The organism is Methanohalophilus sp. WG1-DM (assembly GCF_004104135.1).
Classification (GTDB): Archaea; Halobacteriota; Methanosarcinia; order Methanosarcinales; family Methanosarcinaceae; genus Methanohalophilus; species Methanohalophilus euhalobius.
In genome coordinates, this window is record NZ_RRBA01000012.1 from 1 (window position 1) to 57671 (window position 57671).

Genomic DNA, 57671 nt, shown 5'->3' on the forward strand with positions numbered 1-57671 from the left:
TTACAGGTATATCCTGGAATCTCAGGGGTGCTTGTCAGCCACCCGGACGAATGCTTAATTGACATTCAAGCCCCTTGCCGTAAGGGAGGGGTAGTTGACATCCTTGTATACAAATGCAAACCACAACAAAAAGGGAAACGCTGCCCTGCCGATAGCATAAATGTAGAACAGTTCTCCGGCTACAGAGATGAAATTGAATTGCAGTACTATGACCACCAGAGTAAATAATAGGATCAAAATCGAACCCAAAAAGATAAGTTTCAGCCTTCTTTTATTATCTATCGGGGTAGCCATGATAAGTGCAATAAAAGGTACAAGGTTCATAGGCAGATAGATCATCTATACCTATCTATATGATTATGATTATATTATTCAGGCAAATCTTCAGGTATTACTACTAAATATTCAGTAATTGCCGGATATTATATTTCATATGTTGCAACAACCTCGCAGCAATGTGTTTTTTAATAAGCATGCAATACATCCTCTTTTACTCAAAAAAACAATGTTTCTAAACTCATTTCTTCATTTTGTCTTAGTAAAATCAATAAAAAGAGTACAAAGGAAGCCTTTCAGGAAAAGTTATTTACATTTCAAAACAGAAGTTGTTTGCAGTCATTATTATGGGGGTATTTAGTGGAAGTTTTTGAAGCAATAGAGAAACGCACCAGCATCCGGCAGTTCCTTCCCCGCAAGGTCGCTGCCTATACTCTGGATAAAATACTTTATGCAGGCACCCAGGCACCGAACGCCTTTAACAGCGAACCCTGGGAGTTTATTCTTGTCAAAGAGGAGAAGCTAAGGGCACAACTCGCAGATATGAGAAAAAAGGCACCAGAGCAGCAGAAGGCCATCGAGACCGCGCCCGTTATTGTCGTGGTTTGTTATAACAAGAAGTTGGGGGACGAGGCTGTGGGTTCAACATATGCCTGCATAGAGAACATGCTGCTTGCTGCAACTGCTGAAGGACTGGCGGGGGTCACCCTTACATTCCATGGGAAAAAAATAATGGACATGTTCGCCATTCCGGATGGTTTTGATGTGGCAGCCGTAATTCCCATGGGATACCCTGCAGAATGTCCTGAAAAACCTTCTCGTGTGGCAGTAAGGGATAAAACGCACATAGATAAGTTTTAACTACTCACGTTATCAAATATACTAGCTACTGATTGTGGGAGTTGAATAAATTGCAAGATATACTCAAAGATGTAGATGTAGAACTCGAGAACATTAGGACGATTGAAGAAGCAGTGGAAATGGCGATTGCTCTGGAGGACCAGGGGTATGATTTCTATCTTGAAAGGGCTGAACTTTCCGGCAATCCCGGGGCAAAGAAAACCTATGAGTTCCTGGCCGAGGAAGAAAAGCACCATGCTCAATACCTTCACAAATTCCTTGAAGGAAAAGAAGTCGAAATACCTGAATCCAAGATACCTGATTTCCGTGGATCTTTGAACGTGGAATTCACAGAAAACAATCTGGAAGAGATCGGCATTATGCTTGGTGCACTGCGTTTTGAAAGAAAGAGTGAATATTTCTACCTTGAACTCGAAAAGAAAGCCACCGAAAGGGAAGAACAGGAATTTTTCAGCAAGATCGCCAAAGTTGAGCGTGACCACTATGAACTCATTGATGGTTTGCTGGATGAAGCTACCGGTTTCAGGATGCAGACATAAATTTGGCAGGTGAATTTTGTGGATACTCCAGAAGAGCCACTTGAAATTGCAGAAGGGGTTTACTGGGTTGGCGTAATCGACTGGAACCTGCGTGATTTCCACGGTTATGAAACTCCCCGCGGGGGCACATATAATGCTTACCTTATAGTAGATGAAAAGATCACCCTCATAGACACTGTAAAAGCATCCTTTGCAGACGAGATGATCGAAAGGATCAGCAGAATAGTGGACCCCGCAAAGATCGATTATATAGTAGCCAATCATGTGGAGATGGACCATTCCAGTGCCCTGCCACGGGTCATGGAAGTTGCTCCTAATTCCAAAATATTTGCCACAGAAAGGGGCAAAACAGGACTGAATGAATATTATGCCGAATCCGGATGTAGTGGCTGGAACTTTGAGACGGTGAAAACCGGGGATGAATTAAACACCGGCAAAAGGACCCTGATGTTTATTGAAGCGGTCATGCTCCACTGGCCTGACAGCATGCAGACTTACCTCAAAGAGGATAATATTCTCTTTTCCAATGATGCATTTGGCCAGCATATTGCCACCTCCAGGAGGTTCGATGACCAGGTAGAAGACGTGATGGAAGATGCCGCCATATATTTTGCCAATATACTGATGCCCTTTACATCCCGAATACTCAAACATCTTGAAACTGTCGGGAAACTAGGGTTACAGATAGACATGATAGCTCCATCCCACGGTGTTATCTGGCGCAACGATCCTCAACGGATAATCGATGCCTATGCAAAATGGGCTTCCGGGACAAGTGAGCAAAAAGTGCTTGTGATCTATGATACAATGTGGGGCAGCACCGAAATGATGGCAAAAGCAATTGCAGAAGGAGTGCGGGCATCAGGCACTGAGGTTGTCTTGTTCCACCTGCGCAAAAATGACTGGAGCATGCTCATCAGGGAATTAATGGAATGCCGGGTCTTTGCCCTTGGATCTCCCACAATGCACAATGGGATGTTCTTCACAATGGGTGGTTTCCTGACGTACCTGAAAGGTTTGCGCCCCAAAGACAAAAAAGTATCATTCTTCGGATCCTATGGCTGGGGTGGTGGTGCAATCAGACAGATGAAAGAGGCACTCAAGAATACCAAAATGGAATTTGTGGAAGACCCTTTGAAAGTGAAATTCAGACCTGAAAAGGAAGATTTAGAGGATTGCAGGCTACTGGGAATAAAGTTGGGTGAAATTGCCCGGTCCTGATTATTCCCAAATCTTTTTATTTATATTGAACAAACAATGCAAGGAGTGATATAATGAAATTCGAAGATGAACTTGAGATGGAATTCTATGAACGTTCCAAGAAAAATGCTGAAACTACCGGGTACAAACTTAATTCAGACTATGATGTTATCACCACGGCGGTAAAAAATATCGCTAACAATAAGCGCAAGTATGGTGAATGGTACTGCTTCTGCCAGAAAAGAACAGGGGATAAAGAAAAAGATAAGAAGATTATCTGTCCGTGTGCCCGTCGTGCCCGCGATGTTGAGACCCGTGGTGCATGCAAGTGTGGATTGTACATTAAGTAATGATATTAGAAGATTGCAAGTATAAACAGGTCCAAACTAAATTTCATAGTCGATCTTGCAATCCTTTTTCTTTTTTTGGTCGTTGCCTTTACAGGCTTTTATATGTATATATTTATTCCTTCAGGAGTACCACAGGGCCGTAACCAAATATATCTGGGTCTTACAAAAGCAACCTGGACGATGATAAATAGGGTTTCTATTATACTGACAATCGCTGTTCTGGTACATACTTTACTTCACTACAAATGGCTGTCATGCATGACAAGCAATTTCATAGGAAACCCTAAAGAGTGTGAAAAATAATCCTCTGCGATGGTTAGATATATTTATATGGGTGGTTCAATCTAAAGTCTGTGTTCACCGGAGGCTATCCGTTATATCGGTGTATTATATCATTGTTATCACATGGAGAATATTAAAATGAAGGTACTAGTCAGTGATTCGTTATCAGAGGAAGGAGTGGCAAAACTTGAAGAACATTTTGATGTGGAGGTTTCAACAGGCCTTTCCGAAGATGAGCTTGTTGAGAAGATCGGAGATTTTGACGCCCTTGTAATACGCAGTGGAACACAGGTTACTGCCAGGGTGATCGAAGCCGCGGATAAACTCAAGATTGTAGGGCGTGCAGGAGTTGGAGTCGATAATATTGATATTCCTGCAGCTACAGAGAAGGGAATCATTGTGGTGAATGCACCGGAAGGTAACATGCTTTCAGCTGCGGAACATACAATTGCAATGATGCTTTCGATGGCGCGCAATATACCACAGGCAAATGCTTCACTTAAAGCAGGTAAATGGGAGCGAAAAAAATTTTTAGGCGTTGAGGTAAATGGAAAGACCCTTGGGGTGATAGGCCTGGGCAGGATAGGTGCCGAAGTGGCCAAAAGAGCACAGGGACTTGAAATGAATATCCTTGCCTATGACCCGTTTGTAAATGAGGACAGGGCTAAAGAACTGGGCGTAGAACTGGCACCTGTAAAAGATATTGCAAAATGTGCCGATTTCATTACCGTACATACACCATTGACTAAGGAAACCCGCAATATCCTGGATACTGAAGAATTTGATCTTATGAAGCCTACTGCTAGGGTCATTAATTGTGCCCGTGGCGGAATAATCAATGAAGACGCACTAGGAGAGGCTCTTAAAAATGGCAAGATCGCGGGTGCTGCCATAGATGTCTTTACAAGTGAACCCCCTGAAAACTGTTCTTTTGTTGGATTGGAAAATGCTGTTGTAACCCCCCATCTTGGTGCATCGACCGAAGAGGCACAGGTCAATGTGGCTGTATCCGTAGCAGAAGAAGTGATATCTGTATTAAATGGCGGACCTGCCCGCAGTACGATCAATATCCCCTCTATAAAACCGGAAATAATGTCCACCATCTATCCCTATCTTGAACTTGCGGAGACCCTGGGAAGTGCAGTATCCCAGCTGATGGACGGCAACTATGAGAAAGTCGAAATTGCCTATAAGGGAGATGTTGCCGGCAAGGATACCCGCCATCTCACACTTGCGGCACTTAAAGGTGTACTGAAGACCATAATGGGTGCTGCTGTAAATTATGTAAATGCTCCTTCAATTGCTAAATCCCGGGACATTGAAGTCGTGGAGAGTAAATCCGAAAGAGTAGAAGAATATTCATCCAGCATAACAATCAAACTCAGCAAGGATTCCATTTCCAAGAGTATTACCGGTACGGTTGTAGAGGATGACTTGAGAATAATCATGATCGACGGGCAGAGGGTAGATCTTGCGCCTTCAGGTTACATGATCGTTTCTAACCACATTAACAGACCCAATGTAATCGGCCCTTGCTGCATAATACTGGGAAATCATGAGATCAATATTTCCGGCATGCAGGTCGGTCGTGTCCAAATATGTGGGAAAACCATCATGGCATTGAATGTAGATTCCGAAGTATCAGAGGATATCCTGGAACAAATTCGCCATGTTGATGGTATTATAGATGCCAAACTGGTGTCTCTCTAAGTAAAATAGAATTGACCCAAACACATGATGAAGAAAAGGATTTACCACCGGTTCCCACGCAGGGAGGTTCAGTTTGAACAAAAAAACCATTATCATGCGGATTTGCCCTATCTTGTGAAAGTGATGGCTAATACGGATGGCAGATTCGGCATGTTTATTACCGAATCTGTTACAAGAAGAGGTTACCGAATACAGGCAAAACGTGAACTCAAAGTTGAAATTGTCATGAATGGTATTGATTTTTCACCATTGAATTATCGTAATGCTGAGTCGGTTGTTGGCACAATTGAACCTGAAGGGATGGTGGATTTCCGTATCTCACTGAAATACAGTTATCTGGATGGTGAATATAGCAGGGTTCCTTTCAAAGGTGATGTCTTCCTGGTAAGGGCAATACTTGAAGGGGATGTCCTTACCCTTCGTATCAATCATATTGATGGACCCGGCAGAACCGAATGTGGAAGAATTGCTGATACAATTGTTGATGAATTAAGACGTGAATCCTGATGGATGAATTGAAGTATGTGGCAGCAGCTCCCTTCAAAAGGAATGAAGGCAGTTCAATGCTGCCACAGGATTTTGAATTTTCTCTCTCCTTTGACCTTAAGTGGATGACACCCGAACAGGCATCCAGAATACTGGATATTGCTTTAAATTCTCATTTGCTTTATATGGAAGATGAGCATTTGCACCCTGCATTTGATCCATCGACAGTTGATATCCCGAGAGGATTCATCCCTTCAAAAGACATCCTGCAACAGGTAACCCTTGTAGATCAGATTCTGGAATACATCGCATCCTGCAGTAATATGGATCTGAAACAGGTAGTATCACTTGTGAATAATCGGCATGAGAATCTTTCAGGTATGGTGGATGTTGAAGTTGCCGCCCTTATTATCGGAAGAGAGCTTGGTTGTGATATGGACAAATTCTATGAAAAGGTCCTGCAAAACGTTTCAATTAACGGTTGACTAATGCACAATCTTTATCTATTAGTAATTTAATTACACCCCACACTCCCTATCTATTCACCATGTTCGAACGCAAATTGTGCGTGAGTGAGAGATATTCTTGCAGAGGGACATTATGAGTAAAAAAACACAAAACAAAATTGAAAGGAAATCAGATCCAAGGGTTCCTTCCCTGATTGTCAGCCTTAAGGAACAGGCACGTCAGGAAGATGCTCCGATCTGGAGAGATATAGCCAGAAGATTGGAAAAACCAAGGAAGAATTATGCCGAGGTAAACCTTAGTAAACTCAACAGGAACGCAACAGAGGGCGAAATTGTTCTTGTTCCGGGAAAGGTACTTGGTGCCGGCACTCTGAAACGCTCCGTGGCTGTTGCAGCGCTTGGTTTCAGTGCATCTGCAAAGGAAAAAATCGCAGAAAATGGCGGCAGATGTGTCACTATTGAAGAGATTATGAACGAAAAACCGGCAGGCTCCGGTATCAGGATCTTGATCTAAAGGCAGGTGTTCTATAATGACAGTAATCGATGCAGATGGACTTATTATGGGAAGGCTTGCAAGCAAGGTTGCACATAGACTTCTTGCTGGTGAAACCATATCTATAGTCAACGCCGAGAAAGCTATAATCTCTGGAGCAAAAATAGCTACCTACGAAGATTACGAGCACAAAAGGTCACTTGGAAGCCATGAATTTGGCCCATTTTTCCCAAAAAGGGCAGATAGGATACTTAAAAGAGCTGTCAGGGGAATGCTCCCATACAAAAGAGCACGTGGTAAAGACGCTTTTGCACGCCTCAGGGTTTATATTGGCATACCTGAAGAATTTGGAAATGCTGAATTAGAGGCTGTAGAAGGAACAAATATCGACCGCCTGAGTACTGCAAAATATATTACCATCGGGGAATTGAGCAGAAAAATGGGTTCAAAATTCTAAGGAGAATCATAAATGACCAACAAAGTTTGTAATACTTCAGGGAAGAAGAAAACAGCCATTGCCCGGGCAACTGTCAGTAAGGGCGTTGGCAAAACCCGTGTTAACAAGAAACCTCTGGAAGTTTTAGAACCAGAATTTGTAAAACTTAAAATCATGGAGCCCCTCATGCTTGCTGAAGATGCCGCATCCGGCATTGATATCGATGTAACAGTAAGCGGAGGCGGAATTATTGGTCAGGCAAATGCAGTGCGTACCGCTATTGCAAGGGGTATTGTAGAGTGGACAAATGACACTGCTCTTCGTGATGCATACATGGCATATGACCGCAGTCTTCTGGTAAACGACTTCAGACAGAAAGAATCCAAGAAATTTGGCGGACCTGGCGCTCGTGCCAGATACCAGAAATCTTACAGGTGAAAGCATAAATGTTACCAGTTCGCTGTTTCACATGTGGCAAGGTAATTGCAAATTGCTGGGAAGATTACAAAAGGCGAGTTGAGCAGGGAGAAGCGCCTGCTGCCGTACTTGATGATCTGGGTATCACCCGCTACTGTTGCAGACGTATGATCCTTGCACACGTTGAACTTATCGATGTAGTTGCACCATACCAGTAAGGGACCGTAGGGTAGGCTGGACCATCCTTCGGCGTTCGGGACGCCGGTACCTGAGTTCGAATCTCAGCGGTCCCATCCCTTTATACTAAAGGAATTGGTAAGTGTATGAATAGTTAGCAAACCACATTCGGAGGGACTCCGAATATCCCTATATATTTCCGATTAATATTGATAAATGGACTTTTCTAGATCCAGTAAATTCCACGTCATCCATCCTATTGTAACTTCTGCCAGGGTGATTAATTGAGCAAAGAGAAATTTACAAAGTATGAACGTGCGAGAATCATTGGAGCCAGGTCCCTACAGATTTCAATGGAAGCTCCTGTACTGATTGATATCGACAGCAATGATTCCTTACAAATCGCTAAGTTTGAATTTGAAAAGGGTGTCATCCCTATTACAGTAAAAAGAGATATTTCATCATGAGGTGAACTTTATGGAAGAAGATCAGGTTATTGAAGAAACATTAGATGAACAGGTTGAACAAAAGGTGGAGGAGGCTCCTGTAGAAGCAGAAACTCCAAATGTCGAAACTACAAAAGAGGAAACAACAGAAGCAGCTGATCCGGAAGGTCCTGCACCGGATTCAACTTCCCTTGTTCCGATAGACGAGTATCTTGCATCCGGAGTACACATCGGTACCCAGCAGAAGACACAGGATATGATGAAATTTGTATATCGTGTGCGTACAGATGGTCTTTATGTTCTGGACATACAGGCTACAGATAGCAGAATAAGACAGGTCTCTCACTTCCTTTCAAAATACGATCCTGCAAAAATACTGGTCGTGTCCGCAAGGCAGTACGGCCAGTTCCCTGCCAAAATGTTCTCCAAAGCAATTGGAGCAAAATCAATGGTAGGACGTTTTATCCCGGGTACCTTAACCAATCCTTCAATTGAAGGATTCTGCGAGCCCGATGCAATAATGGTTACCGATCCTGCAGGTGATGCACAGGTAATCAAAGAAGCTGTCAACATCGGAATTCCAGTTATAGGACTTTGTGATACCAATAACATGATATCAAATGTTGATCTGGTAATCCCAACAAACAATAAGGGACGTAAAGCACTTTCCCTCATATACTGGCTTCTTGCAAGGGAAATCTCAAAAGAAAAGGACATTCCATTCAATTATACCATGGAAGACTTCGAAGCAGGTCTGTAAGTCTCCCGGTTAATTCCGGGAATAACTTGCTCCCATCCATATCACTTATATAATTATTCCCTCCTAACCGTAAGAGGGGTATTATTATGAGACAGCCAACAGTAGCAGGCCAGTTCTATCCTCTGGGTATCAAACCCCTCAAGAAAGAGCTGAGCCATTGTTTCAAGGATTTGGAATTGGTCAGCGAGGATGCATATGGTATAGTTGTTCCTCATGCAGGATACATGTTTTCAGGCCCGGTGGCGGCTTATGCCTATTCGAAGTTGCCAAAGGCAGACACCTATGTAATATTCGGTCCCAATCATACGGGATATGGATCTGCAGTGGCACTATCAACTCAAACCTGGTCCACTCCTCTGGGAGATATTGAAGCCGATGAGAATATGGGAGAAATGCTTGCAGGATCAATAATCGACATGGATGAAGTTGCCCATATGTACGAACATTCAATCGAGGTCCAGTTGCCTTTCCTGCAGTATCGTTTCGGTGATTCATTCAAAATTCTTCCAATATGCATGGGTTTGCAGGATATAGATACTGCCCGGGAAGTCGGTTTGGAAGTTGCAAAAGCTGCGGAGAAATCCGGGAAGAAAGTGGTGTTTATAGCATCAAGTGACTTCACCCATTACCAGCCACATGAAACCGCAAAAGAGACAGATATGTATCTGATTGACTCACTGTTAAATATGGATGTTGAGGAATTTGACCGCAGACGAGAAGAACTTTCCGCAACTGCATGTGGATATGGACCCATTGTAGCAATGTATACTGCAGCAGAATATATGGGAGCAAACACTGCAGAATTACTGAAATATGCTACAAGCGGAGATATGACCGGGGATTATTCAGCAGTTGTTGGATATGCAGCCATACTTGTGAAATGATCCAGTAAAGGGAAAAAGAATTCATATGATAACCTGTTCAGCACCGGCAAAGGTGTACCTTTTTGGGGAACACGCCGTCGTTTATAATGAGTCGGCTATTTGCTGTGCTGTAAATATTCGTACCAGGGTAAATATTGAATATTCAGAAAATATTGTGATCAATTCATCCCTTGGGACTACAGGTATTGATTATGAAATTCATCCCTATGTATCTGCCGTTGTGGAAAAAATAAGAAAAAAATCGCCGTATAGAGGAGTATCAATATCCATTGAATCGGATATCCCTGTGGGCTCAGGGCTTGGCTCCTCTGCGGCGGTAGTTGTGGCTACGATTTGTGCTTTTAACAATCTTTTAAAACTTGGAATGGATAAGGAATCCATAGCATCCTTTGGACATTCAATCGAAAAAGAAATACAGGGAGCTGCAAGTGCTACGGACACCTATGTATCTACAATGGGTGGGACCGTTGCAATACCTGCACGACAGCATCTGAAAAATCCCCTATGTAACCTGATAATAGGTAACACCAATGTGTTTTCCTCCACAGGACAACTTGTAGCGAAAGTCGCATCTCTTAAAAGTATATATCCGGAAGTTATCACCCCCATTCTTTCTACTATAGGAAAAGCGTCTTTGAGAGGAGAAAGCCTTCTGGAAAATGAGGATTACAGGTCACTTGGGGAACTTATGAATGTAAATCAGGGTTTACTTGAAGCAATCGGTGTGGGTTGTGATGAACTTTCCAGACTTATCCACTCAAGCAGAACTGCCGGTGCACTTGGTGCCAAGATTACCGGAGCAGGAGGCGGTGGATGTATGGTTGCCCTTGCAGAAAATGAGAATATTGATGCCATATCCAGAGAGATCAAAAACGCTGGCGGAATCCCCATCGTAACAGGAGTTACGGATTCAGGTGTAAGGGTGGATTTTGATAATGAATGAGAAAACTAACGATATTACCGTATTGAAAATCGGCGGTAGTGTCATCACGGACAAGAGCAGTGATGAAGGAGTAGCCAAAGAAAAATCTATAATGCGAATTGCCCGTGAAATTTCTTTCTTTGAAGGTCGTCTTATTATTGTACATGGTGCCGGTTCATTCGGCCATCCCCAGGCACAACGGTACGCCCTTGCAGACAAATTTTCCGCGGAAGGCTCCGCAGTCACCCACAGATCGGTCGCCTCATTAAATGAATCGTTTGTAAATGCTCTTGCACAAATGAATGTTAATGCAGTAGGAGTACATCCCATGGGATGTGTTGTAGCAAAGAACGGGCGCATATCCGAATCATTCCTCCCTGCACTGCAAATGATGCTTGAAAAAGGAATTACACCGGTACTTCATGGCGATGTTGTAATGGACACTATAAAAGGTTCTTCAGTAATCTCCGGGGATCAGATAGTTCCTTATCTTGCTTCAAAACTCAATGCATACAGGATAGGTGTGGGAAGCGCAGAAGATGGCGTACTTGATGAACATGGCCATCCCATTCCACTAATTACTCCGGATAATTTTGAAGTTGCCAGTAGGCATATAGGAGGATCGGAGAATACCGATGTAACCGGCGGAATGCTGGGCAAGGTAAAAGAGATGCTTGAGATGTCCCGGCAAACCAAAGTACCTTCTTACATCTTCAATGCCAATGCATGCGGTAATGTAATGAGTTTTCTGAGAGGGGAAATGATAGGTACTGTAATTAAAGACAGGGCTTGAATAATTGGGATTTTTATGAGTACTTCCAGCAGAAAACTAGAACATATGCAACTTTGTGCCCAGCAACAGGTTGAATCCAGAAAAGCCGGACCAGGATTTAAGGACGTAAAACTTGTCCACCGTGCACTCCCGGAGATGGACATGGATTCAATGGATATTTCCACGAGTTTTCTGGGAAAAAAACTGGATGCACCTTTCATGATAGCCTCTATTACAGGCGGCCATCCCGATACGACACCGGTAAATGCGGCACTTGCAGAAGCCGCCGAAGAAACCGGTATTGGAATAGGTGTAGGAAGCCAGAGAGCTGCCATAGAAGATACGGTTCAGGAAGAATCATTCAGTGTAGTAAGGGATAAGGCTCCTAATGCTTTTGTTTATGGTAACATTGGAGCGGCCCAGGTCAAGGAATACGGTATAGAAGGTGCAGAAAAACTTGTTGAAATGCTTGATGCTGATGCCCTCGCTGTACACTTGAATTTCCTTCAGGAAGCAATTCAACCCGAAGGTGACAGGGATGCCACCGGATGTATTGGAGCAATCGAAGAGATATGTTCAATCGATGTACCAATTATAGTAAAAGAAACCGGGGCAGGTATTTCCCGGGAAGATGCCCTGCTATTGAAAGAAGCCGGAGTAGCGGCTATCGATGTGGGCGGTGCCGGTGGGACCAGCTGGGCCGGTGTGGAAGTTTATCGTGCCAAACAGAGAGGAGACCGTATTTCTGGCCATCTAGGAGAACTTTTCTGGGATTTTGGAATTCCAACTATCCCCTCCCTGATTGAATGTCGTGTGTCTCTTCCTCTCATAGCTACAGGGGGCGTACGTACCGGAATTGATATTGCCAAATCCCTTGCAATTGGAGCAAACCTGGCCAGTGCAGCCCTGCCTTTCGTGGCCCCGGCCCTTAAAGAAGGGGATTCTGTAAAACAACGTCTTGAATTAATGTTTGAGGAACTGAAAGTTGCAATGTTCCTCTGTGGCTGTCCTGATATTGAAAGCCTGCGGACCTCATCGTCCGTGGTGCTTCAGGGTGAGACCCTTGAATACCTGGACCAGCGAGGCTTTGACATCCGCGATATTGAATTACGTTCTAAATTACTTTGAGATTATTACTGAATCAAGATCATTAAATTAAGAAATTGAAAATCATTAAAGAGGACTATATATGACAGAACTAGGGATTGTTGCAGTAGGCGGTTACAATGAAATGGGCCGTAACATGACTGCCATAAGAGTTGATGACAAGATCATCATAATTGACATGGGACTACGTCTGGATAGGGTGCAAATCCATGAGGACGTAGAAATTGATAAAATGCATTCTCTTGAGTTAATTGAGATGGGTGCTATCCCTGACGACACAATAATGAAAGAGATTGACGGGAATGTATGTGCAATTGTTTGCACACACGGCCACCTTGATCACATAGGTGCTATTTCAAAACTGGCACACAGATATGCAGCTCCGATAATCGGAACGCCGTACACCTCTGCCCTGATACAACACCAGATTGATTCTGAACGCAAGTTTGGTGTGAAGAACAGGATAATATCCGTAAAGGCCGGCGGCACATATCAGGTTAGTGATGAGGTCTCAATCGAAATGATAAGGGCCCAGCACAGTATCATAGATGCGGTATTCGTTGCAGTCCATACTCCCAGGGGTGCCATTTTGTATGCATGCGATTTTAAACTCGATCGTACACCTACCCTCGGAGAACCTCCGGCATTTGACAGGTTAAGGGAACTTGGCAAGGAAGGTGTTGTGGCCATGATTGCCGAAAGTACAAATGCGACAAGGGCAGGTAAAACCCCTTCCGAAAGAATAGCCCATGATATGGTTCGTGATGTATTGCTTGGAACGGAAGAATCCGATGTGGGCATGATAATAACTACTTTCGCATCCCATATTGCCCGTCTGAATTCTATAATGCAGTTTGCTACAGAAATGAAGAGGACCCCAATCCTGCTTGGACGCTCTATGGACAGATATGTGAATACTGCCCGTGAACTGGGATACATCGAACTTCCGAAGAAAACAGAAATATACGGTAACCGCAAAGATATTGACAAGGCATTCAAGAAGATAATGGATAAAGGTAAGGACAAATACCTCCCAATCGTTACAGGCCACCAGGGTGAACCGGGTGCAATTCTTTCCAGGGTTGCCAATGGTGATACTGCCTATAAAATAGAATCCGGAGATAAGGTAATTTTCTCAGCAAACACAATCCCTACCCCGATGACACAGGCAAACAGGTATGCTCTTGAGACAAAACTCAAAATGAAAGGAGCACGTCTGTATGATAATGTCCATGTTTCCGGACATGCATACCGTGAAGACCACTGGGAATTAATAAGACTCGTTAATCCTGAAAATGTAATTCCTGCACACGGCAACATCGATATGCACAGTGCCTATATAGAAATGGCTGAAGATGCAGGCTATGAACTAGGTCACACACTTCATCTATTGAGAAACGGAGAAGAATTATATCTTGAAGATTAAACCTGCAATCATAATTGGTTGGGATAATATGGATTTAATTGATGAATTGAAAAAACGCAGTACCCTGGTCGATGAATCTATAGAGGAATTTTTGCCCATCGACCACCCGGAGGAATTGTACCGTGCAACGCGGTACCTTCCGGATGCCGGAGGGAAAAGACTTCGCCCGGCAATCCTCATGCTTTCTGCTGAAGCAGTGGGTGGAGATTCTGATTCCGTGCTCCCTGCTGCTGTTGCCCTTGAACTTATCCATAATTTCACACTTATACACGATGACATTATGGATAGGGATGATATTCGCCGCGGAATGGCGGCACTTCATGTGAAATGGGGCACTGCAGGAGCAATTCTGGCCGGTGACACCCTTTATTCCCGTGCCTTTGAGATCATTTCAAAAATGGATGCCGACCCACAGAAATTACTCAAATGTGTGGCCTTATTGTCCCGTACCTGTACCGAAATCTGTGAAGGGCAGTGGCTGGATGTTGATTTCGAAAAAAGGGATGTTGTGGATGTGGCCGAATATCTGGAAATGATAGAAAACAAAACATCTGTGCTTTATGGTGCTGCTGCCAAAGTGGGTGCTATCCTTGGAGGAGCATCCGATGAAGTTGCTGATGCAATGTACGAATTCGGCCGCCTTACAGGCATCAGTTTCCAGATACATGATGATGTTATTGATCTGGTTACTCCGGAGGAAATTCTGGGTAAATCTAGAGGTAGTGACCTGAAAGAAGGCAAAAAGACCCTTATTGCACTTCATGCCCTGAATAATGGCGTTGAACTGGAATGCTTTGGCAAAGCGGATGCGACCCAGGATGAGATCAACGATACAGTCGCAAAACTTGAAGAATCAGGAACGCTTGCCTATGTCAGGGAAATGGCTGATAACTATCTTGAGGATGGTAAAAGCAAACTTGACTTGCTGGAAGATTCCCCGGCAAAAGAGACATTGGTCGAAATTGCCGATTATATGGTCAGTAGAGAATACTGACCGTCTTTTTTTTGTGAAAAATATATATATTATTCTCCCCATTTTAACTTGAGTTATACTTTATTCTTTCAAGGAGAATGGTATGAAAGATTTGGCGCATAGGATAGAAGAGTATAATCAGGCATGCCTATATAACAGGTCTTTTCTTGATAAATTACAGTTTTGGAAAAAGGACCCTGAATCAATACCTGCTTATGAGCCTGAAATCCATGGTGACCTGGTAGATTTTGAGATTCCAGGAGGATATGAGGAAATTGAACGCTATTGGGTTGATGAACTCTATGTCTTCGTAAGCATTCTCAAAAGACTGGGTATATACCGCTATGTGGTTGTGGAACCTTCACTTTCTGTGTATGAGAAAGATATCCTGGAGCGCACCTATAGCGATCTGAAAGATATTCTTACAATCGATGATACACCCTGTGCCGATGCAGATAGAGATGTTATCCTTGTTTCAAAGGCACTTTCTCTTTTCAAACGTTACCGTATTCCGCTGGAGGTTTCTTCTGAATACAGGATCCTTTACTACCTGAGGCGTAATTTTCTGGGATTTGGAAGAATCAATCCTCTTATGATGGATTCTGATATTGAAGATATTTCATGTGACGGGGTAGATATTCCCATATATCTTTATCACCGAAAATATCTGAATATCGAAACAAATATTTCATATACTGAAGACAAACTTAACTCTTTTGTGATTACTCTCTGCCAGCGATCAGGAAAACACATCTCAGTAAGTGAACCGCTTGTTGATGCTACTCTTAACGACGGATCGAGACTGCAGGCTACTCTGGGCAAGGAAATTACTACCAGGGGCAGTTCTTTTAGTATACGTAAGTTCAGGGGAGACCCGATTACTCCTGTAGATCTTATCAATTTCGGAACCTGTAATCTGGAAATGATGGTATACTTCTGGCTGGCAATTGAAAACGGTTTCAGTGCCATTTTTGCAGGAGGAACGGCTTCGGGTAAAACCACAATGCTTAACGCGATCTCATTGTTCATGCCACCGCTTTCCAAAATAGTGTCCATCGAGGATACCAGGGAAATCATGATGTACCATGACAACTGGATAGCAAGTGTTACCAGGGATTCTATAGGCAGAAGCGGAGCTGGAGAGGTTTCAATGTATGACCTTCTCAAATCTGCTCTCCGCCAGAGACCAGAAACCCTGATTGTAGGAGAAGTCAGAGGCAAGGAAGCTCTTATACTTTTCCAGGCCCTTTCAACCGGGCATACAACCTATTCCACAATACATGCAGGTGATGTTCAGACGGTGGTTAACAGACTTGAAAATGAACCTATCAATGTACCGCATGCAATGCTCCAGTCCCTGGACATCCTCTGTATACAAAGACAGGTATACGTGGATGATAAAAGAGTACGCAGACTGGATAACCTGGTCGAATTTACAGGAATTGATCCCAAGAGCGGAGATATAAGAATCAATGAATTATACCAGTGGGATTCTACCAAAGATGAATTTTTACACAATGGGCAATCCAATGTATTAAAACTCATCGTGCAGAAAAAAGGTTGGTCTGCCCATAAATTGCGGGAAGAAACGCAGAATCGCCATATGATCCTGGAATATCTTCTGGACCATGACATCAGAGATTACATAAGCATTTCACTACTGGTGAAAACCTATGCAACATCTCCTGAAATCGTGCTGGATGCAATTGAAAATGATGCTCTTGTAGACCTGCTGCAGCAGGAAAGGTGATTTTTGATGATGCCTTTTCAGGATATTGCATACAGGTTATTCGGTAAACACGCATTCCAAAAAAAAGATGAGTATCCGAAATTATGTCATTCCCTGAAAAGTGCACGTTTTGCCATTCCTGCAGATCAATATATATCAACAGGATATCTCTATTCCCTAATTTCTTTTTGCGTCACAGGTATTATATTTTATTTTATTGCATCGCGCCTTTTCGAAATTCTTGATCTATCCATCATCGATGATATGCGCATAATTGCTCTTCTATCATCCATGATTATAGCCCTCTTATTTTCCACGATTCTGTTTAATATCCAGATGAAACTCCCGCTCCTCTGGGCAAGTAATCGCAAGGCTTACCTTGACCAATCATTAACCCACGCTGTAGCATACCTGTACGCATTGAGCAAAGGTGGGGGGATGAGTCTTTTTGATATATTTAAATCATTAAGCCAGCAGAGGCATATTTATGGAGTCGCTGCAGATGAATTTGGATACATAGTCAGGGATATGGAATACTTTGGCTATGACATGCTCACAGCACTGAAAAATGCAAAAGAGAATTCTCCCTCTGAAAAATATAAGAATTTCCTGGATGGCATGCTCTCAATTATTTCCAGTGGGGGAGATGTTATTTCATATCTAAAAAATAAAAGTGAACAATATCGTTTTCTTGCAATCAGGGAACAGAAGACCTTCCTTGAAACACTCGCAATACTTGCGGAAGTTTATGTAACAGTATTCGTAGTGGGCCCTGTTTTTCTCATAACGATACTTATCGTATTGGGCTTTATGGGATCGAATTCATTAGACGTACTGTACATTTTAGTTTATGTCCTCATACCGATAGGCACAGTTTTATTCATAGTTTTCTTATCCACAATATCGGATAACCTGGAAGGAAGAAGCATTCAAACTTCACAGCAAATTTTCAATGAATTTGATAATGTCAGAGTGAATGAATATACAACTATCGATGAAAAGATGTTGAAAAAAATTTCCTGGAACTGCACGATATATAACATTATTGATAAAGTAAGTAATCCTATTAAGTGGTTGACCCGTAAACCTCATTATTCTTTAATATTGAGTATTCCTGCAGGTCTGATTTGCATATTATATGGAAACCTGACCATATTGTCATCACTCGATTTTTCAAGCATCAGTTTAAGTTACATCAATGTAGAGGCAGCTGCTGCAATCGATGATTACATTGTGTTTGCATTTATTATCATAAGTGTTCCTTTTATTGTATTTTATGAATCAAAGAGAAGATGGGTTTTGAAAGTTGAAAATGAAATGCCCGAATTCTTGAAAAAACTTGCAAGTATCAATGAAGCAGGAATTCGCCTCTCCAGCGCAATATCCCTGGTTTCACGTTCAAAAATCGGAGTCTTGAATACAGAAATTAAAAGAATGGCTTCCCATCTTTCCTGGGGTGGCAATCTTGAGGAAGTTCTCAAAAAGTTTGAATACAGGGTCAGGACTGAATTTAACAGCCGAATTATTACTTTAATCATACGGGCCAGCGAATCTACAAGCGATGTTATCAGTGTACTCAACATCGCTGCATCAGAAGCCGATATGCAGAATCAGCTCAAAAAGGAACGCTCAGCTGAAATGACAGTATATGTATTCATAGTCTATATCGCTTTTCTGGTGTTTCTTTTCATTGTTTATGTGCTTGCTGCCTACTTCCTTCCGGCAGTACCTTCTTCTGCGGGAGATGCAGTGGCAGGCATGCCTTTGAATATTCAATTTGACATGGATGCCTATATATTGCTTTTCTTCCATGCATCCCTTATACAGGGCGTGTGTTCCGGGCTGGTTGCCGGGAAGATGGGGTCTGGCAGTGTTTTGGCGGGCGTGAAACATTCACTGTTCCTGGTATTGATAGCTTATATCACCTTTACACAATTCATCTAAAACAGGATAAACATGTAAGCAGGAGTAATGGAACTATATGAATTCAGTGAAACAGTTTTTCAAATCCGAATCTGCAGTATCAACAGTAGTTTCATTTGTCCTTTTACTGGGCCTTTTTGTGACAGTACTGGCTGTCTTTAATGCTCATTACATACCTGAATGGAAAGCAGATGCTGAAAAAGCCCATATGGATGATGTCTATGATGACATGTCCCAGTTAAAAGCCCGGGCCGATATGCTTTCCCTTGCCAGTTCCCTTGATGAAGATAGCACTGTTTCTTTGAGTATACCCATTAAGATGGGAGGAGGAGATATTCCCATAGTGGGTCCCACCAAATCAAGTGGCGTACTGTCGGTGAATGATGATGATAATTTCAGGATCAGTATTGAAGGATTGAATACTACAAATTCTACAAATCAGTTAGTAATTTCTGATTCTTATTTTCCTGGTAATATTCGTTATGCTTCAAATAATGGTTATTACGTTGACCAAACCTTTGCCTATGAAAACGGTGCTGTGATCGTGTCACAAAGGGAAAGATCCCTTATGAAAATGGACCCGTCCATTTCAATTAAAAACCAATCTGGAACCCTATTAAAAGTTGATTTAACGCTAATGGAAATTACCGGGGATAGGGTAGTGATTACCAGCAACGGTATTGAAGAAGTTAAACTTACAGGTAATGATTGGGTTGAGGAGTTTAATTCAACTAAAAATGAGTCTCTTACCAACCTTACAATTTCTATGAATACCAGTTATCCTTCAGCATGGGCAAAATATCTCAATGACTCTGCTAAAAGTGAAGATCTTGCTTACCCAAGCGACTATAATGTTGATGAAGGCGAAGATTATGTAATCTTCAATTTAAATTCATCAGATAGCAATATCGATTTTCATCTTAACAAGGCAACAGTGGATGCAAGGGTTGGAACATTCTAATCTATTGGCAGATAGTTTTTTATCATTCAAAGTACCCAGTTAAACGGGGGTATAAGTTTGTTAAAAGAAGCTATGTTCTATGAGCAACTTGAGGATAAAAAGGTACGTTGCAATTTATGTAATCACAGGTGTCGTATAGCAGAAGGTAAAACCGGTATTTGCAGGGTGCGACAGAATAAGGAAGGGAAACTGTATAGCCTGATCTATAATACGGTTTCAAGTGAAGCCGTTGATCCTATCGAAAAGAAGCCCTTATTCCATTTCTATCCGGGCACTTACTCCTATTCACTTGGAACCATTGGCTGTAATTTCCGCTGTAAATATTGCCAGAACTGGACCATATCGCAGGTTAACCTGGACGAAGCACAATCGGTGGAAATTACCCCTGAGCAGGCAATCGATCGAGCTCTTGCAGCAGATTGCAAGAGTATTGCCTGGACCTACAATGAACCGACTATATGGTACGAATATACCTATGACAGTGCAAAGCTTGCTAAAGAGGCAGGTCTGGCTACGGTTTATGTGACAAACGGCTATATCACACCGGAAGCATTGAAGCATATAGCCCCTTATCTGGATGCTTTCCGGGTTGATATCAAGGCGTTTACAGAAAAATTCTATCATGAACTCACTTCTGCTCATTTGCAACCCGTTCTCGATTCAGCCAAACTGGCCCGTGAACTGGGAATGCATGTGGAAGTGGTGTATCTGGTGATTCCCACATTCAATGATTCAAGGGATGAATTGAGGGATGTTTGCCGATGGATAGTGGAAAACCTGGGTAAAGAAACACCGGTTCATTTCACACGTTTTCATCCAAACTATAAACTCCAGAATGTTTCTCCAACACCTGTTGAGACTCTAGACCAGGCCTATGAAATAGCAACTGAGGAAGGACTGGAATATGTATATCTGGGCAATGTTTTGTCCTCTAAATATGAGCATACGTTCTGCCCTTCCTGCGGTAATATGATTATAGGAAGGGGTGTTTTTGATGTGGAAGAAAGTCATCTGACAGAGGATAACAAATGTGAATACTGTGGTGCATCCATTCCTATCTCCGGTAAATATGGGGGTTACCTGTAAAATCCTTTGATGTAATCCCTTTTTTGGCGGCGCCAAACAAAAAGTTTAAATCAGATTGATGCATTAGAAGCGCTCGCGACAAGTCGCATGCAATGTGCCGCCATAACTCAGTTGGTAGAGTGTCTGGCTGTTAACCAGAATGTCACAGGTTCGAGCCCTGTTGGCGGCGCTCCTTTCATCATTTTCTATGGGCCTATAGCTTAGTCTGGTTAGAGCGCTCGGCTCATAACCGAGCGATCACCGGTTCGAATCCGGTTAGGCCCACCAAAATATTTTAGTAATTTTCAAAATTTCAATGCTTTCATTAGAACATCTTTTTTAGTACCACAGCAGGCACAGCCTTGTTTCAGGAAAATGAAACCCTTTATGGTGAAATGAAACAGGAAAACCTAGATCGAATAGACATTCAGCAACTTTCGATGGGCATTCCAATGATTAGATGGTTGCTCTTTGAAGGAGCCACAATTGTAGGTGCGGATTCTGCCATCTTCGAAAAAAGGGATTATTGAAATTCCCTGTCAGGAAATATGCCAATCACTGTAGACATACTCCACACCAGTATTTGACCCCACAACCCGGATTCCAATCCGATAAGTCTCACCCACAGGAACCTTCAGGTTTGAAATCTCATAAGAGACTGCTTCGTCCACATCAATCTCCGGGATCTGGTCACTTGCAACCTGGTCCCAGACCATGCCCTTCTGTGTGGCTTCAAGACCAGTGTAAATAATGACATCTTCGGCTTTTGCAGAACCAACATTCTCGACCTCGATATCGAGGTCAATGTAGGAAAAACGGGAATCGTGTCTTCCACTGCCTGCAAAGTCAACTGCAATTTCTGGATAGCCGTCAGTAATAGGAATTATCCGGGCATCGGAATTCCTGTATACAGTGGGAATCCTGCCCACTTCCCAGCCTGAATTTGTTGTTTCTAGGTAGAAATATTTCACTCCCGAATAATCATAATAGCTCCCGGGAAGGTCATCGCTGCCCTTTACCCCCACAGCCATGTGACCGGGTAATTCAATCAGCGACACGCCATATCCCATGTCATACAAAAGTGCCGCAAGCAGGATAGAGGAATCTTCACAATCCCCGCCTCCGTGGTACATTGTTTCAAAGGGGAATCTGGGATATTCATCATAACCGGCAGATACACTGTCACTGACATAAGGAAGGGACTGGACAAAAAGCATGGTTATGTAAGGAATTTCCTCCCGGCCGTAATCTGCTTCTTCTGCCAGATTTTCCATTTGTAATGTAATCTGGGATATGAATGCGTCATCATAAGGGTCATTTACAAAATGCACCCAATGGCGATAACGGGTTCTCTGTGAATATAATTCATAAGCTTCTTTGTCATATCTGGCCTGGAGCTGGAATTGCCTGTCGTCGTACTCCCATACATAATTCCTGGTGATTGAATCTTTTTCAATTTTGACCGTTGGTTTCCTTTCACTATCCCGGTCAGGAAAATCCACATACAGATATATTTCCGGTTTCAAAGTGTATGATAAGTCGATGACAAAACTGTTATCATATATACTTTCCAGTTTGATTGAATAGACTATGAACTGCTTTTCAGGGTCCCATACATCATAACTGCGGCCGACAAATATCTTTTTAGTACCATATTCATAGCCGTCTTTCCTCAACGATAAGATCGAATAGCCTTCTTTTCGGTTTATCTCCAGTACCTTCAGGGAATAACCATTATCAATATCCAGTATCGCAGTTTTCTTCAGGGTTGCATTGTACACGTTAACATCAGTTTCCGGTGAATCCGGCGTTGAAACATTATCTACCGATGTTTGCTCCTCCGGAATCTCCCCGTTTGAGTTTCCTTCTTCTGTGCAACCCAGAAAGGATAGGGACAGAAAAACAATTACAAGAACAGAAACCAATTTACTCTTTTGCATGACACATCCTGATTGATTTAAAAGTTGAAATATACCATTGACATTGGTTTACCAAATACTTAAGATCGAGCTTATTTCAAAACTGCAGATAGACCTATTCCAGCATAGCACAGGTGCAATATCTAGATCCCTCTGAAAGGTCACAGCCATTCATACCTACATACTATTTTTCAGGTCCATCTTCAAATGCGAAGAGTCAATCTATTCTATGTGCCTCTTTTCAGATATGATCCATGATCGATTCCTGCAGGTCTGCCTCTTTTTCCAGATTTCTCATTCCTGATATTTATTGGAATGTTTCAGCACCTGGCTAATTTTTGAATTGAATTCTTTGTGGATTCCCGAATTTCTAATGGTAGAATCATCAACTCTAACGTAAATCAATGCTGCGTTACATCATTGGGTATATCTCATGAATATACTTGATGTTATATGATTTAAGAATAATGATGTCCTTATTTCTCAAAGTACATACAGGTAATATGACCCAGAATCGATTCTTGTCCTGCAATTATTTTCACATCTTTTTACGGTTGCTAGATGTATACGTACATACGGTGCTACGCATCGTAGATGATAGTAGAATATGGGAGGCATGGATATGCCTGTAAAGGGGAAGGCGCTTAGGTGAGAATGTTTGCTGAAGATTGTATCATGTAGAATTATAACAAGCAAATTTCTTCATAAGTTACACTTTGAGATATTTTCGAGTGACAATCAGGGCAATAATATATAATTTTCGCTCACATTAACTTTCCATTTAATGCCTACCCAAAAATTCCGATAAATACATGAGAAGAGCTATAATTCCTTCTCTCCTTAGTATTTATTCCTGGTTAAAAACAGTTTAGTTTACTTTTCCTTTTTAGTCAACATGTCGCAGTCCCGACCCCAGACGAATCAGTGATGCTACTAGAATTGCTTCTTCAATTTCGGAATCTTTTAAACCTGCATTGCGAGCAAATTTTTTGTGGTGGGATACACATTCATCACATCCCACAGCCACAGCACTTGCAAGAGCCAGCAGTTTTTTAGTTTTATTATCGATAGCACCATCCTGCATTATGGTATCTTTTAAGTTCGAGAAGTCCTTTTCCCAATTCGACTCTTTGTCATCCATAGAAATAGTCATTTATGCCCTCCACTTTTTACATTTTCCATATATGCTTCTGCCCGCGGAGAAGGAAAATATACAATACTTCCGTTTTTCTCCTCTTTCTCAACGTAAAGGGCATTTTCCAACATTCCTATATGGAACTTGGCCTCCGTTTTGGTCAGTTCCATTTCATTTTGCAAATCATCAAGACCCATAGGTGATTCCAGTAGAAGAGATAGTATACTTCTGCGGATATTATTCTGAAGAGTTTTCAGCCCGGTGCTGTGATCTTCAGTTGGGTTGCGGTTGAGTTTACCTTCTTTTCTGACTTTAGTAAGCCATTCCTCTTTTCTTTTCTTCATATCCTCATCAGACATAGCAATCAATAATATGTAACCATTAATAACTATATTTTTTTTGGTATTTTGCATGAACTTAGCATTTAGCGAACTTTCCCTCTCCTAGATGTCAAGCAGGGTGTATCAAGGGTCAGGAATCGTGTTATTGCCAGAGTCTTCAGGGAACTTGACCTGATAGAGCAGTGGGGTAGTGGTTTCCGTCGTGTACTGAAGGAAGCTGAAGAACCTGGGCTCCCCCAGCCGGAGGTAATCGAGATATGTATGAGGTGGAAGTTTATTGTCTACCTGGCAGATTCCATTGCGGAATCCACAGAAAGTCATCCTGGTAAAGAAGAAACTTCATGCCGGGCAGGCGAACAAGTAACCGAACATGTAACCAAACAAGTAATCGAACAAGTAACCGAAGAATGTCTTATGTTGTAGATCTTTCTGTGTTTAGAAGGAAATTTGATGAAGAATTATACCGGCCCAAAAATAATATACATTGGCTATAATCAAATATCCCCTTTTACTCAAGCAATATAAATCAATTGTTCAATGCCATATATTTTTGAAATAAACTTATAATTCCTTTCGGACTTCTATTACCAAGAACTAGTAGCCACCAATAACCAGGAATATCCAGTGCTTTTTCTTCTTCTTTTGTATTACTTTCTTCTTTCGGGAATGCACGTCGAACAATTGATGCCCACTCTTCATCCGATATCTTATATTTTGAGGACATTTTTTCAAGCTCAGAAATGATCTTAGTGGATGCACCGTGCCTATAGAATGGCTCCAAAATATTTTCTACTTGTAATGTTCCATAATCGAACATTGGCATATTTTTATGATTTTCAAATCTCTGACGAACCATACTTTCTGCATCGTCTTTAAGATTTATGAAGTGGGAATCCTTTGTTTCGACAGATGCTTTGGAACCTATTCTCATGGCCGTGTCTTGTATACTGGAAATTTCTTCCATGTAACGCAAATTATCTTCACAATTGATATGAGCACCTGGAGATGGTAAAGCCACATAATGATGGAATATTGGTTGTTTACCTTCTTTTCTTCTTAAAACCCTACCAATTCTCTGTACAAGTTGAAGACGAGTATCAGCAGAAGAAACGTTGATTCCAATTTCAGCATCTGGAATATCAATTCCTTCATCCAGCATTTTGGCACCAATCAAAATACCAGAATCAGCTCTTTTGAATTTATCTATAAGGTTGTATACATTCCCTCTGGCTTGTGAATGAATGACAAATACATTACTAAATAAAGGTTTTAATTGATTCCCGATATTTTCACAAGTTGCTATATCCATTGTGAAAAGTACAATCTTTTTCTTTTGTTGGAGATATTTGGAAGCAAGTTTTACTGCATCATCAACTTTTGGTTTTGATTTGTGCACGATCCATTTCCTTTCCTGAAGGAGGCCTCGAAGCTTATTCCAATTATCTGGTAATTTTATTTTCCTATATCTTGCAAACTCACATAACTTTACAAAGTCACGTAAGTCATTCATTTGACTTTGCTTATTTTTACTTAGATCTTTAATTAATTTTCTATCATTGCTGATTTCAGAAAAAATAGAAGATATCTTTTTTGATAACTTGTCAAATTGATTGACTTCTACAATAGAAAGATATGTAGGATGCACTTCCCATCTGAACTTAGGCAAAATTCCCTTTGATATAGCTTTTTTTACATCAAGGTTATATACCACTGGACCCAAATTTCTTTTAAGCACAGATAATTTCGTTTGTCCTTCAACTGTAGCTGATAAACCCATTCTCCATTTACTTTGTAAAGAAAGAGCATTTCTGAATTCATAACCTGCACCATGATGTACTTCATCCACTATCAACAAATCAGTACGATAAGAAGATGGAGATCTGATTACTGATTGAATTGTATTGAAATGAATCTGAAGACCACCTGAAATTACAGGAGTAGTATGCTCCAGCGATGGATTTGATAAAATTCCAAATTTATCTATTACTTCACGTCTCCACTGATTCAAAATTGCTTTGCTATGAGTAAGTATCCTAACATGTAACCTTCCATATTTTTCCAATAATTTTTGGATCGCCATAAGTCCAACAACAGTTTTACCAGTTGCTGTGGCCATTTCCAGGATTCCAAAACCTTTGTTAGACAACCACGAATTTAACCCTTCTTTTTGATGTTCCCAAGGGTTAAGCATTAAAACCGGTCTAGCAAGAACATTATCTATTTCATCCTCATTGGTAGCAGATATTTTTTGCTGAAACTCCTGCAATTTTGAAATGTCTTTCAGATTAATGTAAAGTTCTAGGAAGAAGAGCGCACTCCCGGGAGATGCCACTGTTTTTGCTTTATCCACCACCCCAGGACACATTCCCATTTTGATGAGAAGTTTTTTGAAGAAAAGGATTGCAGGGGTCGATAAAATAGTACCCATATAGTAATCAGAATTTTTATAGAACAGATATTTAAGGTTATTATCCGCAGCGGCACGGAATTGTAGAAAGTTGTCTCTTAATTTTTTGTCATCAATTACGTATTCATCTTCAGAAATTGATATAATCCTTTCTCTGAACATCTGGAAAAATAAATTTGTGAAAAAATGCTCCAGTTTACGATATTCCGTATAATAGCCTGCTCCGGTATGTCTTAGAGTCGGAACAATATTCTGATTTTCTTTATACATCTGATATATCAACAGTTCGTCATCAGAAATTGCAAGTGTTCGAGCATCAGAATAAGATGACAGGTCTTTCAGAAATTCATCATAAGTTGGTGCTTCTTCAAAAGATACTGTCTTTATATTTTTCTTGCAGGATATGCCAGTGTAAGGTATTGATGCTTTGTTGACCTTTTCGTTTTGAATTTTAGCAACTTCGTCGATACATTTATTAGAATCTTCATGATTTCCAGATTTGTTATACAATTGGGCTGCTTTTTCGTATAATTTTATTGCTTGATTCTTTTTATTTTGGTGTCGATTGCGGTTATAAGCAAACTTACAAGCTTTGGCCTGTTTTTCATAGATGTACGGATTTTTTGCCTCTGCTTTGAGTGCCTTTTTGCAACAAATTTCCATTTCACTCCAGTTTCTATACTGTTCATACAATTGCATGGCTTTCATGTATGCATCAGCAGCTTTTCTTTTGTGACCCATTGCCAAAAGCAAATCTGCATTCTTAGTGCACAATTGTGGAGTTGGGTAAGTTTTCCCATCTATTTCCAATTTAAGTGATTCATTACATACATGTTGGACCAGTTCGATTTTGTCTTCATATTCCCAAAAATCGGCAGCCTTCTTGTAAGCCCGTCTTACTTTTTTAATTTTATCTTCTGGTTTATTAAAAGACTGTGTTCCCATTATTTTTCCTTCTACATAAAAATAGAAGGGATTGTTTTGCTCAGGCTCATAATTTACAATATCGAAAAATGAGGACATTTGACCATTCTGTTTGAGTAATTCTAAAACACGGTCCAAAAAGACGATTCCCATCTTATTTTTGTTAACTGAGAAACACTTTTTTGATTTTGAACACCATGTATTCAAATTAGTGTAACCTAGTTCATCGGTTAAATCAAATAATTTGTACAAATTTTCTATAGGATTGTATTTGATTAGTAATTCGAGCGCTATATCCATATTGTAATTAGATTCGTTATTATTATTCAACTCATATTGAATAACTGACTTAGAAAAAAGTGCCCCTGCATCGTCTGGATTAATGGTAAGCAAATGTTCGTATACATCAAGGGCTGCTTCTAGGTCTTTGTTATTTACAAATTCACGAATTGATGTTATATATGCATCAATCGATTCAGAATCATTTATCAGGTTGAAGCATACAGAAGCCTTCATTGCGTAAAAATAAGGATTTGAGGGATCATTTTCAATAAGCCCATTGTAATTACAAAGTGCAGTTTCATTTTCACCCAAGTTATAGTTAATTGAGGCAATTTTTTCCAGAAGCGGGTTTGAGGGGTGAAGGTGATTTAAATTTTGATATAATTCCAATGCTTTTTCGTGTCTTCCAATTTTAAGATAAGAATCTGCTTTTATTAAGATAAGGTCGTAATTGGGATTATTTATAGTTTCAATTATTTCAAGGGCCTTATTGAAATCACCTTGAGAGTGATAATATATAGCTTTACTTTCTGAACTTTGGTTTAATTGTTCCTCGCTTTGCCCAAGATTTATATTGTATTCTTGTATTTCATATTTGTAATTTGAAGGTGCTATAGCCATATTAACTGTATAGAAATACAACTTCCTAAAATATAACTATTACTATTATATACTATCATAAGTAAATAAAATACACAAGGTTTGCTAATGTAATAATGGACAATCTTAACAATTAGAAAAACACCTATACACTATAAAAATTATTCAATAACCATGACCATCGAAGAACGCCTAGATTTACTTGAAGAAACCATCCAGAGCGAGGAGTTTCTACAAGGTAAAGGATTGGGAAATGAAGTCCCTTTTTGGATATTTGATTATCCACCGGAGAAAGAACTACTTATACGTTCCAGGATTCCTAAATTAAAAGAGAATTTGAAACTTAAATCAATAAATATTCTGGAGATTGATTTGTATGAACTGTGTCTTGAAATTGTCACAGCAAAAATTCCTATGGAACGAATTATGCAATTTGAATCTGACAAAGGATCTGACAAGTTGCTTGAAAAATTAAGATTGATGCTTAAGCCTGCAAATATCCAGCGAACCATCAAGAAAAAAATGGATGAATTTGGTGATGTGGGTATTGTTTTTATCACTGGAGTTGGGAAAGCCTGGCCTTTTATAAGGTCACACTCAATTCTGAATAATTTACAACCAGTTGTGGATGACATGCCACTGATATTATTTTATCCCGGAAAATACAGTGGACTGGATTTAAGCTTATTCGGTAAATTCAAAGACGGGAACTACTACAGGGCGTTCAGGCTTGTGGATGACAGTGCGATAGACATCTGAGGGTGGGAATATGACTAATGATATTATGATACAGGATCTTTTTGAAAAGGATATAAAAAGGGATATTAAAGGAGTTATCAAGGTCGATCAATATGACGAAAATATTGTCGATACCGAACTTGATGAATATGTAATTACAAGGGAGACATCAAAACACTTGGATGTCTTTTTCCAGCGCTATTATGATGCAATGCTTACTCCCACAGATAAAATAGGTGTGTGGGTTTCCGGTTTTTTTGGGTCCGGTAAATCACATTTTATCAAAATGCTGTCTTATCTCCTGGAAAACCGTAATGTGAAAGGTAAAAATGCTCTTGATTTTTTCCAGGAAAAAGTTGAGGATCCTTCAATCTACAGCAATATTGAAAATTCTGTTAATTTTGGCAGCAAGGATGTAATACTTTTCAATATTGATTCTAAGGCCAATACTATCCATGCAGATCCGGAACCGATTGTCAATATTTTGATGCGAGCTTTTAATGAAAAGCGAGGTTTCTATGGGGATGTATTCTGGATAGCAGACCTGGAAGAGGACTTAACTGAAAAAGAATTGTATGAACAATTCAAACTTGAGTTCAAAAAGATTGTAGGGGATTCCTGGGAAGAGAGGCGTGATTCATATGCTTTTGAACAGGATGCTATAATTGATGCTCTGGTGGCTTGTAATTATCAGAGCAGGGAATCATTGAATACTCTCTTTCTAAATGATGGGGAGACTTATCATCTGGATGTAGAGAAGTTTGCCAAAAAAGTTGAAAAATACTGTGAATCCCAGGGAAAAGATCATCAGGTTATTTTCCTGATCGATGAGATTGGACAGTATATTGGTGAAAATAGCAAGATGATGCTGAATCTGCAGACCATTGCAGAGGAATTGGGCACAAAACTGGCAGGGAAAGCGTGGCTGGTTGTGACTGCACAGGCAGACATTGATACTATTACAGAAGACCGTGTCAAAGGTTATGATTTCTCAAAGATCCAGGGACGATTCGATACCAGATTGAGTCTTTCCAGTGCCAATGTGGATGAAGTTATCAAAAAGAGGATACTTGCAAAAAAGCAAGAATATAATGCAACCCTTGCAGCCTTTTTTGCTGAGAAGAAATATGAACTTAAGAATTTGCTGGCTTTTTCCAAAGATTGTGCTGAGATGAAATTCTACAGGGGCGAGGAAGATTTCATTAATGTTTATCCTTATGTGCCCTACCAATTTTTCGTTTTGCAAAAGGTCTTTGAGAGAATTAGAAACAGTGGGTTTACAGGCAAGCATCTGGCAAAAGGTGAACGTTCGATGCTTAATGCTTTCAAAGAGGCTACTGAAAAGTATGCTGAAGAGAATATGGGCAAACTTATTCCATTTTATTCTTTTTATGATACAGTTGAGAGTTTCCTTGATCCCATTATCAAGTCTACTATCACTCAAGCTCAGGACAATTCAGAGTTAGAGGAGTTTGACAATCAGATTCTCAAGTTACTGTTTTTAATAAGAAATGTAAAAGAAGTCGTTCCAAATCTGGATAATCTGGTTGTCCTTTCAGTGAGTTCTGTAGATGAGGATAAGTTGGAATTGAAGAGAAAGGTGGATGAATCCCTTAAAAGATTAGAACAGCAGACCCTTATCAGTAAGTCCGGAGATAGTTATCATTTCCTGACCAATGAAGAACAGGAAATCAACAAAGAAATCAAAAATACCGAAGTTGAGAATTACCGTGTTCTGGATACGATTTATACATATATTTTCGGTGATTCCAGTGAGATTTGTCCTACGAGATATAAGGATTATAAGTTTAACAAAGCAGTTGATGAAAAGTACAAATCTGCCGGCAATGCTGACCTGTCTGTTAAGTTCCTGACACCCCTTTCAGATGAATTATATCATAAAAGTGATCAACAATCCCTGTCCGGAGATGTGTTGAGCAATGTTGATTCCAAGGAAACTTTACTGTTTGTTTTCCCTCCGGATAGTAAAGTAGTTGATATGGTTCGCACCCACCTGAAAATAGAGAAATATCTGCGTCAAAATAGTTCAAATTCCAATATATCAGAAATTAATGATATTCTCCGTTCCAAGGAAGTGGAAAAGGAAAAACTAATTGATGAGGCTAAAAGGGCAGTATTTGAAAGTGCAAAGAATGCACGTGTTTTTATTCATGGGAAAGAAGTGAGCGGTATTGAGAAGAAAAACCCTAAGGAGAGAATTAAGGATGGGCTTGATGAACTTTCCCAGAATGTTTACAGTAAGGCATCCTATGTCACTTATGATTACGATTCTGATAAGGATGTATTGAGGGTATTAAGAGCTGATGACCTGGAAAAGTTTGGTGTAGGGAAGTCTGATACAAATAGGAATGCTCTTGAAGAACTGCGTGATTATATCAAAGTCCGACATCAAAGGAATGATGTCCTTGTTTTGAAGGATATCAAGGAGAAGTTTTCGAGCAAACCATATGGCTGGAAGGATATGACCATTGCAGGTCTTGTAGCCACTCTTTTTGCCAACGAGGAAATCAAACTCTCCTACCAGAAAACTGCTTTGATCCTTAAATCTGAGAATGCCGATGAGATTGCCCGTTATCTGACTAAAAGGGAAGATGCTGATAGAATAGTTGTAAAGATTTGGGAAAAATCTAATCAGGAGACAATAAAGGCTGTCAGAGATGTGTTGAATGATGTTTTTGACAGGACGGCAATTCCTGAAAAAGAGAATGATCTTTTTGAATATACAAAGCAGGTTTTCAGCGAGAAAAGGGATGCTGCAGAAAAATATGCTGGACGTTATCAGGAAGTAGAAGCCTATCCGGGCAGAGAAGAGATCAAAGCTTACAGTGATTTTCTGAAAGAAATCAATCAAATCAATGATCCATCTGATTTTTTGCAGGAGGTTGCAGATAGGAAAGATGAATTGATAGAAGTTCACGAAGAAGCCAAACATTCGATTGGTTTCTTTGAAAGTCAGATGGTTGATATTTTCAGGAAAATGTACAACAGGGCAGATAAATATGAGCGGAATCTGCAGTTTCTCGATGCAGATATGAAGCAAAATGTCCGGACTGTACAGGAAATTCTGGAGATGGATAAACCATACCCCCGTATCAAAGAATTACCGCAGTTAGGTGGGAAAATAGATGATGCTCTCCAGAAGAGTCTTGATAATCTAAAGGAAGAAGGGTACAGGAAACTGGATCTCCGCAGGACAGAAGTTGCTCGGGAAATCGATTCTTATGGTAACTTAGGGAATGGTTTCAAAGATCGTGTTTTGCAGCGTTTTGATCATCTAAAGGGTAAGATTGCAGAATGTGAAGACTGTGTATATGCAAAAACCCTGAATGATTCTATCGATGACCTATACAAGGATGTTACTGATGAAGTTGCCAGACAATTGCAAATAATCAGGGAAAGAGATGATGGTGAAGGTGGAGGAGAAAAGCCTCATGTCAAACCTGTAAGGGTGGTTGATGCGTCTGAATTTAAGAGTCAAAAGAAAATCGAGACCGAAGAAGACATTGAAGAATATCTAGACAGTATTCGGCAAAAACTGAAATTCCTGCTTGAAGAAAACAAGATCAAGGTGGTCTAATGGATAAGAGCAGTATCATTACATTTTCCAATTCATTACGAAATAAACTGGAGCAGGAAGTAAAGGATAGGGCTGCCTTTTACGGTATCCTGCCGGATAAAGTATTACCTGTGGATTCAGAGCATGCGGATTCCATTGTTATCGGTGGCAAGGTCTACAATAAGAAGATCAAACACCAGCGTGAACGGCTTGTGAAGGAAGTAGCCGAGAAGGGTTATGAGCAGGTGATGGATGAAGTAACATATACCTGGTTTAACCGGTTTGTGGCCCTGAAGTTCATGGAGGTCAATGATTACCTACCTGTAAGGGTATTTTCCTCGTCAGAAAAAGGAAGAGCGGAACCTGAAATCCTGACAAAAGCTGCAGACCTGGATTTTTTGCAACTTGACCTTGATTATGTGCTGGACCTCAAAGCCGAAGGCAAAGATGAGGAACTCTATCACTACCTGATCCTCAAAATCTGCAATTACCTGCATGAGATCATGCCATTCCTGTTCGAGCATATCGAGGATTACACGGAATTGCTCATTCCGGAATACCTGCTCCATACTGATTCTGTCCTTGTGGAATTGAATGAGATTATTCCTGAAGAGGACTGGAAGGAAGTCGAAATCATCGGCTGGATTTATCAGGATTACGTGGCACCCCGCAAGGAAGAGGTGTTTGCCAACCTGAAGAAGAATGTGAAGATCAATAAGGAGAATATTCCTGCAGCAACCCAGTTGTTCACTCCGAAGTGGATTGTAAAGTACATGGTGGAGAATTCCCTGGGCAGATTGTGGCTGGAATCCAATCCAAATCCCACTCTGCAGGACAAGTTTGAATATTTCATCGACCAGGAGACCCCTGAACCGGAAGAGAAGGTCTACAGCCCGGAGGAAATCACCCTGCTGGACCCGGCGATGGGATCAGGCCATATTCTGGTCTATGCTTTTGATGTATTTTATGAGATTTACCGCTCCATGGGTTATCTGGATAATGAGATCGCTCCCCTTATCCTGAACAAGAACCTCTATGGTCTGGAGATCGATGACCGAGCCACCCAACTGGCAGGATTTGCCCTGATGATGCAGGCCCACAAATACGACCGCAAGTTATTCGAAAAAGACATCCAGCTCAACCTCTGTTCCATCCAGGAGACCAACAATATAGATTACATCCCCGAGCAGAAGTATCCCGAACTGCACCGCCTCATCGAATTCTTCGAGGATGCCAAGGAATACGGCTCCATCCTCAAAATGCCCAAGTTCGATTTCGACAAAATCGATGCCGAATACGCAAAGTTCAGCAAGAATCCTGCCATAGATACTTTCGGAGATGTGCCAAACAGCCCGGATGCCATCATCAAACAGGCCAAACTGATGAGCAGCCAGTATGATTGCGTGGTGACGAATCCGCCGTATATGGGTAATAAAGGAATGAATCCGGTTCTCAAGAAGTACGCTAAAGATAATTATCCGGATAGCAAATCCGATCTGTTTGCTATATTTATAGAACACGGTTTTGATCTTACAAAAGAAGCCGGTTATAACACAATGGTAACAATGCAGAGCTGGATGTTTTTATCATCTTACGAAAATTTCAGAAATAAACTTCTTAATAATTATTCAATCCAGTGCATGGTACATATGACAAATATGGTCATGAGAATTGCTTTTGGAACTGCCGCTACTGCATGGAAAAAGGCAAAAAGACCTGAGTTCAAAGGTCATTTTTCCTATGTCCGTTACGAAGATTTAGATGAAAATGGTGAACCTGAAGATTTCCCAATTCAAAACGAACGCCTTACCACTGCCTCCGCCGCCGATTTCAAGAAGATTCCAGGGAGTCCGATTGCTTATTGGGTGAGCGACGCTCTACTGAACGTTTACGAAAAATCAACCACTTTAAGTAAAATAGCAACACCTCGCCAAGGACTTGCCACAGCAGACAATGACCGATTCTTACGTTTGTGGTCAGAATTAAACATAAAAAATGTAGGTTTTGGTTTTCGGTCGAGAGAAGAAGCAAAAGAATCGGGATTAAAATGGTTTCCATATAATAAAGGCGGAGAATATCGAAAATGGTATGGTAATCAAGAATTTGTTTTAAATTGGGAAAATGATGGTTATAATATCCGCAATTATTTTGATTCTAATGGTAAACTTCGATCTCGTCCACAAAATACAGAGTATTATTTTTTGCCATCTGTAAGTTGGTCGAAGGTAACTAGTAGTGGATTTTCTTTAAGGTATTATCCAAAAGGTTTTATTTTTGATGTTGCTGGTTGCTCAATATTTCTGGATAGAGAAGAAGAAAGAGAAATGCTTCTTGGTTGTATGAACTCTCAAATTATGACAAAAGCGGTCAACTCCTTGTCACCTACACTAAACTTTGAAGTAGGCCAGGTTGCAGATTTCCCATTACCTATAGATGTTATCAATAAAGCTTCTAACTTTATTTCGCCTATTACGAAACTTATACATATATCAAAATCCGACTGGGATTCCTACGAAACATCCTGGGACTTCACCATCTCACCATTCCTTCAAACCGAATTCCACAAATCAACCCTCGAGGAAACCTATTCCAACCTCCGCGCTCACTGGAAGGAAATGACACTGGAAATGCAGCGACTGGAAGAGGAGAATAACCGTATTTTCATTGAAGCCTATGGTTTGCAGGATGAACTGACATCGGATGTGCCACTTTCGGAGATCACGCTAACCTGCAACCCCTATTACCGTTATGGAAACAACAAATCAGAGGAAGAACTGGAAGCACTTCTGCTTAATGATACCATCAAAGAATTTATCTCCTACGCCGTGGGTTGCATGTTCGGGCGGTATTCTCCACATAAGGAAGGACTGATCCTTGCCAATCAGGGTGAAGGGATGCAGGAATTCCTGGAGAAAGTGCCTGATGCAGAGTTCTTGCCGGATAAGGATGGCATCATTCCCATACTGGATGAGGAGTACTTCGCCGATGATATCGTGGGCAGGTTCAAGGAGTTTTTGAAGGTGACCTTCGGGCCGGAGAAACTCTCGGAGAATATGGACTTCATAGCACAGGCGCTTTCCTCCGGGAGTAAGAAGAAAACCAAGTCGTCCGAGCAGGTCATCCGGGATTATTTCCTCAGGGATTTCTACAAGGACCATGTGAAGATGTACAAGAAGCGGCCGATTTACTGGCTGTTTACTTCAGGGAAGAAACGGGCGTTCAATGCACTGGTCTACATGCACCGCTATGACAGGACCACGCTTGCCAGAATGCGGACCGAGTACCTGCTTAAACTGGAAGGAAAAATGGATGCTCAAAGGCAGATGCTTTCCAGTGAGGATGCCCGGAATGCAAAGGAGAAGGCAAAACTGGCCGGGTATATCGAGGAGATCATGGCTTATGATGAAGTGTTCAAGAACAAGGCGGATGCTTATATTGAGATCGATCTGGATGACGGGGTCAAGGAGAATTACAAGTTGTTCGAGGGTTTGGTGGGGAAGATATGAAACATGAATTAAAACAACAATTTCAGAAATCTGATAGGCTAAATAATAAAATTGAAGAAAAATTACCTTTGAAATGTCAAATATTAAATGATACTGAAAGAAGTGAATTTGCAAGAGATAGAGATAGAATACTCTTTTCGCGTCCTTTCAGGAGATTACAACATAAAGCGCAGGTATTTTCTAATGAAAAAGGAGACCATTATAGGACAAGATTAACTCATACTTTAGAGGTCTGCCAAATATCACGAAGTTTAGCACGATATTTAGATGCAAATGAAGATCTTGCTGAAGCAATTGCTCTTGGGCATGATATCGGTCATGCACCCTTTGGCCATCAGGGAGAAAGGGTTTTAGATGAAGTTATGAGTGGGGAAGATAACCTTGGCTTAATCAAATATCCTTTAAACTTAGGCGGTTTCAATCATAACTATAACTCAATACGTATTTTGGATGTAGTCCAATCAAAATATGAAAATTATGAAGGATTAAATCTTTCCTGGCAAGTTTTAGAAGGAATACTTAAGCACACAAAAACAAAATCAAAGTGGGATATAAAGAGATTTGTAAATAATGAATCTTTAATTGGGAAACTGCATCTTGATAGCAAGTTTTCAGTTACACTTGAAGGCCAAATTGTCGAAGTTGCTGATGAAATCGCTCAAAGGCAACATGATATTGATGATGGTTTGAGAAACAAAGAGTTAGACATTCAAGAAAAAGTATTATATGAAAAAATAATAAACGAAGTCGACCAAATAATATCTACAAAATATCAATATAATAACTTTGATAGAGAATATTTAGATAAATTATGTGATCTTATAATTCGACTTAAAGAGAGTTTGCTTAAAAGCAAAAAATCCGAATCTAAGCTTATAAGGCAAGACAATTTGGTAAGAAACATGATTGAATATTTTATTCTTGATGTATTTGCAAATTCTAGAAGAAATATATTAAAAATGAGCAAATTAAATAAATATAATGAAAGAAATTTATTGGAGACTAAAGTTGTTGATTTATCTCCATTCGGCAAAGAACTTAATGAAAAAATTGAAAAATTAGTTAACTATAAAATATTAAACTCATACGATGTAAATAAATTTGATGGTAAATCTCGGTTTGTGGTAAGGCAATTATTCAAAGCATATTACACAAATCCTCTTCAGATGCCTTCATATGCATTGAAAAGACTTGAAAATAAACTTAGATCTAATTCTAAATTATATTGTATGTCATTACAAAATGATGACAATGCTATAAACTTTAATGATGTGAATTATACCCAACTAAGTCGTTCAGATGTAATTGCATTGAACAATTCTCTAAAAATGGAAGATTTAACAAAATTAAATCTAACTCCTGCAATATTTAAAATGAATCAGGAGAACTTAAGAAATGATGTATTCTACGAACATTTGAAAGCAATTAATAACACTGAAAATAACGAGATAACTACGATAAAAGACAAATGTCTAAAATGTCTTGTTGAAAATCACTATGCATACCTTTCGACTATTTGCGATTATATATCAGGAATGTCGGATAACTATGCAAATAACCAATATAAGAACTTGTATCTAGTAGAGTGAATTTGTCATAGAATGTATGAATATTTTGTTTTCATAACGGAACCTCAACCATGCTCAACGCCGAAAAGACCGCACAGGCCATACTTAAGAAATTCAACGATACCGAAGGATACAGTGATCGCAGGATAGTCTTCTGGTATGATAAGGACGAGACTGCAGCTGACGGTGGGCTTGAGGAGATCGAACCGATTCTCGAGGAGAACAATATCCAGGTCCACAGGCTTGAGCAGAACTTCTTTGACACAAAGAAACTCATTGAAGAGGATAAACCTGATACCCATTTCCTGATATATTCATCCAGAGGCGAACCGCAGCCTGACAAGAACTGGTTGCTCGATATACAACTGTACTCCGAGCGGTTTGAAAACAGCCGGATATCCGATATAAAGAGTGAATTTGGCATCGAAGGCTATGATCTGGATACCTTTCTGGAAGAGCATTACAAGTTCTTTGAAAGCAAGGCACGTGTGGAGCCCTTCCGCAAATTCTATGACCCAAAATGGCGCCGGGATGAAATGGTACTGGGCTTTCTGACAGTGCTCACAGGCTCAGATACTATCGATTTTAAAGACATAGTCCGCAAACTATTCCTCAAATCCCTGTATGAAAACGAAAATCCCGCCTGGGCCGAAATACAAAGACTCAACCTTGAAGACGATTTCTGGGAACTCGCAGGCAAATACTTCGGATTTATACAATCTGATCCCACCTTACGCAAACTATTTTTGAGCATCCTCCTAACCCATATAAAGCGAAACACGGCTCTTCCGCTGAAGAAATATAAAAACTACATCAACTCCATGAGTAATGAATGTGAGATCTTCATCCGCACATGGATGGACCACTCCAAAGATGGGACTTATTTCGATCAATACAGCAGGGAAACCTTTGAAGACAGCCAGCTGAAACTCGAAAAATACCTCAAGCAGGAGATCAAAGAAACTGAACCTGGCAATTACCTGGATGCAGAAGCCTTTGACGTATTCGACAGAGCAATCATAAGACAGATCGTGGACAGTTTATGTAACGATCTGGAAGAATATGAAAAATATCTGGACTGGATCTTCCAGAGAAAATCCAAACACTGGTATCCGCAATTCCAGCACATCTACAGTGCCCTGGAATATGCAATCAAACTCCATAGGTTTGCCAAAGGCTTTGAAAAAACGCTTGCTTCCTGTAAAGATGTACGTGGATTCATAGCCCATTATGAGAAGGACCTCTACCAGATGGATTATTACTATCGTAAATTTTACTTCCATTATGACCTCGACAACAAGACGGACGTTCTTTCTAAGATCAGGGAACGTGTGGAAAACCTGTACAACAATAACCTTATCGACAAAATGCTCGGCCACTGGAGTGAACTGATCAATACAGATGTTGGGGATTACTGGAAAGTAGAACTTGCAGACAGACAGGATGAATTCTACAAATTATATGTGCAAAACACCATTCAAAAGAATGACAGGGATAAGATTGCAGTCATAATTTCCGATGCGATGCGCTATGAGATCGCTGTAGAACTTCGAGAAAGACTCAACAAATCCAGCCAGGGTACAATGGAACTTAAAACAATGGTTGGTTCCCTTCCTTCCTACACCAAATTGGGAATGGCATCCCTGCTGCCTCATGATTCATTGCAACTTAAGAATAATCATTATCTGGCCGATGGTATTAGCACTGAAGGCACTCCCAACCGAGCAAAAATAGTGGACGAGGCAACTCCTGACAGCGTAACCCTGACCTCTGATGAACTACTGAGTCTAACACAAAAAGAAGCCCTGAAGAAATTCAAAAATGTCAGGATTTTCTATATTTATCACAATGTCATTGATTCCACAGGTGACAACGAATCTTCGGAAGATAAAGTATTCAAAGAGACAGAAACCGCCATACAGGAAGTCCATCAAATGATTTCCAAACTCACTACCTCCCAACTTCTGAATAATGTAATTGTTACATCTGACCACGGCTTCATCTACAGACGGGATGACCTGGAAAGTGTTTACAAACTCGATAAAGCAACCTTTGATAAAGACAGAATTATCGACTCTAAAAAACGCTTCATCCTCACTACAGAAGATATCGATGTGATGAACACTCACAAATTCAAGATCAACAATCTTGTTGAAACGGAAAACGATCTTTATGCATATGTCCCGGTAGCCGATCTGAGATTCAGGATGCAGGGAGGCGGAAACAAATTTGTCCATGGGGGGCTGGCTCCTCAGGAAATAATAATACCCGTCCTCAAATATAGCTATAAAAAGAGTGCAGAGCTGGAGCGCAAAGGAATCAAAAAAGGCAAAGTTGGAGTAACTGTTACAAATCCGGGTCGAAGGATCACAAGCAATTCCTTCTCTGTAAACCTGCTGCAGACTGAAAAGGTAAGTGACAAACTTAAACCTTTGAAAGTCCGTATAGCCCTCTGGGACAGCGAATTTGATGGTGAGAAGGTAAGTGATGAAAAGACCGTGATCTTGGAACGTTCCTCAGAAGAACCTACAGAACGCCAGCAGAAGGTCATATTAACCCTTGGGAATAATGTAGAGAACAAAACATATTATCTCAAGTTGATAGACGATGATCCAACTGCGATTAATAAGAATGTAATAGAGCCGATACCTTTTGAAGTAGATCTACTACTGAAAGATGATTTTGATTTTTGAGGCAGAAAAATGAACGGGACAGAAATTGATACATCCATTGATGAGAAATTGCAGCAATACTTTGCAGGCCGTGTGGTACGCAAAGACCTCACCAAAATGATGAAAGTAGGCTACAATGTGCCGGTTTATGTCCTTGAATACCTGCTGGGCTCCAACTGTGCCACCGATGATGAAGAGCTTATAGCAGCCGGTGTAGAAAAGGTAAAAAACATCCTGTCCCGAAACTATGTCAGACCGGATGAAGCTGAAAAGATAAAATCCCGTATCAGGGAAAGTGGTTATTACACAATAATAGACAAGGTAACTGTAAAACTGAATGAGAGACGAGATGTCTATGAAGCTGTATTTTCCAATCTGGGAATTGTCCAGGTGGAAGTTGAATCTGATTATGTAATGCGCTATGATAAACTGCTTGGTGGAGGTATCTGGTGTATCGTCAAAATGGAATATGAACCAGACCAGATGGGTTCACCCTTCACAATTTCGGACTTAAAACCCATTCAACTGCCCAACATCAATGTAAACGAGATCCTTGAAAACAGGAACTTTTTCACAAAAGAAGAATGGATGGACGTCCTGCTGCGCTCTGTGGGAATGGAGCCTTCCAATCTCGAAGAAAGAACAAAGTGGCATCTTATTGAAAGGCTTGTACCCTTTGTCGAAAACAACTATAATATGTGCGAACTCGGCCCCAGGAGTACAGGCAAGTCCCACGTTTACAAGGAAATTTCTCCCAATTCAGTCCTTATCTCCGGGGGACAAACCACTGTAGCAAACCTGTTCTACAATATGTCCACACGTCAGGTAGGACTGGTGGGCATGTGGGATGTTGTGGCCTTTGATGAAGTTGCAGGTATCAATTTCAAAGATAAGGACGGCATCCAGATTCTGAAAGACTACATGGCTTCCGGGTCCTTTGCCAGAGGTAAAGAGCAGATCAATGCCAACGCCTCTATAGCCTTTGTAGGTAATATCAACCAAAGCGTATCCTCTCTTTTAAAAACTCACCATCTGTTTGCTCCCTTCCCTGAAGCAATGAATAATGACAGCGCCTTTTTTGACAGGATACATTATTATCTCCCGGGCTGGGAGGTCCCAAAATTTAGGCCTGAACACTTCACCGACAAACATGGTTTTATTGTAGACTATATTGCCGAATTCTTCCGTGAAATGCGTAAATATTCCTATGCAGACAGTCTATTCAACTATTTCAAGATGGGGTCCAATCTGAACCAGAGAGACGTAATCGCTGTGAAAAAAACCTATTCAGGGCTTGTTAAATTAATCTATCCCAATGGAGAAATCACCCGGGAAGAAGCTGAAGAAGTACTTCAATATGCTCTGGAAGGCAGAAGGCGTGTAAAAGAACAACTCAAAAAGATCGGCGGTATGGAATTCTTCGATGTAAACTTCTCCTATCTGGATAATGAAACCATGGAAGAAGAGTTTGTCAACGTTCCGGAAAGTGGTGGTAACAAGATTATTCCTCCAGGACTTGGAAAACCAGGTGAAGCCTTTGCTGTTGCTCCAAATGAAAACGGAAAAATCGGTGTCTATAAGTTAGAACTGCAAATTGCCACCGGGAATGGAAAATATGAAGCCACAGGGCTTAGCAGCAATTCAGCAGCCAAAGAATCTGTCAAAACCGCTATCAATTACTTCAAAGCCAATGCCAAATCTATCAGCCAATCCATATCCACCAAAGAAAGTGATTATTTCCTCAACTTCCAGGATATGTATGGAATCGGACTGGCAGATGGTCTGACACTTTCCGCTTTTATCAGTCTATGTTCCGGAGCCCTTGACAAGCCACTGCATGAACAAACTGCCATAATTGGAGACATGACAATAGGTGGCTCCATTAATGCAGTGGATAATTTGGCAGACCTTCTCCAGGTATGTCTTGATGCCGGAGCAAAGAAAGTATTGATTCCTTCTGCTTCCACATCAAGGCTGGGAAGTGTACCACCTGAAGTGTTGAGCAAGTTCCAGCTATCTTTTTATGATGACCCGATAGATGCTGTGCAGAAAGCGTTGTTCTTTATGTGATCATTAGCTAATATTTGAGTAGATATTTATACACAAGTATTCATGAAAATCTACAAACAACAAATAGCAAAACTTCTTTATATGATATTTAAAATCTGTGAATAAATGAAACTAATTCAATTTGATGGAGCTGCAATACCAAATCCCGGTAAAAGAGGAATCGGAGCAGTTCTTCTTGACAATGGACAAGTCCTACATGAAATATCCGAAATGCTTGAAGGGACTGGCACTAATAATGAAGCAGAGTACAATGCCCTAATTCAAGGATTAAAAAAGGCACAAGCCCTTGGTTGGACTGACATCAATGTACAGGGAGATAGCAAACTTGTAGTAAATCAAGTCAATGGAAAATGGTCTGTAAAAAGTGATAATCTTAAAGGTCCCTGCCAGACTGCTAAAAAGCTAGTCGGACAGTTCAATTCAATAAAACTGGAATGGATTCCTCGAGAACAGAATGAAAAGGCGGACTATGCAGCCTCAAAAGCTCTGGGATTTCAAAAAGACCCTCATCATAGGAAATCTTGATTCTCGCTATTTTAGATAACAAATTCTACTGTTAGGAGGGAGTCCCTCCTTTCAACTTTCATTGTACCACTCACAAATCCCCTTATATTCACAGAAATAACAGTTCGGCTCTTCCTTGATCTCAAAGTCCTCGGCCTTGATATCCGCTACGATCTGCCTGACACCATCAAGTACAGAATTGATCTGTGCTTCGTCCACATCCATTAACCTGAGGTCACGGATCTTCGGATTGACATACATCAGCCCTGCTTTGATAGGATATTTTCCATACCTCTCTCTGACAGCCTGGCAGTACAGGGCAAGCTGTACATCTTCTGGCATCTTGTTCTTGCTCAATGGGTTTTTGCTGGTTTTGTAATCTATAACAATATAATCACCCTCAGGAGTCTGGTCGATTCGGTCAATCACCCCTCCAAACTGTGCTCCGTTCAGTTTGAGATCGAACTTTTCCTCCACAGCAATCGTTTCATTGACATTGCTTTTTTCAAACTCAAACCAGTATTCCAGCATCTGCCTGACTCTTTCAAGTTCCTGCTGCTCATGGATCTCTGAATCGAAAACAGAACCATCCCAGGTTTTATCCAGGATACGAGTGGCAAGTTCCATATCAATGGACTCACCCTGCATCTTGTGCCTGCAAAGCTGTTCAAACACAGAATGCACATCGGTTCCTGTCTGGAAGAATGTCTTTTGAGGAATCGGTATATTCAGTACATTGCTATACTTGAATTTCAGAGGACACTCCATGTATTGCCTGATCTTGGACGCTGAAAAGCGCATATCAGAATCTACAAGAGGTGGTAAATCTTCATTCACCAGTGCCTCCAATTCTCCCATCTCTTTGGGTGTGATCTTCAGAAAATCCTCAATATCAAAAACAGCCAGGTTGCCTTTATCCTCTATCTCTTTTAACTGAGTCAGCACCACCAGTGACTCCAGTGCCTGCTTCATCTGACCCTGGCCGGCATACATGTTCAAAAGCCTGAGATATTCATCCTGTTTCCCTTTCAATGGCGATTCCGTGGCAACAGTCTCTGTATCCTGCAATTTGTCAGTTTCAATGTATTCAATCAGGGGATTGGATTCACAATCTAACTGGGTGACAAACTCACTGGGCTTGACACCTCGTTTGTTGCCTGCATATTTTTCAGGAAATGTGAGATACAGTTTTTCCCTGGACCGGGTCATGGCTACATAGGCCAGCCTGCGCTCTTCCTCCAAGTGCAGGATTTTATCCTCCACATCCCTCTGCACACCCTTCTCAAGTTCCCTGGGAACACGGAACTGCTTTTTGGTGAATCTCAGGGGAAGATGGCGGTCAGCCATATCACAGACAAAAACAACCTTTGCTTCCTTACCCTTTGATTGATGGATGGTCATGACCTTAACAGTATTTTCCTCACTGGTTTCCTCCTCCCCGATATCCAGATTGAAAACAAGTTCCAGATATTCAACAGCCCTGGCAAATTCAGAACCCCCGTCCACAAGTTCCAGATCTTCTACCATACTGTTCAGGGAATTGAGGATATGAATATTCCTTCTGGAAGCCACGGTATCTGCAAGCAACTGGGCCCTGTATAGGTCGGTTTTCTCGGATAATAGATACTTCACAGTACCAGAGGGCAGGTGATTCTTCCTGTAATCGATAAGTTCATTGAGCCTGGCAAGGATGGACTTGACAAGTGCCTTTTGAATTACCGGCACATCATCCAGATGGTGTTGCAGCACAGAATAGATTCCGTCCCCTTCCAGTTCCGTTTCCCGGCTGAGCTTTTTTGCCACGGTATTGATCTTCTGGAGGTCATGTTCACTTACTCCTTCCCTTGCAAACACTCTGGCAAAAGCAATTCCACTGTTGAAAGGATCAGCAACAATATACATGTAGGCCAGGGCTTCCTGTACAATGGGATAATTTTTAAGCTGCAGATTGCCCACATATTCCACAGGGATCATTTTGCCTTTCAATGCATCACTGTACTTTTTCCCATCAGCACGTTTCCTGGTAAGTACAAAGATCTCTTCAGGAGTAATATCCTCTTCTTCAATCAGCCGCTGAATCTCATCTGCAACCCACCTGGCCTCACTGGAGTCATCGGGTGTTTTTACTACCTTTATTATCTCCCCATCGCCATTGTGGGAATGCAGAGTCTTATCTTCCCTTTCCGGATTTGTTGCAATCAATTGCTGGGATAATTGTACTATCTGTGAGCTGGACCTGTAATTGCGGTCCAGAGGTATTTTCTCAAGGGATGCATAGTAATCCTGCAGCTGTTTGATATTGGAAAGATAGGCACCCCTGAATCGGTAGATGCACTGGTCATCATCAGCAACACAGGTAAGATTTGTGCCATCAGCAATTAGATTGATAAGAAAAAGCTGGGCATAATTTGTATCCTGGAATTCATCTACCAGGACGTAATCATATCTGTTGCGAATCTGATTTCGAACAACGTCATTGTTTTCCAGCAGGCGACATGTCATTGTGATCATGTCATCGTAATCCATGAAATTATGGTCCCGTTTGTACTGCTGGTAATGTGAATAGAACCTGGCAAGGTCGGCAAGTTTGAGCAGTTCATCCCTTTCTTCTTCATCAACTATTTCGTCCAGCTTTCGCGTGACAAAATCCAGCAATTCCTGCGGACCTACCAGATGGTCATGTAACTGAGACACACCCTCCAGCAGGCTTGTGATGAGATCATAGGGTCTGTTGGGAATCGCAATATTCTCAAAACCAAAGGAGTCGATATTGTTTATTCCCCAGACATGGGAATGTTCCTGTGATATCAGTCTGGTACCCTGGTTGATGCCAGCATACAGGGAGAACTCCCTGAGCAAATCATTGCAGTAGGAATGAAAGGTGGATACCGTAATTCCGCTGGATTCACCAATGCGGTTTTCAATTCTCTCCTCCATCTCACCTGCGGCCTTTTCAGAGAAGGTAAGGGCAAGTATCCGGTCAGGAGAAAATCCTTCATCCACAAGGTTTACGACCTTTTCCGTAATGGTCAGGGTTTTGCCAGAACCAGGACCTGCTAGTATTAGAAGTGGTCCGTCTGTATAATCAACTGCCTGTGATTGTGAAGGATTGAGTTTGATATCTCCCACTTTTTAGTACCCCATTCATATTTTATTTTTCCAGCAAATGATTGATGGTAAGTTGTATAAGTTTTGTTATTTCAGTTTTTTAGGAGAGGTAGGACTTCATTGTATTTTTTAGAGGTGATTTAATTTGAAAAAGTAGTATTAAGGATTCAGATTAACGTTACTCTTCCAGAACTTCGATAAAATTTGTTCTTATCTCTCCTACCTTACGGAAGGAATCTCCTGTTTCAAAAGAGATGAATTTATATTTGAAACTGATCAATCAAGGAATAGATCTCCATTTCGTCGATGACGAGTTACCATTCCCTATTTTCTCGGGAGCTACTTTCAACTACAACACAGAAAAGAAAGATTTTGAGATTGAGTAGTTACCATTCCCTATTTTCTCGGGAGCTACTTTCAACACGACGAAATAGTAGCTAGGGTAGAGTACAATGACAAGTTACCATTCCCTTTTATCACGGGTGCTTATGTCAACGAAATTGTTGCGACTCTTGCAGATGTTGGCCTGTCCTCTGCGTTACCATTCCCTTTTATCACGGGTGCTTATGTCAACTCAATATTCATCTCAAATATTGCGCAGGTGAACTGGGTTACCATTCCCTTTTATCACGGGTGCTTATGTCAACCCACGTGGAATTTTCCTGGACACAGGCCGAAAACAGAACAAAGTTACCATTCCCTTTTATCACGGGTGCTTATGTCAACTTCATCCTGATAGTGTTGGTGAGTATATTGGATTGGAGTTACCATTCCCTTTTATCACGGGTGCTTATGTCAACTTATATTGACATAACTGACCAGGAAACGTTCAACCAGAGTTACCATTCCCTTTTATCACGGGTGCTTATGTCAACATAACATCATTCGCCCGCCCGGATTGGGATGACATATACTGTTACCATTCCCTTTTATCACGGGTGCTTATGTCAACCAAAGCAATTATCCTACAATAGTTGAAGTATACGGTGTGTTACCATTCCCTTTTATCACGGGTGCTTATGTCAACCGCAATGCGGTTTGATATTAAAATGCCACATATAGATTGTTACCATTCCCTTTTATCACGGGTGCTTATGTCAACACGGGGCTAGCCGTGAATGCACTAATGAACCAATTATTAGTTACCATTCCCTTTTATCACGGGTGCTTATGTCAACACTATCGCCCGTGATGAGGCCACATTCCAATTATTAGAGTTACCATTCCCTTTTATCACGGGTGCTTATGTCAACTTAGTAAAACTATACGTAGTGTGGTGCAGGTATAGGGTTACCATTCCCTTTTATCACGGGTGCTTATGTCAACATGACAGAAAATACAAAACCAACAGTAGCAGAACTTATTGCGTTACCATTCCCTTTTATCACGGGTGCTTATGTCAACGCAAAAACAAACGGGCACAGCACACCTGTATTTTCACTGAAGTTACCATTCCCTTTTATCACGGGTGCTTATGTCAACATGCTGTGAGGAACTTGCGGAACTATCCGTTGAATTGTGGTTACCATTCCCTTTTATCACGGGTGCTTATGTCAACTCCAAAAACATGAAGTCTTATAGAAGTGTACTTAATTGGTTACCATTCCCTTTTATCACGGGTGCTTATGTCAACCCTATGTTTTTTTCCTTTAAATCCTTTTTGGAGACCTTAGAATACTTCTTTTTGAGGGGGTAGTGTACAGACCTCAATTTGCCAGTACCCTTTAAAAAGGTCTGTACAATCGATAGCAGGAGGCGTCGTGAAAATTAACGCTGCCCACAATTGCCTGAAAATGATAATCTGTGTGTACAGACCTCCTTTTGGCTCAACCCCTTATAAAGGTCTTTACACATAGTTCATTAATCGAATTAAATCTATGACGTATTCATGATTTAAAATCATATAGGTGCGTTTATTGCATTAATTCATGTAGAAATAACTCCCTGTACAGAATAAATACAATAAGTTTATATGAATCCTCTTCTTATTATTTAGAGTGTCATGATAACCACGGTTGTACAGGTGGATATATCCACTAATCAAAACGTCAAGAAGAAGTTCATAGGCAGTGTATTCAGAGGCTGGCTTGGCTATAACCTGAAATGTGACACGAATAAAAAATGTGAAGGTTGCAAGGATACAGAGAAATGTCCTTATTTTATGGTGTTCAAAGAAAAAACAGGTGTCAGGCCATATTCAATTCTTGCTTTTGCAGATAAACAGAAAATCAGGGGAATAATACGTCTCTATGGCGATAAAAAGAAATTTGCGCCTAAGATACTCTCCTATATCAAAAAGAATGAAAATAATACTCATTTTGGTGGACAAAAATACAAAATCGATTCCATAAAAGCCTACAACCAGAATATCAAACCGATTAATACAAAAGATAGGGTCAGAATAGCTACTGTTTCACCTCTCCATCTCACGAGCAATCAGGATATGGAGATTATACCGTCCTTTAATACTATTCTCAGGTCTAGCATTCGTGCTTACAATCGTATTGCAAAATATCACGATACGGACAACTATCCATTCCATGTCGGTGAAGAGATAATTGAATCAGATGCCGAGATTGTCGATTTTGATATAAACACTGTGGAATATTCCCATGTAAACATAAATAACAAAAAAATGTTTTTCAGCGGGGTTGAAGGCTGGGTGGAATACGACACATCCGCTTTACCATCTGAAATAGGCACGATCCTGGGAATGGGTGAAGCCTTGCAGATTGGAAAACATACTACCTATGGCTTTGGAGGATTCATGGTGACAAATAAGGAGGATACAGATTGAATCAGAAGAATCAGAATATTGGGGTTAGTGATTGGTTCACTAAAAAAATAAAGGAAGATATTGATTATCCAGAACAGAGTAACAAAACACTGGATGTCTTCATTAACGATATCATAGGGATCCTGGACAATTCAAAAAAATTGAGTGATGCTGCAGACGATATCTATGACAAACTTGAAAAATCAGAATTCATCAACAATATATGTTCTGATTCTCGTTTCCCTATATGTTCCCTTTTCCATCACATGAAAAACACATCGGCTGTTGCAACATGTATTTTGTTTCAAAATATTGCAAAAGATAAGTCATATTTGGAGGAATGTCTGAAAGAATACGATATAAAGGCTGATTATGCAGAAAAGGATCTTGTTTCTCTTTTAAGGATTGCTGCACTGTTACATGATATTGGAAAACCGCGCTCATCAAGTAAAAAGGTAAGGTATGGACCATATTCTCATCATACCACTCAAACAAGAGAAATTCTGGAACACATACTTGAAAATACCAGTTCTAATCTTGTTGAAAAGTATGAATTGAATAAAATCGTTCCAAAACTTGCAGCACAGCATCATTCAAGAGATACCTCCACAAAACTGGAACGATTGCTCAGCAAAGCAGATACAGTGGCTTCAGCTGCAGACAGGATCAATGAAATTGACAGTAATCTGGAAAACGGAAATCTCCATCTTGAAAGCAAGGATAGAATATTTCCTCATGAGATCAACTGTGATGCAAAGGATTTGAAATGTCTGGAAAAGAATCATACCACTGTACTGGGTAATAGAAGCACAATTGATTGCAAGGTTGAAATCAAAGATCCGACAGCAAACTCTGCTCAACTGTTCTATGATTCTGTATGTTATGGAGGGCCTGTAAAATATCTCGGGAAAACACATCCAATATCGGGCAACATCGGTATTCTTTCTCTTGATGTAATGGGCATTCAAGGGTTCATAGGTGAAGCAGATAAACTCAATATGTTGAGGGGTGGAAGTTACTTTGTAGACAAAGTTCTCGAAGTAGCAAAAGAAGTAATTGCACATAAAGTATGTCCTGAAGCAGTCCTTTTCTGGGGAGGAGGCAATCTTCTCTCATTCATTCCAGCAACTGAAGATTATGAATGTGAATTAAAAGAGGCCATAGAAAAGAAAGTAAAGGATAAATCAAACGATGGATTGCAGGCTGCGGTAATTACCTTTGAAGAAGAACTTGCAAACGTTGCGGGACAGTTCAATGATACTCTGGAAAAATCGCAGAACGAACTTGAAACCAGGAAGAATGAGACAAGATCCAGACAGCCCATAAAGAATACGAAAAAGACATGCCAGTATTGTGCCAAAAGACCTGAAGCATCAAGTGGTGGTTCTTGCAAGGTATGCAAGGAGAAAGAAGAAAAAGGCAAAGACCAAAAAAACAGTCTTTTCAACAAATATATCAAGAATACTCATGATTGTTCCATACCCACAGAGCTTTCCCATCTTGGTGAATCGATCGGTGCACTGGTAATCGACGGAAACATGATGGGTAGATTATTCCAGCAGACGAGCACACCTGCAGAATATACCTATAAGAGTCACACCTTCAAGACAAAATTCGACAAAATACTGGAAGATTCAATAACCACTTTTCTTGATCAAGAACAGAATCTCAACCTGGTAAAGCATCGAAAAGAGGGTCTTGACTATCTTGGAATCGATGTACTCTATGCAGGTGGAGATGATGTACTTATTCTCATGAATGCAAAAGGCGTCATCCAGTTTGCAAGTCATTTGATTGAAAATGTATCTGAAGAGTTCATGTTTAAAAAGAAATTCTATGATACCACTACATTTGAGAATCCTACCGTGACCATTTCCTGTGGAATTGCAATTGCGGATAACAGTTTTCCTATCTATTTCCTGCTGGATGCAGCAAGAGAGATGGAATCCAGTGCCAAGAAAGAATTCAGGCAGAATACCAGCACAGATGATTACAATATAATCAAAATTCCAAAAGGTGCCATGTCAGTCACAGCTATAAGTTCTGCTATGCCTGGAAAGGACCATATTTCATTTGTTTTCCCTCATAATCTCAAAGATTTTGAACAGTTAAGCAGGATATTTGCTATTGCTTTCTATCGGGAAAAATCTCGAACTCTCATTTCAGACCTGGTTACATGCGGTAATTCAAAACATGAACGTTTGAACCTGATAAAATACATGTATTCATCTGTGCAGCGTAAAAGTGATAGCATAAATATTGATGATTGTGAATGGATGGCCGATACATTATGTAATGACAATCTGCTTTCGGCATCCCGTATGATCATACCTCATCTGTTACATGGGGAGGGGGAATAAAATGAATATTTGGAAAGTATCACTCAAAGCCACCAGTGATTTCCATACAGCAGGAAAATCCAGCGGTTCAACGATTGACTATCTGAAAAACAGTGAAGATATGCCATACATACCTGCCACTCATATCAAAGGGGTTATGCGAACAGAGGCAGAACGGATAATACGCACTTTAAAAGATGTTAATTGCTGGGTTACGGGTGACCCAGATCAAAAGGAAGTATCTGAAAAAAATAAGCGCAAAATTCGAAGCTGTAGTGATTTATCTGATGAAACGTGTGATGTCTGCAGAATATTTGGCACTCCCAATGACGATAACAAGTACACGGAAGGTAAAATTCGAGTAACTGATTTTGTCTATACGGAAGGGAATAAGAGTGCATCTGCAAGGATGCATGTATCTATAGATAGAGATATGCTTTCGAATACAGGTGGTAGATTATATCGAACAATTGCAGTACCATCAGGCACTGTTTTTTCAGGATATTTCATAATCCGAAACTTAAGTGATGACGATAATAAATTGCTATGGGCTGCCCTGCATTCAATGTGTCATTATGGTCTTGGTGGTGAACGGTCACGTGGACTGGGTAGTTTTGAAGTTGCTGGAATTGAAAAGATCAAATATGAGCAATTTTGCACAGAGGTAGATTTATAATGAAAGTTTTAACGGCAACACTGAAAAACCTGGCACCTCTGCATATTGGAACAGGAAAAAAGACTGGAAATTTTTCAAAAACCCTTGAGTATATTCCAGGCCGAACAATACGGGGGATGGTGGGGTATTACCTATACAATAATAACAAATCTCTATTCAACGCCCTTCGCATCAATGAAGATGAGGATATGAGTCAAACTGGAGTATTCTTCAAAAACGCTCTGCCGATTAATAAAGGTAAGTCCACACGAGCCTGTCCTGTATCATTTAAGTGGTGCAAAAAATGTGGTCATATGATTGAACCTGACAAAAAAGAGTGTACCAATACAGTGGAAGACAGACCGTGTTTGCATGAAGGGAAAAAATATGGAGGCTTTATTACTGCTGATTCGTTTGAAACAGGGGAACTTGAAAGCGTCTCGGTGAATACACAGATTTCTACAAAATGTCCGATTACACGAGATGGTAATACAAGTCCTGGACCATATGATGACATTGCTCCCTATAACATAGAGAGTATTGTAGAGGGTACAGAATTCGAATTCCAGTGTATTGTTGAAGATGAATATGTAGATGGTTTGAAAGAAGCATTGAATGAATCTGGTATATTTGGTGGACTGGGTGGTTTCCGCTCCCGTGGATATGGAACTGTGACATTTTCCAATTTCAATGCAACTCCTGCATCTGATATGATTCAGGAAAAAGCCAGTAATATCTCGCAATTCAAGAATGCAATGATGGTTACTAATTCTCCAATGATTCTCAGGGATGGTGAAACTTCCATTATAGGCTTTGATGAGAATTTCGAACAATATGTTTCTAAAAGTTGTGACATTTGCGCCACTCAGGGAAATTTCAAAATTGTGAGTGGAGATAAGGGTTCACAGAAACTCAATGAAGGTATTGCACGTGGCTGGTCCATTAAGGAAGGTAACAAGGTTTCCGAGATCATTCCCTGTATTGGAATGGGTAGCTGCGCAGTGGTTGAAGGAGACCCTGAAGTCATGGCAACTCTGGAAGTCTATGGAATCGGGGAGATGATCAACAGTGGATATGGTGACGTGTATTTCATGGAGGGCCATCTATGAGCAGCAATTTGATCGAAATCAATCAATATGCCTGGGAACTGGCAACACTGGCCATGTGGAAAGCTGGAAAAGAACTTAAAGCGTATTCTACTGACCAGATTCGCAGAATTGTAGCAGCTGGGAACTCAGGCAACATTAACGATATCAAGAATATTATAGATCAATATTCACCTGCTCCCCCTCAGGGGAAGAAAGAGTACCAGGCTCAGGGTGAAATCCGCGCAAAACGCCAGAAAAATAAGGACTTTGGGAATAATTTGATTCAAGTTATATCTGAAAGAGATGTAGAAGATATACAGCGTTTGTTACAATATGTATTATGGAATATAAAAATTCTTGAATATGCTTACAAGAAATCTGAAGATAAATTTATAGATGAAATTGCTCTGGAGCTTGATTGTGAATATGTAAATAAAGAAAAGATTACGGGTAATTTAAAGCAATTCATAGATGATAACAGAAGGAAAGGTAATTCCAGGGATAAAAGGAGGAGATAATTATGACTGTTGAGTTCAATAGAGATGAGTTGGGGAGTATAGTTCTGGATTCGTATGAACTTATGCTGGAAATTCCATCTCCCAATAAAAAAGGAGATAAATACGAAATTCCTTCCAGGGGCAAACTGAAAAATCTTCCTGAAGCACTGCGGGAGTTTGAAGATCCACAATCTGCAATATTACATTTCACAAAAAGTGCATCTTATTTTTTACCACGTTCTGATGCTAAATTGAGTGACTATTTGCAAATGTTGCTCTCCAAAGTCCAAAAGATACAAAGGGAAGAATCTGATCCTGAAAAAATCAGGGAAAGAATACGTTATCTTATAGGATACAGTAACTGGAGTATGGATGCGGTTTGTAATATATTCGGGATGTCTGCCAGTGATCAGCAAGTGCGTGAGAGGGTTCACACCATGGTCAATGCCGAACTTGGCCTTATTGACAGAGAAAAAGATGTTGACATAATCGTTGACAAAATTATGAAATGGAAATCAAACAATCCCAGGGGAAGATAATTATGTTCAGAAAACTGGTGGACAGAGCAATTTTGCAGTATAAGGTCACTACGAAATCCGATTTACATATCGGGGGTCACACTACTGTTGAACCTGCAGAGGTTGACAATCCTGTAATCAAAAATACGGAAGGTTATCCAATCATACCAGGTAGCAGTCTTAAAGGTGTAATGCGAACCGAAGTGGAGCGATTGCTTAAAGGACTGGATATTAAAGTATGTGATGTATTTGATAATGAAAGTTATGGAGGCTGTAATGAGTGTCCAGTTTGCTACCTTTTCGGAGGCAAAGATTTGGCATCATCGATACGCATTAAAGATGCAGTTGCCGATAATAAAAAGACATTGATCAGAGATAGTGTAGCCATTGACCGCCAGACAAGGAAAGCCCGTGATGGTGGCAAATATGATATAGAGGCAGTTCCCAGGGGTACAATATTCAAGGGAACAATAACAATAGAAAACACAGGAATTGAATCGGATGGTTATCTCTATGACCATGCAAAACTTGGTGGATTACTCGGTCTGATCGATTTTTTCAATGCATGCAGTGGAAACATAGGTCATGCTGTGTCCCGAGGATTTGGGGAAGTGGAAATTGAAATCGAAAAACTCAATCTGATTACAGCACAGGATTATCTTGACGGCAAATATGAAGGAAGCGAATATTCTCCACAGACTGATGAATATCAGGATTTAAAATCAAATGCTGCTGCTGACTGGTCCAAATATGTAAAAGAAGATAAGCATGTCTGTCAAGAGGGATGATAGTGACCGATTATAGCATCTTTCAAAATCGATGGCAAATAACTGCCAGGTTAACACTGGTTACACCTCTGCGTATCGGTGGTGGACAGAATGCAGGTGCATATTCTCTCTCACAGAGTCCAGTACTCTTATCCTATGATGCCCAGACAAAAAAACCCGACCCGTATATACCAGGCAGCAGCCTTAAAGGTGTATTGAGAAGTACGGTTGAAAGAATAATACGTACTTTCAATGAAAACAAATCCTGCATTGCTGTAAGTAATAAAAGAGATAACAATTTGCTTTGTGGAAAAGAGGATTGTATTCCCTGCTCAATATTTGGATCACAGAAAGAAGGTGCCAGTATTAGGGTACAGGATGCACATCTTTCCGATGAACTAAATCAGAACCTTGCTCTGGGAGAACGTCCACACTGTGCAACCCGCTATAAAAAAAGGGGACACGAATATGTGATGCAAACCAGAAAGAAAGGCAACGGACAAGTACCAAATGCAAATCCTCGCTTTGAAGAAATTGTAACAGCAAACAATTCGTTTGATGTCACTATTAATCTTGATAATGCAAACGAGCAGGAAGTTGGTTTTGTATTACTTGCCCTGAATGAATTCAACCATAAGAGATGCTGTCTTGGAGGAGGGACATCTAGAGGAAACGGGTTTGTAGATGTAAATCGGGTTAGGGTTGCAAAAAAGAGTGTTGACAATGATGATGATGCCTTGTTTCAGGTGAAGACAGAACAAATGGACCCTATTATGTTCTGTAATGCAGCAAAGAAGTACCTGAAAAATATAGATAACGGTGAGGATACATGTCGTAGAGATTTCGATGTATACTATCGTGCTTATTCTACCGATAAATTGGAAGGCAATGTGGTTGTTCCTTATGAGATTATTACAACGAAGGATTTCCAGATGCCAGGGGCAGATGAGGCTACCGTAACCAATCAAGGGGTACCAATAATACCAGGTTCAACCATCAAGGGTTACCTTCGACATACATTGATTTCTAAAGGTGAAGATGCAGATACTATAGACGAGTTGTTTGGTGCCTCTGTGGGTAATAACCAACATCGTTCAAGGATTTTAATCTCCGATGCATTTCCACTAGAACAATTTGCCTCTAGCGATATGATTCCTGCAAATACAAGACTGAAACTCTGGATGGTTTTTGATAATATTGAAAGGCACGAAGTTGAACTTATTAGCAACATCCTGAAAAAAGAATGTACAATTACAGGAAAAAGTGTTGCCGATCCCAACAAAACAGGAAAATCTTCACGCAATGTTGTGAGATTTCATCCAGTATTACCAGAAAAATTTGAGGCAAACAAGTTCCTGGAATTAATGGTATAAATATGAAATACTGGTTGGCTTTTATTGGTTCGAGCCCGTTTGCTGTAATCAATACAATATGGGCGGCCTGCAGGGAAGAAGGTTATGTACCCGAGCATGTGGAGTTTTTTACAAACAGGGAACTTAAAGAAGAGTGGAAAGACACTGTTGGCAATTGGGTACCCACACTTCTTGAAAAATATGGTGTAATCGACCCGCTATACTCCACCGAGGACATTGTAGAAACTGATTTTCAGGATATTTATGCCAAATATCGTTCCTTTTTTTCTGAAATCGGTGAAAATGATGAGGTTGCTGTGGATATCACGCCTGGGCGAAAATATATGTCAGCCATATCGATGGAAGTTGGACTGGAGATGGGGGTGGATCATGTATATTACATGCATCTATCAGATAACAGGTATCAGAATTCTCCGTATCCTTTAATTCCAAAACATCGCCATGCCTTGATTGATATGAAGAAAGAATTCTATGATAATACATCGGTTGGGGAAGATGAATGATAATACCAAAACAATATTTGATTGGTTTGCTTAATGTTTTATCTGAAACTTCCAGCCAATTGGAGGTGGATTATCCTCCTCTGGGAAATCTTTTGGATATCAGGATTGGCGAAAAATGCGAAATAACTGCTATTTCCAGAGAATATTTCAGAACAAGCAGAAGTAATGCATTACGTCTCTATCGGAATGATAATTTCTTGTCTCGGGAAATTCCTGATCATGATGACTTTAAAATATGTATGTATGCCTCATCCCTGTTAAATTCGGAAAATGAATCCGTACTTGAACATGAATTACAGGATGAAGGCAAACGTAACTTATTGAAGGGTGATAAGCCTCTTTTTATTGGATACGATACCAATTCCTTACGTCACAGAAGCAACCTTTTAATTCAAAACACATTATCCAAATTGTCTTTGGCGGATTCTCCAAACATTGGCTTTTGCCTGAGTGAGGTCGTTAAAAGAGAATTGCGCAATCAATGGGAAAATAAACATAAAAAATCAGATATCGACAAACTCTGTGCATTACATCCACAGGCTACACGTTTTCTGAACCAGCATCCTAAAACTGCCCGTATGGCCCGATTGGGTGCAGTAGAATACAAACATCTGATGGCCCAATTAAATTGTGAAGAGATCAATGGGAAGGGTCTGGGGGATAATAATATCATTCAATCGTATGAATTTTTTAGGGATAAGCGTAATGTGGACCTTCTTTTGATAAGTGGTGATAATGATTTTACTGCAATGGCACATGAGGAAAAGATACGTTCTGTGTACATGAAACAGCCATCTAATTATGACACTAACTTCGAGTGTCAGTGGGAAGAGCTTGTTGAATTGCTTTACTGCATGGCAATAATATTCGGTCATATACGTCTGGAACATATCGATATATATGGCATATGGACAGGCAAAAATGAGGACGATTGGGACGATTACAGAATTTCTGTTGAAACAGGTGATCCTTCTATTTTCAAGGACCTGATTATTCTCGAACAAAGTTATAAGTTGCCTATTTGATTTAAGGAAGTGCTTTCTGATGGTTAATCAAAGAGATATCGAAAATAGGGTAAACGACAGTACAGATTGCCAATATGTACTGGATAGGATCTCGGATTTTGAAAATTCGGATGATAG

50 protein-coding genes, 3 tRNA genes, 1 pseudogene and 1 CRISPR repeat array (1 of these 55 running past the window's edge) are annotated in these 57671 nt (G+C 40.5%); of the genes and pseudogenes, 49 read left to right on the plus strand and 5 right to left on the minus strand.

The window, feature by feature from the left end; all coding sequences use genetic code 11:
* From CI957_RS10760 to CI957_RS10680, 29 genes are all read left to right on the plus strand, one after another.
* On the plus strand, positions 1 to 228 hold a 228-nt coding region (locus CI957_RS10760), incomplete at its 5' end, for a hypothetical protein (protein ID WP_206631057.1).
* Between the two features lie 408 nt (positions 229 to 636).
* Positions 637 to 1137 carry a nitroreductase family protein gene (locus tag CI957_RS07900; RefSeq protein ID WP_164909070.1) on the plus strand — a complete coding sequence of 167 codons (501 nt, stop codon included), beginning with the start codon at positions 637 to 639 and terminating at the stop codon, positions 1135 to 1137.
* A 50-nt stretch (positions 1138 to 1187) separates the two neighbouring features.
* Positions 1188 to 1676 carry a ferritin family protein gene (locus CI957_RS07905; RefSeq protein ID WP_096712406.1) on the plus strand — a complete coding sequence of 163 codons (489 nt, stop codon included), beginning with the start codon at positions 1188 to 1190 and terminating at the stop codon, positions 1674 to 1676.
* Between the two features lie 18 nt (positions 1677 to 1694).
* Positions 1695 to 2897: an FprA family A-type flavoprotein gene (locus CI957_RS07910; RefSeq protein WP_128754613.1), complete on the plus strand. Its 1203-nt coding sequence runs from the start codon at positions 1695 to 1697 to the stop codon at positions 2895 to 2897.
* A gap of 53 nt (positions 2898 to 2950) precedes the next feature.
* Positions 2951 to 3226 (plus strand): ferredoxin-thioredoxin reductase catalytic domain-containing protein, encoded by a 276-nt coding sequence (locus tag CI957_RS07915; RefSeq protein ID WP_128754614.1) that lies wholly within the window; start codon positions 2951 to 2953, stop codon positions 3224 to 3226.
* Positions 3227 to 3271: 45 nt separating this feature from the next.
* The gene (locus tag CI957_RS07920; RefSeq protein WP_277749690.1) at positions 3272 to 3529 is read left to right on the plus strand and encodes a DUF4405 domain-containing protein; all 258 of its coding nucleotides are present in this window, start codon (positions 3272 to 3274) and stop codon (positions 3527 to 3529) included.
* Positions 3530 to 3646: 117 nt separating this feature from the next.
* Positions 3647 to 5218, plus strand: a complete 1572-nt coding sequence (gene serA, locus CI957_RS07925; protein ID WP_128754615.1) for a phosphoglycerate dehydrogenase — start codon at positions 3647 to 3649, stop codon at positions 5216 to 5218.
* Positions 5219 to 5242: 24 nt separating this feature from the next.
* Positions 5243 to 5725, plus strand: a complete 483-nt coding sequence (locus CI957_RS07930; protein WP_128754616.1) for a hypothetical protein — start codon at positions 5243 to 5245, stop codon at positions 5723 to 5725.
* Entirely contained in the window at positions 5725 to 6189 is a 465-nt protein-coding gene (locus CI957_RS07935) for a DUF2240 family protein (protein ID WP_128754617.1), read from the plus strand. The genes CI957_RS07930 and CI957_RS07935 overlap by 1 nt, the downstream gene beginning before the upstream one ends.
* A gap of 115 nt (positions 6190 to 6304) precedes the next feature.
* On the plus strand, positions 6305 to 6685 hold the full coding sequence (locus tag CI957_RS07940) for a 50S ribosomal protein L18e (RefSeq protein ID WP_072360924.1): 381 nt from the start codon (positions 6305 to 6307) through the stop codon (positions 6683 to 6685).
* Between the two features lie 16 nt (positions 6686 to 6701).
* A complete protein-coding gene (locus CI957_RS07945) occupies positions 6702 to 7121 on the plus strand; it encodes a 50S ribosomal protein L13 (RefSeq protein ID WP_128754618.1) in 420 nt (139 codons plus the stop codon).
* Between the two features lie 12 nt (positions 7122 to 7133).
* The gene (locus tag CI957_RS07950; protein ID WP_072360921.1) at positions 7134 to 7538 is read left to right on the plus strand and encodes a 30S ribosomal protein S9; all 405 of its coding nucleotides are present in this window, start codon (positions 7134 to 7136) and stop codon (positions 7536 to 7538) included.
* 8 nt (positions 7539 to 7546) lie between these two features.
* Positions 7547 to 7735 carry a DNA-directed RNA polymerase subunit N gene (locus CI957_RS07955; protein WP_096712414.1) on the plus strand — a complete coding sequence of 63 codons (189 nt, stop codon included), beginning with the start codon at positions 7547 to 7549 and terminating at the stop codon, positions 7733 to 7735.
* Positions 7736 to 7810, plus strand: a tRNA-Pro gene (locus CI957_RS07960).
* Between the two features lie 168 nt (positions 7811 to 7978).
* The gene (locus CI957_RS07965) at positions 7979 to 8161 is read left to right on the plus strand and encodes a DNA-directed RNA polymerase subunit K (protein ID WP_096712415.1); all 183 of its coding nucleotides are present in this window, start codon (positions 7979 to 7981) and stop codon (positions 8159 to 8161) included.
* A gap of 10 nt (positions 8162 to 8171) precedes the next feature.
* Positions 8172 to 8900: a 30S ribosomal protein S2 gene (rpsB, locus tag CI957_RS07970; RefSeq protein WP_096712416.1), complete on the plus strand. Its 729-nt coding sequence runs from the start codon at positions 8172 to 8174 to the stop codon at positions 8898 to 8900.
* Positions 8901 to 8980: 80 nt separating this feature from the next.
* Positions 8981 to 9784, plus strand: a complete 804-nt coding sequence (locus tag CI957_RS07975; protein ID WP_096712417.1) for an MEMO1 family protein — start codon at positions 8981 to 8983, stop codon at positions 9782 to 9784.
* Positions 9785 to 9809: 25 nt separating this feature from the next.
* Positions 9810 to 10727 carry a mevalonate kinase gene (locus CI957_RS07980; RefSeq protein ID WP_096712418.1) on the plus strand — a complete coding sequence of 306 codons (918 nt, stop codon included), beginning with the start codon at positions 9810 to 9812 and terminating at the stop codon, positions 10725 to 10727.
* The gene (locus CI957_RS07985; protein ID WP_128754619.1) at positions 10720 to 11499 is read left to right on the plus strand and encodes an isopentenyl phosphate kinase; all 780 of its coding nucleotides are present in this window, start codon (positions 10720 to 10722) and stop codon (positions 11497 to 11499) included. The genes CI957_RS07980 and CI957_RS07985 overlap by 8 nt, the downstream gene beginning before the upstream one ends.
* A gap of 9 nt (positions 11500 to 11508) precedes the next feature.
* Entirely contained in the window at positions 11509 to 12606 is a 1098-nt protein-coding gene (gene fni, locus CI957_RS07990) for a type 2 isopentenyl-diphosphate Delta-isomerase (protein WP_128754620.1), read from the plus strand.
* Positions 12607 to 12667: 61 nt separating this feature from the next.
* Entirely contained in the window at positions 12668 to 14011 is a 1344-nt protein-coding gene (locus CI957_RS07995) for an RNase J family beta-CASP ribonuclease (RefSeq protein ID WP_105460986.1), read from the plus strand.
* A gap of 28 nt (positions 14012 to 14039) precedes the next feature.
* Positions 14040 to 15005 (plus strand): polyprenyl synthetase family protein, encoded by a 966-nt coding sequence (locus CI957_RS08000; protein ID WP_128754640.1) that lies wholly within the window; start codon positions 14040 to 14042, stop codon positions 15003 to 15005.
* 82 nt (positions 15006 to 15087) lie between these two features.
* Positions 15088 to 16734 (plus strand): type II/IV secretion system ATPase subunit, encoded by a 1647-nt coding sequence (locus CI957_RS08005; RefSeq protein ID WP_128754621.1) that lies wholly within the window; start codon positions 15088 to 15090, stop codon positions 16732 to 16734.
* 6 nt (positions 16735 to 16740) lie between these two features.
* Positions 16741 to 18657, plus strand: a complete 1917-nt coding sequence (locus tag CI957_RS08010; protein WP_128754622.1) for a type II secretion system F family protein — start codon at positions 16741 to 16743, stop codon at positions 18655 to 18657.
* Between the two features lie 37 nt (positions 18658 to 18694).
* On the plus strand, positions 18695 to 19597 hold the full coding sequence (locus CI957_RS08015; protein ID WP_128754623.1) for a hypothetical protein: 903 nt from the start codon (positions 18695 to 18697) through the stop codon (positions 19595 to 19597).
* 57 nt (positions 19598 to 19654) lie between these two features.
* Positions 19655 to 20683: an AmmeMemoRadiSam system radical SAM enzyme gene (amrS, locus tag CI957_RS08020; RefSeq protein WP_128754624.1), complete on the plus strand. Its 1029-nt coding sequence runs from the start codon at positions 19655 to 19657 to the stop codon at positions 20681 to 20683.
* 96 nt (positions 20684 to 20779) lie between these two features.
* Positions 20780 to 20852: transfer RNA gene (locus CI957_RS08025), tRNA-Asn, on the plus strand.
* 20 nt (positions 20853 to 20872) lie between these two features.
* A tRNA-Ile gene (locus tag CI957_RS08030) sits at positions 20873 to 20950 on the plus strand.
* 74 nt (positions 20951 to 21024) lie between these two features.
* Positions 21025 to 21192 carry a hypothetical protein gene (locus CI957_RS10680; protein ID WP_164909071.1) on the plus strand — a complete coding sequence of 56 codons (168 nt, stop codon included), beginning with the start codon at positions 21025 to 21027 and terminating at the stop codon, positions 21190 to 21192.
* Positions 21193 to 21201: 9 nt separating this feature from the next.
* Here CI957_RS10680 and CI957_RS08035 read toward each other — a convergent pair whose 3' ends face one another.
* From CI957_RS08035 to CI957_RS08045, 3 genes are all read right to left on the minus strand, one after another.
* Complete coding sequence (locus CI957_RS08035; protein WP_128754625.1) at positions 21202 to 22602, minus strand: hypothetical protein; 1401 nt, start codon at positions 22600 to 22602, stop codon at positions 21202 to 21204.
* Between the two features lie 865 nt (positions 22603 to 23467).
* Complete coding sequence (locus CI957_RS08040; RefSeq protein WP_096712427.1) at positions 23468 to 23734, minus strand: carboxymuconolactone decarboxylase family protein; 267 nt, start codon at positions 23732 to 23734, stop codon at positions 23468 to 23470.
* Positions 23731 to 24075, minus strand: a complete 345-nt coding sequence (locus tag CI957_RS08045; protein ID WP_096712486.1) for a winged helix-turn-helix domain-containing protein — start codon at positions 24073 to 24075, stop codon at positions 23731 to 23733. Before CI957_RS08045 ends, CI957_RS08040 begins: the two co-directional genes overlap by 4 nt.
* Before the next feature lie 126 nt (positions 24076 to 24201).
* On the opposite strand from CI957_RS08045, the pseudogene CI957_RS11240 reads away from it, so the two are divergent.
* Both CI957_RS11240 and CI957_RS10910 read left to right on the plus strand, forming a co-directional pair.
* Positions 24202 to 24255: pseudogene (locus CI957_RS11240) on the plus strand (hypothetical protein); the annotation flags it as partial.
* A 63-nt stretch (positions 24256 to 24318) separates the two neighbouring features.
* The gene (locus CI957_RS10910; protein ID WP_241646014.1) at positions 24319 to 24480 is read left to right on the plus strand and encodes a hypothetical protein; all 162 of its coding nucleotides are present in this window, start codon (positions 24319 to 24321) and stop codon (positions 24478 to 24480) included.
* A gap of 103 nt (positions 24481 to 24583) precedes the next feature.
* Here CI957_RS10910 and CI957_RS08055 read toward each other — a convergent pair whose 3' ends face one another.
* Positions 24584 to 28291: a DEAD/DEAH box helicase family protein gene (locus CI957_RS08055; RefSeq protein ID WP_096712428.1), complete on the minus strand. Its 3708-nt coding sequence runs from the start codon at positions 28289 to 28291 to the stop codon at positions 24584 to 24586.
* Between the two features lie 153 nt (positions 28292 to 28444).
* Here CI957_RS08055 and CI957_RS08060 point away from each other — a divergent pair, with 153 nt between their 5' ends.
* The 7 genes from CI957_RS08060 to CI957_RS08090 all read left to right on the plus strand — a co-directional run bounded on the left by CI957_RS08060 (position 28445) and on the right by CI957_RS08090 (position 42926).
* Entirely contained in the window at positions 28445 to 29029 is a 585-nt protein-coding gene (locus CI957_RS08060; protein ID WP_096712429.1) for a DUF1788 domain-containing protein, read from the plus strand.
* Positions 29030 to 29039: 10 nt separating this feature from the next.
* Positions 29040 to 32606 (plus strand): BREX system P-loop protein BrxC, encoded by a 3567-nt coding sequence (brxC, locus tag CI957_RS08065; RefSeq protein WP_128754626.1) that lies wholly within the window; start codon positions 29040 to 29042, stop codon positions 32604 to 32606.
* Complete coding sequence (gene pglX, locus CI957_RS08070; protein ID WP_128754627.1) at positions 32606 to 36091, plus strand: BREX-1 system adenine-specific DNA-methyltransferase PglX; 3486 nt, start codon at positions 32606 to 32608, stop codon at positions 36089 to 36091. Before brxC ends, pglX begins: the two co-directional genes overlap by 1 nt.
* On the plus strand, positions 36088 to 37680 hold the full coding sequence (gene dgt, locus CI957_RS08075; protein WP_128754628.1) for a deoxyguanosinetriphosphate triphosphohydrolase family protein: 1593 nt from the start codon (positions 36088 to 36090) through the stop codon (positions 37678 to 37680). The genes pglX and dgt overlap by 4 nt, the downstream gene beginning before the upstream one ends.
* Positions 37681 to 37730: 50 nt before the next feature.
* Positions 37731 to 40352: a BREX-1 system phosphatase PglZ type A gene (pglZ, locus tag CI957_RS08080; RefSeq protein WP_128754629.1), complete on the plus strand. Its 2622-nt coding sequence runs from the start codon at positions 37731 to 37733 to the stop codon at positions 40350 to 40352.
* 9 nt (positions 40353 to 40361) lie between these two features.
* Entirely contained in the window at positions 40362 to 42401 is a 2040-nt protein-coding gene (gene brxL / locus CI957_RS08085) for a protease Lon-related BREX system protein BrxL (RefSeq protein WP_206631058.1), read from the plus strand.
* 105 nt (positions 42402 to 42506) lie between these two features.
* Positions 42507 to 42926: a ribonuclease HI family protein gene (locus tag CI957_RS08090; protein ID WP_128754630.1), complete on the plus strand. Its 420-nt coding sequence runs from the start codon at positions 42507 to 42509 to the stop codon at positions 42924 to 42926.
* Positions 42927 to 42977: 51 nt separating this feature from the next.
* Here the strand turns inward: CI957_RS08090 and CI957_RS08095 are convergent, their stop codons facing one another.
* Positions 42978 to 46034: an ATP-dependent DNA helicase gene (locus CI957_RS08095; RefSeq protein WP_128754631.1), complete on the minus strand. Its 3057-nt coding sequence runs from the start codon at positions 46032 to 46034 to the stop codon at positions 42978 to 42980.
* A 292-nt stretch (positions 46035 to 46326) separates the two neighbouring features.
* A CRISPR array of direct repeats spans positions 46327 to 47646; the repeat unit is 37 nt; unit sequence GTTACCATTCCCTTTTATCACGGGTGCTTATGTCAAC.
* Between the two features lie 369 nt (positions 47647 to 48015).
* Here CI957_RS08095 and cas6 point away from each other — a divergent pair.
* The 11 genes in view from cas6 to CI957_RS08150 are tightly spaced (at most 19 nt apart) and all read left to right on the plus strand, a layout consistent with a single transcriptional unit that may run on beyond the window.
* Entirely contained in the window at positions 48016 to 48810 is a 795-nt protein-coding gene (gene cas6 / locus CI957_RS08100; protein WP_128754632.1) for a CRISPR system precrRNA processing endoribonuclease RAMP protein Cas6, read from the plus strand.
* Positions 48807 to 51149 (plus strand): HD domain-containing protein, encoded by a 2343-nt coding sequence (locus CI957_RS08105; protein ID WP_128754633.1) that lies wholly within the window; start codon positions 48807 to 48809, stop codon positions 51147 to 51149. The genes cas6 and CI957_RS08105 overlap by 4 nt, the downstream gene beginning before the upstream one ends.
* 1 nt (position 51150) lies before the next feature.
* Complete coding sequence (locus CI957_RS08110; protein ID WP_164909072.1) at positions 51151 to 51804, plus strand: RAMP superfamily CRISPR-associated protein; 654 nt, start codon at positions 51151 to 51153, stop codon at positions 51802 to 51804.
* Complete coding sequence (locus tag CI957_RS08115) at positions 51804 to 52892, plus strand: RAMP superfamily CRISPR-associated protein (RefSeq protein ID WP_096712442.1); 1089 nt, start codon at positions 51804 to 51806, stop codon at positions 52890 to 52892. The genes CI957_RS08110 and CI957_RS08115 overlap by 1 nt, the downstream gene beginning before the upstream one ends.
* Positions 52889 to 53389: a hypothetical protein gene (locus CI957_RS08120; RefSeq protein ID WP_096712443.1), complete on the plus strand. Its 501-nt coding sequence runs from the start codon at positions 52889 to 52891 to the stop codon at positions 53387 to 53389. Before CI957_RS08115 ends, CI957_RS08120 begins: the two co-directional genes overlap by 4 nt.
* Positions 53390 to 53391: 2 nt before the next feature.
* The gene (locus CI957_RS08125; RefSeq protein ID WP_096712444.1) at positions 53392 to 53907 is read left to right on the plus strand and encodes a hypothetical protein; all 516 of its coding nucleotides are present in this window, start codon (positions 53392 to 53394) and stop codon (positions 53905 to 53907) included.
* Between the two features lie 2 nt (positions 53908 to 53909).
* A complete protein-coding gene (gene csx7 / locus CI957_RS08130) occupies positions 53910 to 54674 on the plus strand; it encodes a CRISPR-associated RAMP protein Csx7 (protein ID WP_164909073.1) in 765 nt (254 codons plus the stop codon).
* A gap of 2 nt (positions 54675 to 54676) precedes the next feature.
* Positions 54677 to 56026 carry an RAMP superfamily CRISPR-associated protein gene (locus CI957_RS08135; RefSeq protein WP_164909074.1) on the plus strand — a complete coding sequence of 450 codons (1350 nt, stop codon included), beginning with the start codon at positions 54677 to 54679 and terminating at the stop codon, positions 56024 to 56026.
* A 2-nt stretch (positions 56027 to 56028) separates the two neighbouring features.
* Complete coding sequence (locus CI957_RS08140) at positions 56029 to 56529, plus strand: hypothetical protein (protein ID WP_128754635.1); 501 nt, start codon at positions 56029 to 56031, stop codon at positions 56527 to 56529.
* Positions 56526 to 57554, plus strand: coding sequence for a hypothetical protein (locus CI957_RS08145; protein WP_128754636.1), 1029 nt, complete (start codon positions 56526 to 56528; stop codon positions 57552 to 57554). Before CI957_RS08140 ends, CI957_RS08145 begins: the two co-directional genes overlap by 4 nt.
* Before the next feature lie 19 nt (positions 57555 to 57573).
* Positions 57574 to 57671 carry the 5' end (the start) of a TIGR02710 family CRISPR-associated CARF protein gene (locus CI957_RS08150; RefSeq protein ID WP_128754637.1) on the plus strand. Its footprint extends 1372 nt past the window's final position, so 98 of the gene's 1470 nt are visible here — the first part of the coding sequence; the start codon lies at positions 57574 to 57576; its stop codon lies beyond the right edge, outside the window.

Bases quoted from the DNA above. Each gene is read 5' to 3' on its own strand.
- CI957_RS07915 (WP_128754614.1), top strand. From the start codon at position 2,951: ATGAAATTCGAAGATGAACTTGAGATGGAATTCTATGAACGTTCCAAG.
- serA (WP_128754615.1), top strand. From the start codon at position 3,647: ATGAAGGTACTAGTCAGTGATTCGTTATCAGAGGAAGGAGTGGCAAAA.
- CI957_RS07930 (WP_128754616.1), top strand. From the start codon at position 5,243: ATGATGAAGAAAAGGATTTACCACCGGTTCCCACGCAGGGAGGTTCAG.
- CI957_RS07935 (WP_128754617.1), top strand. From the start codon at position 5,725: ATGGATGAATTGAAGTATGTGGCAGCAGCTCCCTTCAAAAGGAATGAA.
- CI957_RS07940 (WP_072360924.1), top strand. From the start codon at position 6,305: ATGAGTAAAAAAACACAAAACAAAATTGAAAGGAAATCAGATCCAAGG.
- CI957_RS07945 (WP_128754618.1), top strand. From the start codon at position 6,702: ATGACAGTAATCGATGCAGATGGACTTATTATGGGAAGGCTTGCAAGC.
- CI957_RS07950 (WP_072360921.1), top strand. From the start codon at position 7,134: ATGACCAACAAAGTTTGTAATACTTCAGGGAAGAAGAAAACAGCCATT.
- CI957_RS07955 (WP_096712414.1), top strand. From the start codon at position 7,547: ATGTTACCAGTTCGCTGTTTCACATGTGGCAAGGTAATTGCAAATTGC.
- rpsB (WP_096712416.1), top strand. From the start codon at position 8,172: ATGGAAGAAGATCAGGTTATTGAAGAAACATTAGATGAACAGGTTGAA.
- CI957_RS07980 (WP_096712418.1), top strand. From the start codon at position 9,810: ATGATAACCTGTTCAGCACCGGCAAAGGTGTACCTTTTTGGGGAACAC.
- CI957_RS07985 (WP_128754619.1), top strand. From the start codon at position 10,720: ATGAATGAGAAAACTAACGATATTACCGTATTGAAAATCGGCGGTAGT.
- CI957_RS07995 (WP_105460986.1), top strand. From the start codon at position 12,668: ATGACAGAACTAGGGATTGTTGCAGTAGGCGGTTACAATGAAATGGGC.
- CI957_RS08000 (WP_128754640.1), top strand. From the start codon at position 14,040: ATGGATTTAATTGATGAATTGAAAAAACGCAGTACCCTGGTCGATGAA.
- CI957_RS08005 (WP_128754621.1), top strand. From the start codon at position 15,088: ATGAAAGATTTGGCGCATAGGATAGAAGAGTATAATCAGGCATGCCTA.
- CI957_RS08010 (WP_128754622.1), top strand. From the start codon at position 16,741: ATGATGCCTTTTCAGGATATTGCATACAGGTTATTCGGTAAACACGCA.
- CI957_RS08015 (WP_128754623.1), top strand. From the start codon at position 18,695: ATGAATTCAGTGAAACAGTTTTTCAAATCCGAATCTGCAGTATCAACA.
- CI957_RS08035 (WP_128754625.1), bottom strand. From the start codon at position 22,602: ATGCAAAAGAGTAAATTGGTTTCTGTTCTTGTAATTGTTTTTCTGTCC.
- CI957_RS08040 (WP_096712427.1), bottom strand. From the start codon at position 23,734: ATGACTATTTCTATGGATGACAAAGAGTCGAATTGGGAAAAGGACTTC.
- CI957_RS08045 (WP_096712486.1), bottom strand. From the start codon at position 24,075: ATGTCTGATGAGGATATGAAGAAAAGAAAAGAGGAATGGCTTACTAAA.
- CI957_RS10910 (WP_241646014.1), top strand. From the start codon at position 24,319: ATGAGGTGGAAGTTTATTGTCTACCTGGCAGATTCCATTGCGGAATCC.
- CI957_RS08055 (WP_096712428.1), bottom strand. From the start codon at position 28,291: ATGGCTATAGCACCTTCAAATTACAAATATGAAATACAAGAATACAAT.
- CI957_RS08060 (WP_096712429.1), top strand. From the start codon at position 28,445: ATGACCATCGAAGAACGCCTAGATTTACTTGAAGAAACCATCCAGAGC.
- brxC (WP_128754626.1), top strand. From the start codon at position 29,040: ATGACTAATGATATTATGATACAGGATCTTTTTGAAAAGGATATAAAA.
- pglX (WP_128754627.1), top strand. From the start codon at position 32,606: ATGGATAAGAGCAGTATCATTACATTTTCCAATTCATTACGAAATAAA.
- dgt (WP_128754628.1), top strand. From the start codon at position 36,088: ATGAAACATGAATTAAAACAACAATTTCAGAAATCTGATAGGCTAAAT.
- pglZ (WP_128754629.1), top strand. From the start codon at position 37,731: ATGCTCAACGCCGAAAAGACCGCACAGGCCATACTTAAGAAATTCAAC.
- brxL (WP_206631058.1), top strand. From the start codon at position 40,362: ATGAACGGGACAGAAATTGATACATCCATTGATGAGAAATTGCAGCAA.
- CI957_RS08090 (WP_128754630.1), top strand. From the start codon at position 42,507: ATGAAACTAATTCAATTTGATGGAGCTGCAATACCAAATCCCGGTAAA.
- cas6 (WP_128754632.1), top strand. From the start codon at position 48,016: ATGATAACCACGGTTGTACAGGTGGATATATCCACTAATCAAAACGTC.
- CI957_RS08110 (WP_164909072.1), top strand. From the start codon at position 51,151: ATGAATATTTGGAAAGTATCACTCAAAGCCACCAGTGATTTCCATACA.
- CI957_RS08115 (WP_096712442.1), top strand. From the start codon at position 51,804: ATGAAAGTTTTAACGGCAACACTGAAAAACCTGGCACCTCTGCATATT.
- CI957_RS08120 (WP_096712443.1), top strand. From the start codon at position 52,889: ATGAGCAGCAATTTGATCGAAATCAATCAATATGCCTGGGAACTGGCA.
- CI957_RS08125 (WP_096712444.1), top strand. From the start codon at position 53,392: ATGACTGTTGAGTTCAATAGAGATGAGTTGGGGAGTATAGTTCTGGAT.
- csx7 (WP_164909073.1), top strand. From the start codon at position 53,910: ATGTTCAGAAAACTGGTGGACAGAGCAATTTTGCAGTATAAGGTCACT.
- CI957_RS08140 (WP_128754635.1), top strand. From the start codon at position 56,029: ATGAAATACTGGTTGGCTTTTATTGGTTCGAGCCCGTTTGCTGTAATC.
- CI957_RS08145 (WP_128754636.1), top strand. From the start codon at position 56,526: ATGATAATACCAAAACAATATTTGATTGGTTTGCTTAATGTTTTATCT.